The 55513-nt window shown below is 71.6% G+C and carries 53 protein-coding genes (1 of these 53 cut by a window edge); 14 read left to right on the top strand and 39 right to left on the bottom strand.

The features are described 5' to 3' along the window. On the bottom strand, positions 1–1084 hold the 5' portion of the coding sequence (locus tag HLK59_RS12025; RefSeq protein WP_171141353.1) for a serine hydrolase domain-containing protein. Its footprint begins 164 nt before the window's first position; 1084 of the gene's 1248 nt are visible here — the first part of the coding sequence; the start codon lies at positions 1082–1084; its stop codon lies beyond the left edge, outside the window. A gap of 530 nt (positions 1085–1614) precedes the next feature. Between HLK59_RS12025 and HLK59_RS12020 the strand changes: the two genes are divergently transcribed. Further along, a complete protein-coding gene (locus HLK59_RS12020; RefSeq protein WP_171141352.1) occupies positions 1615–2598 on the top strand; it encodes a winged helix-turn-helix domain-containing protein in 984 nt (327 codons plus the stop codon). A gap of 240 nt (positions 2599–2838) precedes the next feature. Beyond that, positions 2839–3996 (top strand): hypothetical protein, encoded by a 1158-nt coding sequence (locus HLK59_RS12015; protein ID WP_171141369.1) that lies wholly within the window; start codon positions 2839–2841, stop codon positions 3994–3996. 28 nt (positions 3997–4024) lie between these two features. On the opposite strand, the gene HLK59_RS12010 is transcribed toward HLK59_RS12015, so the two are convergent. The 3 genes from HLK59_RS12010 to HLK59_RS51925 form a co-directional block, all read right to left on the bottom strand. Continuing rightward, positions 4025–5575 carry a serine/threonine-protein kinase gene (locus HLK59_RS12010; RefSeq protein ID WP_171141351.1) on the bottom strand — a complete coding sequence of 517 codons (1551 nt, stop codon included), beginning with the start codon at positions 5573–5575 and terminating at the stop codon, positions 4025–4027. Further along, complete coding sequence (locus tag HLK59_RS12005; protein WP_171141350.1) at positions 5572–6363, bottom strand: serine/threonine protein kinase; 792 nt, start codon at positions 6361–6363, stop codon at positions 5572–5574. Before HLK59_RS12005 ends, HLK59_RS12010 begins: the two co-directional genes overlap by 4 nt. A 95-nt stretch (positions 6364–6458) precedes the next feature. Then, positions 6459–6593, bottom strand: coding sequence for a hypothetical protein (locus tag HLK59_RS51925; protein WP_277349472.1), 135 nt, complete (start codon positions 6591–6593; stop codon positions 6459–6461). 204 nt (positions 6594–6797) lie between these two features. Between HLK59_RS51925 and HLK59_RS12000 the strand changes: the two genes are divergently transcribed. Next, positions 6798–7061 (top strand): hypothetical protein, encoded by a 264-nt coding sequence (locus HLK59_RS12000; RefSeq protein WP_171141349.1) that lies wholly within the window; start codon positions 6798–6800, stop codon positions 7059–7061. A 158-nt stretch (positions 7062–7219) separates the two neighbouring features. On the opposite strand, the gene HLK59_RS11995 is transcribed toward HLK59_RS12000, so the two are convergent. Then, positions 7220–7549, bottom strand: a complete 330-nt coding sequence (locus tag HLK59_RS11995; protein WP_171141348.1) for an AzlD domain-containing protein — start codon at positions 7547–7549, stop codon at positions 7220–7222. Beyond that, the gene (locus HLK59_RS11990; RefSeq protein WP_171141347.1) at positions 7542–8225 is read right to left on the bottom strand and encodes an AzlC family ABC transporter permease; all 684 of its coding nucleotides are present in this window, start codon (positions 8223–8225) and stop codon (positions 7542–7544) included. The genes HLK59_RS11995 and HLK59_RS11990 overlap by 8 nt, the downstream gene beginning before the upstream one ends. Positions 8226–8287: 62 nt before the next feature. On the opposite strand from HLK59_RS11990, the gene HLK59_RS11985 reads away from it, so the two are divergent. Then, positions 8288–8746, top strand: a complete 459-nt coding sequence (locus tag HLK59_RS11985) for an Lrp/AsnC family transcriptional regulator (RefSeq protein WP_171141346.1) — start codon at positions 8288–8290, stop codon at positions 8744–8746. 60 nt (positions 8747–8806) lie between these two features. Here HLK59_RS11985 and HLK59_RS11980 read toward each other — a convergent pair whose 3' ends face one another. After that, the gene (locus HLK59_RS11980; protein ID WP_171141345.1) at positions 8807–9634 is read right to left on the bottom strand and encodes a class I SAM-dependent methyltransferase; all 828 of its coding nucleotides are present in this window, start codon (positions 9632–9634) and stop codon (positions 8807–8809) included. Positions 9635–9813: 179 nt separating this feature from the next. On the opposite strand from HLK59_RS11980, the gene HLK59_RS11975 reads away from it, so the two are divergent. The 4 genes from HLK59_RS11975 to HLK59_RS11960 all read left to right on the top strand — a co-directional run bounded on the left by HLK59_RS11975 (position 9814) and on the right by HLK59_RS11960 (position 14041). Continuing rightward, a complete protein-coding gene (locus HLK59_RS11975; RefSeq protein ID WP_171141368.1) occupies positions 9814–11319 on the top strand; it encodes a serine hydrolase in 1506 nt (501 codons plus the stop codon). A gap of 105 nt (positions 11320–11424) precedes the next feature. Continuing rightward, positions 11425–11604, top strand: a complete 180-nt coding sequence (locus HLK59_RS11970; RefSeq protein ID WP_171141344.1) for a hypothetical protein — start codon at positions 11425–11427, stop codon at positions 11602–11604. A gap of 261 nt (positions 11605–11865) precedes the next feature. After that, positions 11866–12942 (top strand): right-handed parallel beta-helix repeat-containing protein, encoded by a 1077-nt coding sequence (locus HLK59_RS11965; RefSeq protein ID WP_171141343.1) that lies wholly within the window; start codon positions 11866–11868, stop codon positions 12940–12942. A 43-nt stretch (positions 12943–12985) separates the two neighbouring features. Next, positions 12986–14041 (top strand): methyltransferase, encoded by a 1056-nt coding sequence (locus tag HLK59_RS11960; RefSeq protein WP_171141342.1) that lies wholly within the window; start codon positions 12986–12988, stop codon positions 14039–14041. Between the two features lie 93 nt (positions 14042–14134). On the opposite strand, the gene HLK59_RS11955 is transcribed toward HLK59_RS11960, so the two are convergent. The 11 genes from HLK59_RS11955 to HLK59_RS50925 form a co-directional block, all read right to left on the bottom strand. Further along, positions 14135–14467 (bottom strand): TcmI family type II polyketide cyclase, encoded by a 333-nt coding sequence (locus HLK59_RS11955; protein ID WP_171141341.1) that lies wholly within the window; start codon positions 14465–14467, stop codon positions 14135–14137. A gap of 20 nt (positions 14468–14487) precedes the next feature. Then, complete coding sequence (locus HLK59_RS11950) at positions 14488–14967, bottom strand: SRPBCC family protein (RefSeq protein WP_171141340.1); 480 nt, start codon at positions 14965–14967, stop codon at positions 14488–14490. A gap of 1 nt (position 14968) precedes the next feature. Continuing rightward, positions 14969–15226: a phosphopantetheine-binding protein gene (locus HLK59_RS11945; RefSeq protein ID WP_171141339.1), complete on the bottom strand. Its 258-nt coding sequence runs from the start codon at positions 15224–15226 to the stop codon at positions 14969–14971. A gap of 101 nt (positions 15227–15327) precedes the next feature. Next, positions 15328–16578: a ketosynthase chain-length factor gene (locus HLK59_RS11940; RefSeq protein WP_171141338.1), complete on the bottom strand. Its 1251-nt coding sequence runs from the start codon at positions 16576–16578 to the stop codon at positions 15328–15330. Further along, a complete protein-coding gene (locus tag HLK59_RS11935) occupies positions 16575–17843 on the bottom strand; it encodes a beta-ketoacyl-[acyl-carrier-protein] synthase family protein (protein WP_171141337.1) in 1269 nt (422 codons plus the stop codon). The genes HLK59_RS11940 and HLK59_RS11935 overlap by 4 nt, the downstream gene beginning before the upstream one ends. After that, entirely contained in the window at positions 17840–18301 is a 462-nt protein-coding gene (locus HLK59_RS11930) for a cupin domain-containing protein (protein WP_171141336.1), read from the bottom strand. Before HLK59_RS11930 ends, HLK59_RS11935 begins: the two co-directional genes overlap by 4 nt. A gap of 67 nt (positions 18302–18368) precedes the next feature. Continuing rightward, positions 18369–19508 carry a SchA/CurD-like domain-containing protein gene (locus HLK59_RS11925; RefSeq protein ID WP_171141335.1) on the bottom strand — a complete coding sequence of 380 codons (1140 nt, stop codon included), beginning with the start codon at positions 19506–19508 and terminating at the stop codon, positions 18369–18371. Between the two features lie 162 nt (positions 19509–19670). After that, the gene (locus HLK59_RS11920; protein WP_171141334.1) at positions 19671–20333 is read right to left on the bottom strand and encodes a class F sortase; all 663 of its coding nucleotides are present in this window, start codon (positions 20331–20333) and stop codon (positions 19671–19673) included. A gap of 122 nt (positions 20334–20455) precedes the next feature. Beyond that, the gene (locus tag HLK59_RS11915; RefSeq protein WP_171141333.1) at positions 20456–20995 is read right to left on the bottom strand and encodes a hypothetical protein; all 540 of its coding nucleotides are present in this window, start codon (positions 20993–20995) and stop codon (positions 20456–20458) included. Positions 20996–21209: 214 nt separating this feature from the next. After that, positions 21210–22901, bottom strand: a complete 1692-nt coding sequence (locus tag HLK59_RS11910) for an FAD-dependent monooxygenase (RefSeq protein WP_171141332.1) — start codon at positions 22899–22901, stop codon at positions 21210–21212. Between the two features lie 327 nt (positions 22902–23228). Continuing rightward, positions 23229–24902, bottom strand: a complete 1674-nt coding sequence (locus tag HLK59_RS50925) for a C40 family peptidase (protein WP_240982355.1) — start codon at positions 24900–24902, stop codon at positions 23229–23231. Positions 24903–25162: 260 nt separating this feature from the next. Here HLK59_RS50925 and HLK59_RS11900 point away from each other — a divergent pair, with 260 nt between their 5' ends. Then, positions 25163–25822, top strand: a complete 660-nt coding sequence (locus HLK59_RS11900; protein ID WP_171141331.1) for a class I SAM-dependent methyltransferase — start codon at positions 25163–25165, stop codon at positions 25820–25822. Between the two features lie 96 nt (positions 25823–25918). Next, the gene (locus tag HLK59_RS11895) at positions 25919–26659 is read left to right on the top strand and encodes a YwqG family protein (protein WP_171141330.1); all 741 of its coding nucleotides are present in this window, start codon (positions 25919–25921) and stop codon (positions 26657–26659) included. Between the two features lie 136 nt (positions 26660–26795). On the opposite strand, the gene HLK59_RS11890 is transcribed toward HLK59_RS11895, so the two are convergent. From HLK59_RS11890 to HLK59_RS11865, 6 genes are all read right to left on the bottom strand, one after another. Further along, positions 26796–28511, bottom strand: coding sequence for a SpoIIE family protein phosphatase (locus HLK59_RS11890; protein ID WP_171141329.1), 1716 nt, complete (start codon positions 28509–28511; stop codon positions 26796–26798). Further along, positions 28508–29593: an ATP-binding SpoIIE family protein phosphatase gene (locus HLK59_RS11885; protein WP_171141328.1), complete on the bottom strand. Its 1086-nt coding sequence runs from the start codon at positions 29591–29593 to the stop codon at positions 28508–28510. The genes HLK59_RS11890 and HLK59_RS11885 overlap by 4 nt, the downstream gene beginning before the upstream one ends. Beyond that, positions 29593–30030 carry an anti-sigma regulatory factor gene (locus HLK59_RS11880; protein ID WP_171141327.1) on the bottom strand — a complete coding sequence of 146 codons (438 nt, stop codon included), beginning with the start codon at positions 30028–30030 and terminating at the stop codon, positions 29593–29595. The genes HLK59_RS11885 and HLK59_RS11880 overlap by 1 nt, the downstream gene beginning before the upstream one ends. Further along, positions 30030–30449 carry an STAS domain-containing protein gene (locus tag HLK59_RS11875; protein WP_171141326.1) on the bottom strand — a complete coding sequence of 140 codons (420 nt, stop codon included), beginning with the start codon at positions 30447–30449 and terminating at the stop codon, positions 30030–30032. The genes HLK59_RS11880 and HLK59_RS11875 overlap by 1 nt, the downstream gene beginning before the upstream one ends. Beyond that, entirely contained in the window at positions 30446–31345 is a 900-nt protein-coding gene (locus HLK59_RS11870; RefSeq protein WP_171141325.1) for an STAS domain-containing protein, read from the bottom strand. The genes HLK59_RS11875 and HLK59_RS11870 overlap by 4 nt, the downstream gene beginning before the upstream one ends. Before the next feature lie 137 nt (positions 31346–31482). Then, positions 31483–32667, bottom strand: coding sequence for a PP2C family protein-serine/threonine phosphatase (locus HLK59_RS11865; protein ID WP_171141324.1), 1185 nt, complete (start codon positions 32665–32667; stop codon positions 31483–31485). Positions 32668–32805: 138 nt separating this feature from the next. Between HLK59_RS11865 and HLK59_RS11860 the strand changes: the two genes are divergently transcribed. Beyond that, complete coding sequence (locus HLK59_RS11860; protein ID WP_346779714.1) at positions 32806–33282, top strand: MarR family transcriptional regulator; 477 nt, start codon at positions 32806–32808, stop codon at positions 33280–33282. Positions 33283–33509: 227 nt separating this feature from the next. Here the strand turns inward: HLK59_RS11860 and HLK59_RS11855 are convergent, their stop codons facing one another. The 15 genes from HLK59_RS11855 to HLK59_RS11785 form a co-directional block, all read right to left on the bottom strand. After that, a complete protein-coding gene (locus tag HLK59_RS11855) occupies positions 33510–34211 on the bottom strand; it encodes a 4'-phosphopantetheinyl transferase superfamily protein (protein ID WP_171141323.1) in 702 nt (233 codons plus the stop codon). Positions 34212–34243: 32 nt separating this feature from the next. Next, positions 34244–35401 carry an acyl-CoA dehydrogenase family protein gene (locus tag HLK59_RS11850; RefSeq protein ID WP_171141322.1) on the bottom strand — a complete coding sequence of 386 codons (1158 nt, stop codon included), beginning with the start codon at positions 35399–35401 and terminating at the stop codon, positions 34244–34246. Beyond that, positions 35398–36051, bottom strand: a complete 654-nt coding sequence (locus tag HLK59_RS11845) for a hypothetical protein (protein WP_171141321.1) — start codon at positions 36049–36051, stop codon at positions 35398–35400. Before HLK59_RS11845 ends, HLK59_RS11850 begins: the two co-directional genes overlap by 4 nt. Next, positions 36048–36956: a hypothetical protein gene (locus tag HLK59_RS11840; RefSeq protein ID WP_171141320.1), complete on the bottom strand. Its 909-nt coding sequence runs from the start codon at positions 36954–36956 to the stop codon at positions 36048–36050. Before HLK59_RS11840 ends, HLK59_RS11845 begins: the two co-directional genes overlap by 4 nt. Positions 36957–36962: 6 nt before the next feature. Further along, positions 36963–37259 carry an acyl carrier protein gene (locus tag HLK59_RS11835; RefSeq protein ID WP_171141319.1) on the bottom strand — a complete coding sequence of 99 codons (297 nt, stop codon included), beginning with the start codon at positions 37257–37259 and terminating at the stop codon, positions 36963–36965. A 26-nt stretch (positions 37260–37285) separates the two neighbouring features. Further along, positions 37286–38572, bottom strand: a complete 1287-nt coding sequence (locus HLK59_RS11830; protein ID WP_171141318.1) for a type III PLP-dependent enzyme — start codon at positions 38570–38572, stop codon at positions 37286–37288. Beyond that, entirely contained in the window at positions 38569–39966 is a 1398-nt protein-coding gene (locus HLK59_RS11825) for an ATP-grasp domain-containing protein (RefSeq protein ID WP_171141317.1), read from the bottom strand. Before HLK59_RS11825 ends, HLK59_RS11830 begins: the two co-directional genes overlap by 4 nt. Positions 39967–39980: 14 nt before the next feature. Then, positions 39981–40913, bottom strand: a complete 933-nt coding sequence (locus HLK59_RS11820) for a 3-oxoacyl-[acyl-carrier-protein] synthase III C-terminal domain-containing protein (protein ID WP_171141316.1) — start codon at positions 40911–40913, stop codon at positions 39981–39983. Then, positions 40910–41206, bottom strand: coding sequence for an acyl carrier protein (locus HLK59_RS11815; RefSeq protein ID WP_171141315.1), 297 nt, complete (start codon positions 41204–41206; stop codon positions 40910–40912). The genes HLK59_RS11820 and HLK59_RS11815 overlap by 4 nt, the downstream gene beginning before the upstream one ends. Positions 41207–41261: 55 nt before the next feature. Then, positions 41262–43088, bottom strand: coding sequence for an acyl-CoA dehydrogenase (locus tag HLK59_RS11810; protein WP_346779713.1), 1827 nt, complete (start codon positions 43086–43088; stop codon positions 41262–41264). Next, positions 43085–44800, bottom strand: a complete 1716-nt coding sequence (locus tag HLK59_RS11805) for an acyl-CoA dehydrogenase family protein (protein WP_346779712.1) — start codon at positions 44798–44800, stop codon at positions 43085–43087. The genes HLK59_RS11810 and HLK59_RS11805 overlap by 4 nt, the downstream gene beginning before the upstream one ends. Then, a complete protein-coding gene (locus tag HLK59_RS11800) occupies positions 44797–46605 on the bottom strand; it encodes a fatty acyl-AMP ligase (RefSeq protein WP_171141314.1) in 1809 nt (602 codons plus the stop codon). The genes HLK59_RS11805 and HLK59_RS11800 overlap by 4 nt, the downstream gene beginning before the upstream one ends. Positions 46606–46877: 272 nt before the next feature. After that, on the bottom strand, positions 46878–47324 hold the full coding sequence (locus HLK59_RS11795; RefSeq protein ID WP_346779711.1) for a hypothetical protein: 447 nt from the start codon (positions 47322–47324) through the stop codon (positions 46878–46880). Between the two features lie 126 nt (positions 47325–47450). Then, positions 47451–47600 carry a hypothetical protein gene (locus HLK59_RS11790; protein ID WP_171141313.1) on the bottom strand — a complete coding sequence of 50 codons (150 nt, stop codon included), beginning with the start codon at positions 47598–47600 and terminating at the stop codon, positions 47451–47453. 94 nt (positions 47601–47694) lie between these two features. Further along, positions 47695–48309, bottom strand: coding sequence for a hypothetical protein (locus HLK59_RS11785; RefSeq protein ID WP_171141312.1), 615 nt, complete (start codon positions 48307–48309; stop codon positions 47695–47697). A 406-nt stretch (positions 48310–48715) separates the two neighbouring features. On the opposite strand from HLK59_RS11785, the gene HLK59_RS11780 reads away from it, so the two are divergent. The 3 genes from HLK59_RS11780 to HLK59_RS11770 form a co-directional block, all read left to right on the top strand. Then, on the top strand, positions 48716–50194 hold the full coding sequence (locus HLK59_RS11780; protein ID WP_206327039.1) for an acyl-CoA carboxylase subunit beta: 1479 nt from the start codon (positions 48716–48718) through the stop codon (positions 50192–50194). A 143-nt stretch (positions 50195–50337) separates the two neighbouring features. Next, positions 50338–52086: a fatty acyl-AMP ligase gene (locus HLK59_RS11775; protein ID WP_171141311.1), complete on the top strand. Its 1749-nt coding sequence runs from the start codon at positions 50338–50340 to the stop codon at positions 52084–52086. A gap of 98 nt (positions 52087–52184) precedes the next feature. Beyond that, positions 52185–55513 (top strand): type I polyketide synthase (locus HLK59_RS11770; protein WP_240982354.1); only part of this gene is annotated, 3329 nt, incomplete at its 3' end.

The raw sequence follows: 55513 nt of genomic DNA, 5'->3' as shown, positions 1-55513 counted from the left end.
AGAGGCTGCGCCGGCCGTCGGCGGTCGCGAAGGCGTAGGTGTAGAACCCCTGCACGGTGCCGGTGTGACCGTAGACCTGCGTACCGCAGGACAGGTCGTAGCGGCGCAGACCGAGGCCGTAGAAGCGGGTGTTGGTGGTGTCGGTCGGCGTGACGGTGGTCATCTCCCCCAGCATCTTCGACGACAGCAGCCTGCCCCGCATCAGCGCGGTCACGAAGGTGTTCAGGTCCGCCGGGCTGGAGATGATCGCCCCGGCCGACTGTGCCCAGGAGACCGTCTGCTCGGTGGAGTCCACCAGCGGCGCACCGGCCTCGTCGGGGTGCAGATAGCCGCGTACGTGAAGCCCCGCGATGCGGACGTCGGGGTGCACGTACGAGGTGTTGCGCAGCCCGAGCGGCGAGATGATGCGGCGCTGGTACTCCTTGGCGACCGGCTTCCCGGTGATCTTCTCGATGAGCATGCCCACGACCACGAAGTTCGTGTTGGAGTACTTGTAGGCGACTCCGGGCTCCGTGGTGCGGGGCTCGCTCAGCGAGAGGTCCACCAGTTCCTGGTAGCTGAAGACCCGGTTGCGTACGGCCTCGAAGCCGGGCACGGTGTGCTCGAACATCGCGTCGGTGTAGTCCGCGAGCCCACTGCGGTGCCTCAGGAGGTGCCGCACCGTGATCCGGTCGTCGGGCAGCAGCCCGGGCAGGTACCGGTTCACCGGGGCGTCGAGCTCCAGCTTCTTCTCCTGGACGAGTTGGAGCAGCACCACGCTGGAGAAGGTCTTGCTGACGCTTCCGATACGGAAACGTGCGCGGACGTCCATGGCGGCGCCGGACTCCCGGTCGCGCACGCCCACGGTCCGGGCCTGCACACCGTCGGGGCCGGTGAACCGGGCCATCGCTCCGGGCGCGCCCTCCGCCATGGCGGCGTTCAGCGCGGCGACCACGCCTTCCATGTCGGGTGCGGGTGCGGTCGCCTTGGTGGCGCCGGGGACGGCAGGCGCGGCGGACGCGCTGGTGGCGGGGACGACACCGGCGGCGAGTGCGGCGATCAGGGTGGCGCAGGCGGCCAGTCGGCGGCGGTTGTTCAGCGTCACATCAGTTCCTCGAGTCGAAGGGTGGGGCGAAGGGGCGGGAGCGGTCCGCCGTATCAGGAAGGACACTGTCGGATCTGCTGCTTCCAGACGTCCGGGCTGCCGGTGTCGATGTACATCCAGTAGCGGTAGTTCGGGTTGTCCGCGGCCGGTGCGCATCTGCAGCCACGAGCCCGCGTCGATTCCCGTGACGTACGCGCAGACCGCCCGGTCCCCCGACACACGGCAGTCGTGGAGCGTGGCGGCGAAGGCCGTCAGCACGGCGGACAGCCCCGTGCCGGCACGGCGTCCAAGAGACATCCAGTGCCCCGTTTCTCTTGCATGTTGTGCGCGGGGGCACAGCGATGTGCGCGGTTGGTCAGCCGCCACCGTCCCCCGTGGTCGGACACAGTCTGTTCAAAGCCGACGGCACGACCCAGCATTTCGAGCGGCTTCAAAACGTGTCCCGGTCGCGCCTTTGCCCAGGTTGTTCGAAACCTTTGCTCAAACCTGTGCGTCCCAAGGTGTGGTGGTACGTCGATGGGGGAGTGTTCATGGCCCGGTTCTCCGAGTTGTGTCTGGGGCCGCTGGAAACAGTGCCGGTGTCGGTCGTGGCGCAGCCCGGAGTCACCCTGATGTCGCTCGTCGCGGACGCGCTGGGCGGCCGTTCCCAGGGTGTGCACCCCACGTGGCGGCGCGCGCTGCGCTCGGCGGTGCCCGAGGGGGCGGAGGCGGTGCTGCGGCCGCTGTTCACCCGTGAGTACTCGATGGTCCCCGACTGCCTGACCCCCACGGCGCCGCTGTGGGAGACCGATCTCTCGGTCCAGCTCGACCGTCTGGCGGAGGTCTCGCCCCATCTGCTGCTGCGGGAGCTGGAGTCGGACTTCGGGGGGACGGTCCCGAGGCAGTGGCAGTCGGTCGTCGACCGGCCGAAGGCCTTCATCCACGCGTACGCGGCCATCCTCGGCGCGGTGTGGGAGGCCTTCGGGCCGATCTGGGCGCGGGCCGGCTCGCTGCTGGCCCGGGAGACCGAGCGGGTGGGTGTGGCGGTCGTCAGCAACGCCCTGCCACTCGTGATGAGCGGGCTCGGGCCCAAGATCCGCTTTTCCGGGCAGACGCTGTACGTGCCCGATCCGCACCCCGAGACGTTCGAGCGGGGTGCCCGCCGGGTGGTGCTGGTGCCCATCGTGTCCGGCAACGGTGCCTCGGTCTTCAGCTTCGACCGTTCCGACGCCGTGTGGTTCGGCTATCCCGTGCCCGGCCTGAACACGCTGTGGACCGCTCAGGAGGCCACGGCCGAACGGGACCCGCTCAAGCTCGTGGTGGGGTCCCTGCGGGCGGGCATCCTGCGCGAGCTGGTCCGCCCGTGCACCATGGGGTCACTGGCCTCCGCGCTCAACTGCACTCCGGCGACCGTGACCTACCACTGCGGTCAGCTGGAGGCGGCCGGACTCCTCAGCCGGGAGCGCCGAGGACAGCACGTGGTGGCCCGGCGTACGACGTCAGGTGCGACACTCGTCAGCTTGTTGTCGGGCTGAGCCCGCGCTCCGCGGAGCGCCACCCTGACATTCGTCAGGACCGCCGGCCCCACTTCCCTTTCTAAGGTTCCAGTCGTCTTCCAGGTCCCGGCTGTTCTGCGGGGCTCCCTCCACAGACAGGAAGAGACGGCCTTCATGCGCCTGTTCCGCTCCACCCTCGGCAGTGTCCGCATCACGCGGGAGAAGGGCGTCCCCGTCGGTGAGCGGGGCGGAGCCGGACTCCACGACGAAAGGCATCACATGCGCAGACCCCTTCTCGCTGCCGCCGCCGCGCTCCTGCTGATCGGCGGTGTGGCAGGCTCCGCCGCCGCCGATGCCCCGGACCGGCAGCCGGCGCGCCCCGCCGCCGCGTCCGTGGTGGTGCCCTCCGGTGTCACGGCCGGGGTCGCCGTCTTCGACCGGCAGACCGGCACCTTCACCGAGGAGCTCAACCCGAGCGCCCGCTTCCGGTCCGCCTCGATCGTCAAGCTGCTGATGGCGCTGGACTACCTGTGGAACCGCGGCCCCGACTACACCGTGCCCGCCGCCGATCGGGCATGGCTGGAGCCGATGCTGCGCAGCAGCAAGGACAGCGCCGCCGACAACTACTGGTCGGACAACGGCGGTTCGGCGATCATCACGCGCATGGTGAAGAACCTCGGCCTGAAGGACACGGCGGTACCGCCCACCGGGTACGAGGGCTTCTGGGGCTACACCGCGCTCTCCGCCCGCGACACGGTCACGATCTACCGCTACCTCCTGGACACGGCGCCGGCCCCGGTGCGCGACTTCGTGATGGGCAACCTGCGTCAGTCCACCCGCTGCGCCTCGGACAAGTTCGACCAGCACTTCGGCATCGCCGGGGCGTTCCAGAAGCCGTGGGCGGTGAAGCAGGGCTGGTCGGGAAGCTCGTTCGAGAAGGGAACCTGCGGCACGCCGAGCACCACGAGTGCGAGTGCGACGGGTACGGCGAACCAGGCGGCGGCCGCCGCCGATGACGTGGATCTGACCCGGCCCGCGCTGCACAGCACGGGCACCGTCGGCACCAACGACCGTTCCATCGTGGCCGTGTTCACGCTGCATCCCGTCGGCACGTCGTACGGGAAGGCGTACACGGACATCGGCCGGCTGACCCGCTCGCTGAACGTCCCCGGAGCCACGCGGCCCGCGGGATGGTGGTACGGCACGTGGAGCGACCATGTGAACGTCCGCCCCGACCCCAGCACGGGCAACGCACCGATCAGCCAACTCCCCGCGGGCGTCGAGGTGTTGGTGGGCTGCCAGGCCCGGGGTCAGGTGGTCAACGTACCGCCCTACACCAACGACTGGTGGGCGTACCTCCCCCAGTACAACGGCTGGATCTCCAACATCTACATCAACTCCCCCGACAACAAGATGCCGGACGTCAAGGACTGCTGAGCGGGCCTTGAGCGACAGCTCCGCTTCCTCACCGCTCGTAGGCGGCGAGGTAGCGGAGCACCTTCTCGACGTGGGGCCGTACGCGTTCGGGGACTCCGCCCTCCGTGATGACCGTGCGGTCGCTCGTGCGGTAGCCGGCCGCCATGAGCGCGGGAAGATCCTTCGCCGGCATCTTCTCCTTCTTGAACTGCTGGTCGAGCCAGCACACGTACAGCGACATCGTGGAGATGGCGTCGGGTGGCGACATGTAGTCCTTGTCGCCGTCGCCGTCGCCGTCGACCGCCCAGGCCCGGAACACCGACGGCGTCCACATGGCGATGCCGAACTCCTCGCTCGCCGGGCGGGACGCGTTCACGTCGAAGCCGCTCTCCGCCTTGAGCATGGCGGCGAGAAACGCGGGCGTGACCTCCGCGTCGGTGCAGCGGTGGGCGGCCTTCACGATGACGGGTCGCAGCGCCTTGGGTACGTCGGAGTCCTCCGGGATCTCCCCGGCGGCGGCCGGGCTGTGCGCGCCGGTGACGATGGCCGGCGCACCGCGTCCCTGGTCCTCGTCGTCGTCGGCCACGCCTCCGCCGCCCCCGAGCAGCGCGGCCCCGGCGATGGCGGCGGCCGACACCGCGGCGAGCGCCACGGCGGCGACCGGCAGCAGGCGGCGCCGGCCACGCGGGCTTGCCAGTCGCTCGATGCGCGCGGACAGGTTCTCGGCGGTGTGGCGCAGCCGGCCGGCGTGGTCGGGTGCCAGGCAGTCCTCGATGAGCCGGCGCCAGCTGTCCTCGAGTCCGGCGTCCAGCCTCAGGGGTGCGGTGCCGCGGGCGTAGGCCTGGGCGGCGAGCGAGCGGGCGCGGGCGGTGGCGCCGGGGAACGGGTGGAGGCCTCCGGTGAGCACCTGGTGTGCCAGAACACCGAAGGCCCAGATGTCGGCGGTCGGCCGGACCATCGTCCCGTCCGCACCGGTGCGCTGGGACCACCACTCGGGCGGCACATGGTCGAGCGTGCCGAGCGGTGGCACATAGGCGTGGGTGCCCTCCAGTTCGGTCGCCAGGCCGAAGTCGGCGAGCCAGACCGCGTCGCCCGCGCCCAGCAGCACGTTGGCGGGTTTGAGGTCGCCATGCACCCAACCGGCGCCGTGCATATGGGAAAGCCCGGCGGCGACGCCGCGCAGGACCCGTACGGCGTCCGGGATCGGGCGGCCTGTCGGAGCAGCGTCCAGCACCTGCCGCAGACTGGCCTCGGCGCGGTCCATGACGAGCGCGATGGCACCGTCCAGCGCGGGCAGGTCCGGCGCGTCCACCGTGCACACGGCATGGGTCCGTACCAGGTGGGGGTGGTCCGCCTCGGCGCTGAACCGCACCTCGCGCGCAACCAGTTCACCGAGCGCGGCACGCTGACCGGGTGCCAGGGCGCCGGTCGGCAGCACCTTCACCGCCGCGATCGTGCCGTCGGCGACCGCGCGGGCCTCGTACACGGTCCCCCAGCCGCCCGACCCGATGACGGCGTCCAGTTCCCAGCCCTCGATACGGAATCCCGCCGGCAGACGCGGTGCTTCGAGAGCGCCCTCTTCGGCGCCTGAGGACGTCATGCGCCGCTCTCCTGAGGGACGGGCCGTCTGCGGGACGGCAACAGGGTGAGATGTTCCTCGCGCACCAGGCCGAAGCGCAGCGCGAGCGAGGCCAGCCGGGCACGCTTGGCGCCGGTACGGGCATTGCCGTCCGCACCCGGCTCCTCGCCGACGTCGAGGCGCAGTTTGGCGAGGGCCAGATAGTCGATGTGGTAGTTCACCGCGGAGCGGGTCAGGCCACGACAGCTCTCCAGCGGGCGAAGCCGCTCCGCGATGTCGCCGGCGCCCGGCAGTGCGCCGTCCGAGGGGTCGCGCAGCCGCGGCTCGCACAGGGCCACCAGCACCAGGAAGTACTTCGCCGTCGCGTCGAGCGCGTAGGGATGCACGGTCAGCTCCCCCGCGCCGGGCGAGGACCGCTCGTCCAGATAGGCGTGCTGCGGGGCGAACACCTTGAAGTCGACGGTCCCGCTCAGCGCCGGCAGGACGACCCGGGAGAACTCGAAGGGGATCGGCGCCGCGAGCCGGCCGGGCGCGACGGTGATGTACTCGCCGGCGCCCTCCAGGTTCTCGACCGCGTACGCGGTGTCGCGGCTGAAGTTCGACAGCCGCCAGTAGTCCTCGGCCGCCTCCAGCCGCCCCGCCCGCCGGGAGATCCCGGGGTCGGGCAGGACGATGGCGACCTCCCGGCCGGGCAGCCCCCGCCCGAAGTCGGCCACGTCGCCCGGTCCCATGCGCAGCAACTCGGGTCCGCCGACGTCGACTTCACCCGGACGCGACAGTCCGGGCGGCTGCACGATGATCGTTTCCATTCAGTCTTTCCCCCGATGTGGTCGCCAGGATTGTAGAGGCGGTTCCGCTTTCCGCCGACCCGGCGTCTCCGCACGGGGCAGGGCGCGTCTCTCGGTCACAGTCGCCGCTTCGCCGCCTCGTCCACAGCCGACACGTCCCACGCGACCGGTGCCGTGAAGGCTTCCATGGAGCGTTGGTCACGGAGCGCGGACTTCTGGTCAAAAGCCGCACAGGTGACATCGTTGTCCATGCCCGGCACCGCATGCGGGCCGATTCCAGGGGTGAGAACGCGAGGCACGCCCACTAGGACGAACGGCCGAACGTCTCGGTTCCCGGCCCTTCATTCACTTCCGCAACACCGCGGGTGGACCCGGTGACCGGCCCCTCTTCGACGGCTACCTTCGTGGTACGGCAACGACAGAGGCGGACTGCGGAACAGACACGGGGGCCAACTATGAAACGGTCATGGGGACTTGGCGCGGCGGTGACCGTCGGGGCGGCGGCACTGTTACTCACGGGTTGCAGCAATCCGACGGACTACACCGAGATCGTCACGTTCACCGACGAGCACGGTCGCGTCTGCACCGCTGCGGTGGTCGTCGACCAGGACCAGAGCGAGGGCGACGACTACGAGGTCTCCAGCCTCGACTGCGACTACCCTCCGGAGGGCCGCACGCCCGGACCCACCCGCTACTCCCCCATGCCCGAGCGGGACTGACGGCCGCCGGCTCCAGGACGATCGCGCACCACCCTGGAGCCGTCCTCACGCGGCCAGGCCTGAGTTCCCAGCCGCAGGTCGCGGCGGCACCGCCCATGAGCACGAGCCTGATCTGCGACGCCGGCCCTCCGCGCTGCGGTTCCACCCGTAGCCGTGACTCAGTGGGTCAACACCGTGCTGGTCAGGGCTACATGGACGGCCGTGCCGCCGAAGATGCTGAGGAGGGCGTTGCGGCGCCACAGGTGCAGGCCGGTGGTGACGGCGAGGGCCGCGAGCGGGGCCAGGGCGCGTGGTTCGGGGAGGGGGAGGTCGCGCAGGCAGTAGGCGACCAGGATGAGCATGACGCCGGCGGGCATACGGGTGCCGAGGTACTGGACGGCTGCGCTCGCACGCAGCGGGGCGAGCGCGGCGAACGGCAGGGCGCGCAAGGCCCAGGTGACGGCAGCGGATATGAGTACGGCGGCGATGGCGTAGCGGGTGTCAGGCATGGCTCGGGCTCCTGGCGGACAGGAAGTGGCGGGCGAGGAGCCCGGCGGTGAACAGGACGAAGGCGGCCGGCAGCATCTGGCCCGGACAGAGGATCCGGGCGGCCACGGCGCTGAGGAGGGCGAGTGCCGGGGTGGGCAGGTCACCGCTCAGATCCTTGAGGGCGTCGAGGGCGAGGACGGTGAACAGGGCGGTCAGGGCGAAGTCCAGGCCGGTGACACCGTCCGGGATGAGGGAACCGAGCAGCGCTCCGGCGGTCGCGCTGGCGGCCCAGTACAGGTGCATGAGGAGCTGAAGCCACAGGACGCGCCGGCCGGACCAGGACCGAGCCCTGTCTCCGGCGGTCAGGGCGTACGCCTCGTCGCTCAGCGCAAAGGTGCTGTACGCCTTGCCCAGGGGCCCCCTCACGCGGTGCAGGGGGAAGGACAACGCGTAGAAGACGTGCCGGATGTTCACCATGAACGCGGTCCCCGCGATGGCGACCGGTGGTGCGGCGGCAGTGACCATGCCGATCAGCAGGAACTCGAAGGATCCGCCGTAGATCAGCGCGGCGGACAGGGCGGCCCACCACCAGTCCAGACCTGACTGGACGGCCAGCGCACCGAAGGCGAGGCCGAGCGGGACGAATCCCAGTCCCACCGATGCCGAGTCACGGAAAGCGGAAGAGCTTGTGGACATGCAGATATTTTAGAAAACATCCGTGCTCATATGGTTGCCGATTATGGCTCTATGATCTTCCCATGAGCAATGAAGTGCGCCTCGATGCCGTGGATCGAGACATTCTGTTTCATCTGCGCGAGGACGGTCGGCTGACCAACGTCGAGCTGGCCAAGCGGGTCGGTCTGACCCCGCCACCCTGTCTGCGCCGGGTCAAGCGCCTGGAGGAGGCCGGTGTCATCGCCGGCTACCGGGCCGTCATCGATCCCGAAGCCCTGGGCCAAGGACTGGAGGTGCTCGTCGACGTCGAGGTCAGCGCCACCGACCGCAGGACCTTCGAGGATTTCGAGAACACCGTGGCCTCCTACGAAGAGGTCATCGAGTTCCGTCGCATGTACGGCCGCCCCGACTACTTCCTCCGCGTCGCCGTGGCCGACCACGCCGCCTACGAAGCCTTCCTCACCGGCAGACTCAGCGGCCTGCCCGCCGTCCTGCGCCTGGAATCCCACCTCACGATGAAGAAGATCAAGACGACCGGGTGATCTCGAGGTCGCGCATCGGACGGTCTCGTCGAGGTGTCCCGAAGGGGCCGGTACCCGATCTCACCCGGCGCGTTGCCCGACCCGGAGGACGCTCAGGTAGCGGCGTGAGGCTCGGTCGTCCATGCGCGTGCGGATGCGCTCGGCGATGGCGTCGAGCAGGGGCTCACGAACGTCGGGATCGAGTTTGCGGTACAGCGACAACGAGCGGAGGTGATCGGCGAAGCCGTCGCCGTCGAACCACTGGACGGTGGGGTACCGGCGCACGATCACCGGACCGAACAACTCTCCGGGACCGTCGACCAGGCCCCAGCCTTCGTCGGTGGCACGTACGTCGTCCTCCAGCGGCGGGTGACCCCAGTCGGGGTTCCCGGGGCAGAACCGCTCGTGGAGGTCGGCGGTCTCGGCGTAGACCTCCGGTTCTCCCGGCCTGCGGACGACGACGTTGCCGAGCAGTGCCGTCCAGCCTCCGGGGTGGAGCACGTCGTGCGCTCTCTGCCAGCCGATCGACGGGTCGACCCAGTGCCACGACGACGCGGCCACGAGGACATCGAAGCGTCGGCCGCGATCGTCCCACTCCTCGAACGTCGACGTCTCGACCTCGACGTCACGGAAGGCGGCGATCCGTCGGCGGGCGAGCGCTGCCATGTCCGCGCCGGGCTCGACAGCGGTCACCTGGCATCCGAGTGCCGCCAGTGAGCGCGTCGCCTGACCGGTACCGCACCCCACCTCCAGCACCGGCGACCTTTCGTCCATGCCGGTGATGGCGGCGAGATCCGCGAACAGCTCGTCGGGGTAGCCCGGCCGGACCCGGTCGTAGAGCTCCGGCACGTCGTTGAACACTCGGCCGAGTTCGCGTTGGTTCCGGCGCGTCTGCGGATCATCGGTCACGAACGCACAAGCTATGAGACCAGGCCGCGAAGACGCCACTGGTTAAGCCTCGCAGGTGAGCACACCATGCGGGTCGTACGGCGCCTGCGCGCGACAGATCTCGCCGCGCGTCCTTCAATGGAAAAGTGAGCACTCTGCGATGGATTGCCGCAACTGGCCTGACGGCACTGCTGGGCACCATGGCACCGGGCCCTTCACCGCCCCCGGCCCAGCCTCCGCCCCAGCTCGACGACGCAGAGGTCCAGCGGGCCGTCGATCAGCTCGACGGTGTGGTCCGGGCGGCCATGAAACGCACCGGGACACCCGGCGTGGCCGTGGCCGTCGTCCACAACGGCAAGGTCGTCCACCTCAAGGGCTATGGCGTGCGCAAGGCCGGCGAGAAGGCGGCTGTCGACGCCGACACCGTCTTCCAGCTCGCCTCGCTGTCGAAACCGATCGCCTCCACCGTCGCCGCCGGAGCGGTGGGCGTCGAGGGCTGGAGCGAGCCCGTCGCCCCGAATGTGCCGGACTTCCGTCTCAAGGATCCGTGGGTCACCTCGCACGTGACGGTCGCCGACCTCTTCTCGCACCGCAGCGGCCTTCCCGACCACGCCGGAGACCTCCTCGAAGATCTCGGCTACGACCGCGCGTACATCCTGTCCCACCTGCGCTACGAGCCACTGACACCGTTCCGCGCCGGCTACGCCTACACCAACTTCGGTCTGACGGCCGCCGCACAGGCCGTCGCGGACGAGAAAGGCGTGACCTGGGAGAAACTCGCCGCCGACACCCTCTACAAGCCGGCCGGCATGGACTCCACCAGCTCCCGCTTCGAGGACTACGCGAAGGCCGCCGACCGCGCCTGGGGCCACGTCAAGACGGACGACGGCACCTGGAAGGCGGAGTTCGTACGGGATCCGGACGCGCAGTCCCCCGCGGGCGGCGTCAGCTCCTCCGCACGGGACATGGCGACTTGGCTACGGCTTCAGCTCGCTGACGGCAAGCTCGACGGCAAGCAGATCATCGACGCCGATGCCCTGGAGCGCACCCACTGGCCCGAGGCTGTCGCCTCCCCGCCCCGCGCCCCGGCCGGCCGGACCGGCTTCTACGGCCTTGGCTGGAACGTGAGTTACGACGACGAGGGCCGACTCAGGCTGTCGCACACGGGCGCGTTCGCTCTGGGCGCGCACACCAACGTCACCATGCTGCCCGGCGAGCAGTTGGGCATCGTCGTGCTGACCAACACCTCACCGGTGGGGGTCGCCGACGCCGTCGCCCTCGACTTCTTCGACATCGCGCAGAAGGGCGAGGTCAGTCGCGACTGGATACCCCTCGTGGACGCGGTGTACCAGCAGCAGGAGGACGCGGGCCGGTCCGAGACCGACTACGCCCACCCGCCCTCCGATGCCGCGCCCGCCAAGGCCGCCGACAGCTACACCGGCACGTACGACAGCGACTACTACGGTCGGGCCCGGGTCGTCGCCGACGACAACGGCGTCCTGACCCTCCGGCTGGGTCCCGAGCCCCAGTCGTACCGGCTCACGCACTACGACGGCGACACGTTCAGCTTCGAGACCGCGGGGGAGAACGCGGTCGGCCGGACCGGGGTGTCCTTCGCCCCCAACGGGAAGTCCTTCACGGTCGAATACCTCGACAACGAGGGACTGGGCACGTTCACTCGCCGAGGCCAGGGGCCGGGCGCGTAGCACGTAGCGGACGAAGGCTGTCGGCGAACGGCCGTGTTTTCCCGCGACTTGGGGGCATCCGGACGGCAAGCAGACGACGGACCCCGGACCGAAGGGACGGCTACCTTGCTCGCCATCGTTTCCGCAATCCTGTTCTTCCTCGCCTTCCTGATCAACGCGGCGGAGATCTCCACGAACGACGTCTTCAGCTCGACCAACGTGATGTTGCTCGGGCTGACCGCTCTGGCCCTGCATCTCGCGGGCATCGGCACCGGGTGGTCCGCACGCGGCGGCCGCAGGCGCTGAAGCCGTCCCCGGTGTCCGTACTCACGGCGGTGGCGGTCCTGTTCGGCGCGGTGGCGCGCCGGCGGCGGCCTCCACACCGACACCAGCCCGGGTTTCATCGAGGACGCGCCGACGCGTGGTGACGGCTCACCATCTGACCTGACCCGTCCCGGCGGCGCCTCACATCACGGGGTCGGCCGGTTTGCCGGCGAGGCGCCATGACACGCCGCCGGATGGTCTATCGGGACCGTTCACGGTCATTCGGGTCATAGCGTACAGAATATGATGAAACTTCATATCGCCTCCCTGGCGTGTGCGACAGCGATCACCGGGGCGGGGCTCTGTGCCGCCCCGCCGGTCGCTGCGGACCACATGATCCACGTGGTCTTTCCAGGGGATTCGATCCAGACGGCGGTGGACACCGCCAAGCCGGGAGACACCGTTCTCCTGACCCCCGGCACGTACCGCCAGAGCGTCAAGGTCACCACACCCGACCTCACCCTGCGCGGCATGGGCCGCACCACGGTCCTCAAGCCGGCCGCGACGAAGCCGGCCACGACCAGGGCGGCCGAGAGCTGCGGCGAAGGCGGCAACGGCATCTGCGTGGTCGGGAAGAAGGACAAGGACATCGAGGGCGTCACCATCGCCTCGCTGACCGTGACCGGCTTCAGCAAGGCCGGAGTGTTCGCGGTCGGGACCGACGGGCTGACCGTGCGGAACGTGACCGCGGTGGAGAACGGGGTGTGGGGGATCGCCCAGGAGCGTTCCGTCCGCAGTGTGCTCCGCAAGAACACCGCCCGGGACAACGGCGACGCCGGTCTGTTCCTCGCGAACACCGTCAGGTCCGAGGAGGGCGCCACGGACACCGAGGGAACGGTGGTCGAAGGCAACCTCCTGGAAGGCAACCGGATCGGTGTCACCGTCCGGCGTCTGCGGAACCTCACCGTCGCGCACAACCGCATCAGCGGCAACTGCGCCGGCGTCTTCGTCGTGGGCGACGAGAACAAGCCGAGGGCCGGCGCGCTGACCGTACGCGACAACCGCATCGCGCGGAACAACAAGTCCTGCCCGAAGACCGCGCGGCTCGACGCGCTCCAGGGCTCCGGCATCGTGCTGACCGGCGCCGAGGACACCCTGGTGACGAGGAACCGGGTCACGGACAACGCCGGCGCCTCCTCGCTGTCGGGCGGCATCGTCCTGTTCAAGAGCTTCGTGGGCACCACCAGCGTGCGGAACCGGATCACCGACAACGTGCTGGAGGGCAACGCCCCGGCAGACCTCGTCAACACGGACACCGGCGAGGGCAACACCTTCCAGGGCAACTCCTGCCGGGCCTCCCAGCCCTCGGGGCTCTGCTGAAGGCCATGGGGTCGCTCATGAACTCGACGAAGGAAGACGGCACATGACGACTGCGCAGACCACCAAGACATCATCGACCACCCAGACCGCACCGCCGCCGTCCATGCGGCTCAGGGAGCTCGTGTTCGGGGCGGCATGTGCGGCCGCCCTCCGCGCGGCGGCGCGGCTGAGGGTCGCCGACGCCCTCGGTGACACCCCGCTGGCCGTGGAGGAGCTCGCGGCCGCGGTGAAGACCGAACCGAAGCCGCTACGACGCCTGTTGCGAGCCCTGTCCTGCTACGGCATCTTCACCGAGCGGCCGGACGGGACGTTCACCCACACCGAGATGTCCCGGCTGCTGCGCGAGGACGATCCGCACAGCCTGCGCGACATCGCGCTGTGGTGCACCGAGCCGTGGACCTGGGACGCGTGGCCGAAGCTGGACGAGGCGGTCCGCTCCGGCCGTAACGTCGTAGAGGAGCTGTACGGCAAGGAGTTCTTCCCCTACCTCAACGAGGACGCCCCCGAATCGGCCGACGTCTTCAACCGGGCCATGACGACGTCCAGTGTGCAGTCCGCGCGGGACGTCGCCCAGTTCCTGGATCTGTCGGGGGCCACGTCCGTCGCCGACATCGGCGGTGGGCAGGGGCATGTGGTGGCGAGCCTGCTGGAGAAGTACCCGTCGCTCCACGGCACTCTGCTCGACCTGCCGCGTGTGGTGGACAACGCCGACCCGCGGCTGCGGGCGGGAGGCGCGCTCGCGGACCGCATGCGCCTCGTGCCCGGTGACTGCCGTACGGCGGTCCCGGTCCGGGCCGATGTCTACGTCATCAAGAACATCCTGGAGTGGGACGACGACAGCACGACCCGCACCCTGCGCAACGTCATCGAGGCGGGCGGTCCCGGATCGCGCGTCGTGGTCATCGAGAACCTCGTCGACGACACGCCCTCGATGCGGTTCAGCACCGCCATGGACCTGCTGCTGCTCCTCAATGTGGGCGGTGCCAAGCACACCACCGCCAGCATGGTCGGCCGGCTGACGGAGGCGGGCCTGGTCATCGACGACGTCAGCCCGGTCAACCCCTATCTGCACGCGTTCGACTGCACCGTCCCCGGGTGACCGACTCCCCCGGACGGAACACGCAGACCGCCGGTCGCCGGGCACGCAGTCCTCGCGTGCCCGGCGACCGACGGTTCGTGTTCGTGCGGTGGTTCAGGAGGGGGCGTCCCGCTCCCAGCGGTAGAAGCAGCGCGCCATCGCGTCCTTCGGGGAACGCCAGGTCGCCGGGTCGTACGCGGTGACGTACGCCGACAGCCGTTCGCTGATGTCCCGGAACTCGGGGTGCCCGGCCGCCTTCGCGATGGCCGGTCCGGGGTCCCGCTCCGACTCGATGAGGTGCAGATACACGTCGTCGAACTGGAAGAGACTGCGCCGGGCGACTCCCACGAGGTGCGGAAGCTCTCCACGGTCCGACTCGTCGAACACCTTGGCGATGTCGAGGGCCGACTCCGGTGCCATACGGGCGACGATCAGGGATTGGTGCATGGTCCTGTCCTCCGTCCGGATCAGTCGGACAGCATCGGCGCGGGCCGGCGCTCCATGGCGGCCTGCTCGATGCGGTCCCGGATCAGTGCCATCTGGACCTTGGAGTTCCGGTTGATGTTGTTCGTCATCCAGTCGTCGTCGACCGGCGCGTCCGGTTTCATCGCGAAGTCCTGGGTCCACACCATCCGGGTGCCGTCGAGCACCTTCTCGTACTGCCACACGATGTTCATGTAGGCGAAGGGCCCGGTCTCCACTCGGCGGGCCCGCACGCTGAGGGTGTCGCGGTCCGGCTCCCGCTCCGAGACCCAGCTCCACACCTTGCCGTTGTCGTCGGGGTGCATGGTGAGCCGGAAGGTGGTCCGGTTCCCCTCCTGGGAGAGGATCTCGGCGGAGGCGTACTCGCTGAACAGCTGCGGCCAGTTCGCGACGTCGTTGGTCATGTCCCAGACCAGGTCGAGCGGCGCGGCGACGGTGATCTCGTTCTGTGTGTGTCCGGCCATGTCAGGCTCCCGCCAGAAGCGCGCTGTTGACGAGTTCGAGGAACTGCTCGGGACTCTTGCTCTTCTCCGCGTCGGGGGGCATGGGTGTGCCGTACCGGTTCTCCAGCTCGCCCACGATGCCGAGCAGCGCGAGGGAGTCGATGCCGAAGGCGTCGAAGCCGGAGTCGTTGCGCCGCTGGAGTTCCTCCGGGGCAACGGTGACTCCGGCGGACTTCTTCATGAGCCCGGCGAGCTCTTCCACGGTGATTCGGTCACTCATGCGGTTTCTCTCCCTGCTTGGTGTCGGGTGCTGTGTGTCGGGTGCTGCGTGATGGGTGCTGCGTGATGGGTGCTGCGTGATGGGTGCTGCGTGATGCCTCGTCACGAGGCTTCGCCGGCGCCGAGCCGTAGCACGAGCGCCGAGTTCGACCCCATGAGTCCCCGGCTGAGGACCAGCGCCGTGCGCAGTTCGGCGGCACGGGCGCGGGAGGTCACGAGGTCGAGGTCGTGGCAGGGGTCGAAGACGTTGGGGGTGGGCGGGATCAGACCGTGCTCCAGCGCGAGCACCGCCGCGGCGACGTCCAGCACGGGCGCCGCCGAGTAGCTCCGGCCGATGGCGGTCTTCGGCGCGGTGACAGGGACGCGTCTGCCGTGCGCGCCCAGCGCGTCCGCGATCGCCAGCGCCTCCGCTCGGTCCGCCTCCGGTACCCCGAGGGCGTCGGCGAAGACCACGTCGATGTCCTCGGGGGCGCAGTCGGCCTCGTCCAGGGCGCCCCGGATGGCCTGGGCCAGCCCTTCCCGGGACTGCTCCCAGCGGGAGGCTCCGGTGAAGGTCGACGCGTGGCCCGCCAGGGTGGCCCGTACGGACGCGCCCCGTCCACGGGCCGAGGTCTCCTCTTCCACGACGAGCATCGCGCCGCCCTCGGCAGGCACGAAACCGCAGGCCGTGGCGGTGAAGGGACGGTAGGCGCGGTCCGGGTCCTCGACGGCGCTCAACTCCTCGTAGCCGAGCTGGCAGACCATCGAGTAGGGGGCCAGTGGCGCCTCGGTCGCACCGGCCACGATCACGTCGGTGCCGCGCCGCACGGCGCGCGCCGCATGCGCCAGAGCGTCGAGGCCACCGGCCTCGTCGGCGGCGACCACCCCGCACGGGCCCTTGAAGCCGCGGCGAATGGAGATCTGGCCGGTGCTCGCGGCGTAGAACCAGGCGATGGACTGGTACGGCCCGACGTAGCGACTGCCCTTGTCCCACAGCTGCTGCAGCTCCCGCTGCCCGAACTCGCCGCCACCGGAACCGGCCGCGGTGACCACGCCCACGGAGAACGGCGCGGCGTCCGTGCCGGCCCGGTCGAGGCCGGCGTCGTCGAGCGCCTGGTCGGCCGCGGCCATCGCGAAGTGCGTGAACCGGTCGGTCTGGACGAGGTAGCGCTCCTCGACCACGGACGGCGGGTCGAAGTCCCGGACCTCACCGGCCACCCGCAGCGGCAGGTGCCCACATCCTTCCCGGGTGATCCGGTCCAGGACGCTGATGCCCTCCCTGGTCGACTTCCAGAAGGTCTCGGCGCTGGTTCCGTTGGGCGCGACCAGTCCGATGCCGGTGATGGCCGCGCGCCGAGGATGCGGTTCCCTCATCGTGTCTTCTCCCTCGGCAGGTTCATGATCACCGCGGACTGGAAGCCCCCGAACCCGCTGCCCACGGAGAGCACGCTGTTCAGCTTTCGCTCGCGGGCGATGCGCGGGACGTAGTCCAGGTCGCACTCGGGGTCCGGGGTCTCGTAGTTCGCGGTGGGCGGGACGACCTGGTGGGTCAGGGCCAGCGCGCAGGCGACGAGCTCGATCGCACCGATCGCGCCGAGCGAGTGGCCCACCATGGACTTGATGGAACTCATCGGCGTGTCATAGGCGTGCGCGCCCAGGACCTGTTTGACCGCGGCCGTCTCGTGCCGGTCGTTCTGCTGCGTGCCCGATCCGTGCGCGTTGACGTAGTCGATCGCCGTGGCGTCGAGCCTGGCCTGGTCGAGGGCGTCCTCGATGGCCCGGGCCATCTCCAGGCCCTCGCTGGTCAGACCGGTCATGTGGTACGCGTTGCCGAAGGTGGAGTAGCCGCTGATCTCGCAGTACACATGCGCGCCGCGGGCCAGCGCGTGTTCCAGCTCCTCCAGGACGAGGACCGCGCCGCCCTCCCCCATGACGAACCCGTTGCGGTCGGCGTCGAAGGGCCGTGAGGCGTGGGCGGGGTCGTCGTTGTTCGGGGAGGTGGCCTTGATCGCGTCGAAGCAGGCCATCGTGATCGGTGAGATCGGGGAGTCGGAGGCGCCGGCTATGCACACGTCGGCCCTGCCCTCCGCGATCGTGTGGAACGCGTACCCGACCGCGTCGAGCCCCGAGGTACAGCCGGTGGAGACCGTCTGCACCGGCCCGCGTGCCTCGAACCGCTCCGCCACCGCCGAGGCGAGGGTGCTGGGCGAGAACGCCCGGTGCAGATGGGGGGCGGCCTCCCGGTGGTCCACGTCCCAGCGCTTGCCGCGCTCGCTGACCAGCACGTAGTCCTGCTCCAGCCGGGTGGTTCCGCCGACCGCGGTGCCCAGGGACACCCCGACCCGCCACGGGTTCTCCACGGCGAGGTCGAGGCCGGAGTCCCGTATCGCCTCCTCCCCCGCGACCAGGGCGAACTGGATGTACCGGTCGCACCGGGCGACCTGCTCCGCGTCCAGACCATGGGCCGCCGGGTCGAAGTCGCACTCGGCGGCGATCCGCGAACGCAGCCCGGACGGGTCGAAGAACGTGATGCCCCGCGTCGCCGTACGTCCGTTGGACAGGAGATCCCAGAACGCCGGTATGCCGATGCCGTCCGGGGCGACGACACCCAGGCCGGTGACCGCCACGCGCCTCGTCATGAAGGAACCTGGGATCGCTCGGCTGTCCGTCCCGCACCTCCGTGGGCCGCCTCCACCACGATCGGTACGCCGTCGGCGTCCTCGGTGTCGACATGGCCGAGCGGCGGGCTCGGGGCGAGCGGGCCGAGGTGGAAGACCATGCGGGCCTCCACCTTGCCGACGTTGCGGAAGCGGTGGCGCATGTGGGCGGGGATCAGGAGGCCCTGCTCGGGCTGGAGCGGGTGGGGCTCACCGTCCAGGTCCACCTCCAGTTGCCCGCAGAGGACGTAGATGAACTCCTCGGAGTACGGGTGGTAGTGCTCGGCGATGCGGTCGCCGGGCTGGATGATGGCCACGCCCATGAAGCCGCTGGTCGAGCCGACGGTGGTGGGGGTGAGCAGGGCACGCAGGTCGCCACCGCGCCGAGTGTTGGGCTCGACCTCGCTGACATCCACGATTCCGGGATGGCGGTTGTTCACGACGTTCCTCCGAACATGTGCAGCATCGACAGGGGGGCGCGGCCGTCACGGCCCGGGTACCGGCGGATCAGGCGTCGGGAGCTCGACGGTCGGTGACGAGGTCCATGCGGGAGCCCGTCAGGAGGCGAGCGTCGATCGCCGCACCGTCCGCCCCGAGGGCTCCGCCGTCGAGGAGTTCCGCCAGCTCGGCCGCCTCGGAGCGATCCGTGAGAACGGCACTCGGGTCGGCGTCGAGGCCGCCGCGCAGGTCGACCAGCCGTACGACGACGTCGTCACGCTGGAAGATCGTGCTGCGCAGCACCGAGCCGCGCGGATCGTCCGCCGCCGCCTCGTCCTGGCGGGCCAGCAACTCGGCCAGCCGCATCCCGCACCCCTCACGGGCCGGGTAGTACAGCGCGTGCCGCACCGCGTCCGGGCTCTCCTGACCTGCCGTCACATGGTGTACGGCGGGCAGTGCCGCTCGGGTGAAGAAGACCCGGGCGGACTCGGGGTCGTCGAGGTCCCTGTCCTGTTCCAGATAGGGGTTGATGGCCTCCTCGACGGCCCGCACCTCGGGCTGCTTGGCGACGTGGCGCAGCGCGGCGAGCAGGTCGCCCCGCACCTCGATGGCCCGGACCACCCGGTTGCCGTGCATGAACAGGGAGGTGCGGCACAGCTGGGTGGTGTCGTCGACCCTCGGCTCCGGTGATGTGTACCCGGCCAGGATCTCGGCCACGGTCGCCTCGCTGCCCGGCTTCACCGTGAAGGTGAGCGCGTGCCGGATCAGCCCGTCGCCGATTCTCGGTGCCCCCTGGAGCCGACGCGCGCCGGGCTCGGTCTCCGCCGCCGGACCGCCGGTCTCGCGGACGATGTGGAAGCGCAGTGACCTGGTGTCCCGGACACAGCTGTGCAGTGGCTCCACCATCCGCACGTGTTCCTCGCTGTTGACCCAGGTGAGGAAGGGCGGGGCGCTCTCCCACTCGCTCGTGATGAGCCATTGGGAGGGATTCTCGATGGACTGGCACAGCTGGTCGCTGACATGCCCGGGGACGGACGCGACCTGGTTGCACAGCTGCTCGTAGGCCTCCAGGAACTGCTGCTGGGCACCGTCGTAGACGTCCACCAGCAGGACGACGCGAAGCGGCGAGCCGTCGAACACGGACTGGGAGACGCGTTGCGACGCCTGTCGCATCAGAGATTCCGAAACACGTTCGGACGTGGTGGTCATACTGCGCACATCTCCTTCGTGGGGGCGGAAGCGGACGGATCTCAGTCACGTCGATATGCCACCGACATGCCTCGATGCGTTCGATCCTGAGCCCGCTCCCACAAGCGCGCGACTCGTATGCCACTGCCCGGGTGACCTGCGGCCCGGGAGGCCGGGGCCGCCTCAGGTGAGGTGGGCGAAGACCACCAGGTTGTCCGTGTAGTCCCGGACCGTGCGGTCGTAGTCACCCGCACAGGTGATGAGCCGGACCTGCGCCTGGGCCGTGTCGGCGTACACACGCCGGCTGGGGAAGTCGTCCTTGTCGAACGTCTCCACGCTGTCGACCACGAAGGACGCCGTGCGTCCGTCGGCTCGTCTGACCTGGAAGGCATCCCCCTTCTCCAGCTCTCCGAGGTCCGCGAAGACGGCCGCCGACGTCGCCGTGTCGACGTGTCCCGCGATGATCGACGTGCCCGCCTCGCCGGGGGACGCTCCCTTGGCGTGCCAGCCGACGAGGTTGGTGTCGGCGGCCGGGGGCGGTTCGAGCTGCCCTGTGCGGCCGATGGCGAGTTCCGTGAAGGGGGCGTCGACGGAGATCTTCGGAATGAGCAGGCGTACCGGCCTCGATCGCGGCAGGTGCTTCCCCGCGGGCTGTGCGGCCGGCGGAGCGGGCGCGGCGGTGTGGGCGGCCCGCGACGGGCGGGGGGCGGCGGACGATTCGGTGTCGGACGCGGTGTCGTTGCCGCCGAACAGGCTGATGGCGAGCACCAGGGCAGCCGCGGCGCCGATCACCATCGCCTTGGTACGGGACGGGTTGTCTGCGGGGGAAGAGGGACGAACTGCCATCGGACACGACCTCACCAGGGCACGGCAGCGATTGGGACGAGGGGCGGAGCACGGGGAAAGCCGGCGGGGCCGCCACGCGGCAAGAGCGTGGCGGCCACAGCGGCTATCGCATCCGGCATGGGTCAGGCCACGCTTCCGGCGGTCTTCTTGCGGCGCACCGAGTACAGACCGGTGCCGATGACGGCCAGGACGGCCAGCCCACCCGCGGTCACGGCCGGCGAGGCCAACGCGCCACCTCCGGTGTGCATTCCGCCACTGGGCTTCTCCTCCTTGCTCCAGGAGTCGCCGCCGTCCTCCTTGCTCCAGGAGTCGCTGTCGTCCTTGCTCCAGGAGCCCTCGTCCTGCTTCCCGCTACCGGAGTCCTTGCCCTGCTCCTTGTCCTTGTAGGTCTCCGGGTCGAACTTGGGGTCCTTCGCGGTGTCCGAGCCGTCGGCGTTCACCGCGGTCAGTGCCCCGCCACCGGTGTGCATGCCACCGCGCGGCGAGTCGTGGCTGCCGTCCTTGCCGTGCTCCTTGTCCTGCTCCTTGTCGTGGTCCTTGCTGTACGAGGAGTCCGTGTGGTCCTCCCAGTCGTTCCCGGCCGCGAAGGCACCAGGGGCGGCGCCGAGAACGAGGACGGTCGAAGCCGCCGCGGTGGCCAGGAGCATGCGCGCAGAGTGCATCTGACGTTCCCTCCGTCGGGGGGCGGACAGCTGGCACTTCGTCAGCTGATGTGACCCGCCCTCGACGTGATCCACCGTCAGTCAGCTGACCTGCCGTCACAACTCGGGACGATCACACGGGTGAATCCGCCCGGGTCCCGGCGGGGCGAAGTCGCGACCGCATGACACGGCCGGCCGACCCTGTCGAGGGGTCGGCCGGCCGTGTCGCCCGAGGTCAGACCGCTGCCAGCAGCGTGGTCAGGACCTGGCGCAGTACCGACTCGGCGTCCGGGTCCGGCCCTGCGGACCGCCAGGCCACGAACCCGTCGGGCCGGACAAGTACGGCACCACCGGGCTCCGTTCCATGGACGGCCGACCAGTCCGTGTCGCCCTCGGGCGTCAGCTCGGCGTCGGAGGCGCCGCCCACCCGGTACGACATCAGCGGGACGGACATCGCTTCGGCGAGCCGAACGGCGGCCTCGTGCCAGCCACTCGGGTCATCGGCGTCGCTGAGCAGGACGAACGACCGTTCGTAGAGATCGAGGGTGGAGATCCGTTCGCCTCGGTGACGTACCGCCAAGTGGGGTGCCCTGCTGCCGGGTTCGCCGGACAGGTCGAAGCGTTCCGGTACGACCGGCGCCGCGGGGTCGGTGCCGACGACGGCGCCCTGCGGATAGCGGTAGCCGAGGACCACGTTGAGGATGCCGCGCTGGGGGCCACCACCGCCGGCACCACCGCCACCGCCACCGCCGCCTCCGCCCATGCCGGGCGGTGGTGCGAAGCCGGGGTGGCTGTGCTCGACCGACCGTGCGGCGGCGCGCGCACTGGTCGCCTCGGCCACCGGGCGCCGCTCGGCGTCGTAGGTGTCCAGCAGCCCCTCCCCCGCCCAGCCGCCGAGCACCGCGGCCAGTTTCCACGCCAGGTTGTGCGCGTCCTGGATACCGGTGTTGGAGCCGAAGGCCCCGGTGGGGGACATCTCGTGGGCCGAGTCGCCGGCCAGGAAGACCCGTCCGGCCCGGTAGCTGCGGGCGACGCGTTGGGCGGCGTTCCAGGGAGCCTTGCCGGTGACCTGCACATCGAGGTCGGCCACTCCGACCGCACGCCTGATGTGCTCGACACACCGCTCGTCGGTGAAGTCCTCCAGGGTCTCGCCCTGTTCGGGGTGCCAGGGGGCGTGGAAGACCCAGTTCTCGTGGTTGTCCACGGGCAGGAGCGCGCCGTCGGCTTCCGGGTCTGTCAGGTAGCAGACGATGAAACGCCGGTCGCCGACGACATCGGCGAGGCGGCGGGACCGGAAGGTGATGCTGACGTTGCTGAAAAGGTCGCCACGACCGCTCTGCGCGATGCCGAGCTGCTCGCGGACGGGGCTGCGGGGACCGTCCGCCGCGACGAGGTAGTCCGCTCGGATGGTGGTGTGCTCGCCCGTCTCCCGGCTCTTGACCACCGCGGTGACGCCGGAGGGACCACTGTCGAACGACAGCAGTTCGGTCCCGTACCGCAGATCGCCGCCGAGCCGCTCGGCGTGCTCGAACAGCACCGGCTCCAGGTCGTTCTGACTGCACAGGCACCATGAGCTGGGGCTGAAGCGGGCCAGCGCGCCGCCCGCGTCGATCTCCTTGAAGAGCCACTCGCCCGCGTCGCCGACCAGGGTGGGTGTCTGGAGGATCCCGTGGTTGTCGTCGAGCGTGGCGGCGGCCTCCCGGATCCCCGGCTCGACACCGGCCGCCCGGAACAGCTCCATCGTGCGGACGTTGTTGCCGCGTCCACGCGGGTGGATGGAGGTGCCGGCATGACGCTCCACCAGTGTGTGGCGTACGCCCAACCGGCCCAGGAACAGCGAGGTCGACAAGCCGACGAGGGAACCGCCGACGATGAGGACCGGGACTTGATGGGTCGTGTGGTCGGATTGGCCGTCTCTTTGGTTCAAGGCTCGCCTCCAGCGCGTCGTGTCCGTCGCCTCGGCCGGGTACGGCCGCGAGCCACATGCATGCCCCGCGACACGAACGCGGGCCCAAGCTTCACCCACTCAACTCGCCCGGTTCGCCGAGTCGGCGGACACGTCCACGGTCCGTCCCCCTCCCCCGTCACAGGCGGGGGAGCTGCGTCTGCTGCCCGCCTTGCCAACGGCACAGCCGCTCGCACATGTGGCCGAACTGCTGGCACGCGGCGGCTTCGCAGCGGACCTGACGCGGTGTGAGGCCGCCGTACTCACCGGCCATTCGCCGGAGACTGGAGCGGGAGCGGGAGCTGGGCGTCAGGCCGGACGGACCGCGCCCTTGATCGCGGCCTGGCCGGCGAAGAACACCGACTCCTCACGGATGGTCGCTCCCGGGCCCGGGGCGTGGATCATCATGCCGTCCCCGCTCCAGATGCCCACGTGCCCGAGGTCGTCGTGGAAGAAGACCAGGTCTCCGACCCGGACGTCGGCGAGGGAGACCTGCATCCCCCCTCCGCACTGGGCCGGGGCGGTCCGGGGAAGCGTGACTCCCGCGGCCTTCCACGCGGCCTGGGTGAGACCGGGGGCGTCGTACGATCCCGGCCCGACCGCACCCCATACACAGGGCCGGCCGATCTGCGCCCGGGCGAAGGCGATCACCCGCTCGGCCTGGGTGCTGTGGCCCGGGTCCGCCGACCGCCACGATCCGCCGGGGGCGGCGGGTGCGAGGGGGGTGGAGAGGGCTTCGGGTGCCGCGTAGGTGACCGGTTCCGCGTAGGTGAGCGGTGTCGCGTAGGTGACCGGTTCCGCGTAGGTGACGGGTGCCGTCGGGGCGGCGGCCACGGCCGGTGCGGCGTAGGCGGGAGCGGCACCGGCCATGGCCGGTGCGGCGTAGGCGTAGACGGGTGCGGCGGCCGTCTCGACGGGTGCCGCCTGCGCAGGGACCGCCCAGGCGGACGCGGGGACGTCCGGCAGGCCGGCGCCGTAGGTCGCGGTGGTCATGTCGGCCGGTGGGGCGGTGAGGTAGGAGGCGGTGGCCATCTCGGTCGGCGAGGCGGTGAGGTAGGACGCGGTGGTCACCTCGGCCGGTGCAGCCGTGAGGTAAGAAGCAGCGGCCATCTCGGCCGGCGAGGCGGTGAGGTAGGACGCGGCGGCCATCTCGGCCGGTGAAGCCGTGAGGTAGGACGCGGTGGGACCGGCCGACGGAGCCATGCCGTACGTCGCGGTCGCGCCGGTCGCCGGACCGGCACCGTAGGTCTCCCCTCCGCTCGCGGGAAGCTCCGCCCAGTAGGCAGTCCCGGCGGGGTCCGGGGCGGTTGCCGGTGTCGCGGTGGGCTCCGGGGCGGGCGCCGGGGCCGGCTGGTACACCGGCCACGCCGCCCCGTCGCCGCCGAGGACCGGCTGCGCTCCGGTTTGCCAGGCGCTCTCGTCCCACTGGGGCTCGGCTGTCGCGGCCGGCGCGACGGATGGGGCGGGAAGCTCCGGAAGGGATCCCGTGGTCGGTGCCTGGGTCGCTCCGCTGGTCAACTCCCGGACAGCGCCCGTGGGCGCCTTGGGCGCTTCGAGGGCGAGGGGTTGCGCGGGACGTTCCGTCGGGCGTGCGGGTCGTGCCCGCTCGGGCGCGCGGTCGGGACGGGCGGGCGTCCTCCTGTCCGGCTGTGCGACCGGCACGGTCGGGCCCAGCTTGGAACGGGCGGCGTCGAACCACTGACGGGCGAGTGCTCCGACCGCGGGCTGCATGTCCTCCTGGGACCGGTCGCGGCCGGCCTCGCCACGCTGGCGCGGGATCGCGGCGGCGCGGGTCGCATTGAAGGTGCCGGTGTCGCTCTCGGCCCGGTCGTAGAGGCTGTCGATCTTGCGCCGGACCTCGTCGCGACTGGGCCCCTCGGCTTGCGCGAGCCGGGCCTCGGCGGTGAGAGCACCCGATGCAGGGGAGTCGTCCCTGCCCGGGACGGCGATCACTCCGGTGGGCGAGGTTCGTTCCGGCGCCATGGAAACGGCACTCCTTCCGTACGAGAGTGCACGAGTCCACCTGTCTATCGGAGGAATTCGTGCAGACAGTTTCAACTTAGCCAACTTGTGAGCCTTCCGTGAAGATCGAAGCACTAAATGCCCGATATGCTTCTGTGACCTTCGCCCCTCCAATTGCTTCCGGCCCACGATCCGCTGAGCGACTGTCAGCTGACACCGGCTGGTTTGCCGGACCGGCAACAAGGCTGGCAATCCGATACGTGGTGGGCGACGGTGGGCTCGTGACCGACAACATCGCAGCAGTACCGCCCGCCGACGGATACCTCGGAGACCCCGCGGTGCGGGCGGAGTGGGACAACCGCTATGCCGACCGCCACCAGTTGTGGAGCGGCCGGCCCAATGGCGCACTCGTGGCCGAGCTCGCCGGGCTCACACCCGGGCGTGTACTCGACGTCGGCTGCGGTGAAGGCGCCGACGCCGTCTGGCTCGCGCGCGGCGGCTGGGACGTGACCGCGGTCGAGGTCTCCGGCGTGGCACTGGAGCGGGCGGCCGGGCACGCCCGGGACGCCGGCCTCACCGTCCGGTGGGTCCACGCCACTCTCACCGAGGCGGCACTCCCGCCGGCCTCCTTCGACCTCGTCTCCGCGCAGTACCCGGCCCTGCTGCGCACCCCCGACGCCGCCGCCGAGCGGGCGCTGCTCGCGGCCGTCGCGCCCGGCGGCACACTGCTGCTCGTCCACCACGCGGGAATGGACACCCAGCACTCGCACGACAGCGACTTCGACCCGGCCGACTACGTCTGGCCCTCGATGGTCGCCGACCTCCTCGACGAGGACTGGGAGATCCAGGTCGACGAGCAACGGCCACGCGTCGCACCCGACGGAGGCGCCGGCGCGCATCACACCGACGACCTGGTCCTCCGCGCGCGCCGACTGCGCTGAGCCCCTCGGGGCGGCTGGGGAGCGGGTTCCGCCCGGGAGGCGAGGCCTTCTGGGGCCGCGCGGTCCGTCATGATCGCCGCTGGCATACTCGCCGCCATGACATCGATGGATCCGTTCCGTGACGAAGCCCGCAGCCGTGACTTACCGCAGGACGAGGTCGAGCGGTGGCTCACCACCGTCCGGCACTGCGCGATACTGAGCCCCGCCGGTCAGGAGCCGCCCGCCGGTCCGGTGGCCGGACGGCTCGGCGGGCTGCCGCCGATGCCCGAGGGCGAGCCCGTGCCGGAGCTGCCGTTCCTCGCCTCGGTCGACCTGGCAGCCATCCCGCCGGGTGCGACGGACATCCCGCTGCCGACGGACGGCGCGCTGCTCTTCTTCGCGGACACCGAGGACCCGTGGAGCGACGACGACTGGGCCCGCCTGGTCTACGTCCCGCCCGGCACGCCGGTCTCCGAACGCGCGCCCGACGGCGAATGGCCGCCGACCGTCCACCCGGCCCAGGATCTCCGTCTGACGACCGAGCCCTCGCTGCCCAACCGGGGCTCGGACACGGAGGAGTTCCCGCACGGCGACGAGCTGGGCTCGGTGTGGTGGAAGAGGTGCGGCGAGATGCAGCCAGGCGGGCCGGTGCAGATAGGCGGCTATCCCTGGGTGTGGAACGCGGATCCCCTCACCGAGCACGACCACGGACCGGGCGACTGGGTGCTGCTCGCGGAGATCGGCGGTGAGGATCTGACCGAGGGTGACCTGGGCGTCGCCTACTGGGTGATCCGCCGGGACGACCTGGCCGCCCGCCGCTTCGACCGGGTCCGCGCCTGCTACGACATGGTCGGCTGAGGCGGTCTCCGACGAGTCGCGTGCCCTCACGTGGACGCTGGGCTCCAGGGCGATGCGGGCGCCGGCGCCGAGCAGGCGCACCGCGGATGCGGGCCGAAGAAGGCTGCCGAGCCCACGGGCGCGACCTCGGGCATCGTCACCGTTCGGCGGTGGCGTGCCGCGCGACATGGCACAGCAGCAGGCATACGTCGTCGTCGCGCTCGGAGTCGCTCAGCAGTGGGCCCAGCACGCGGTCCGCCGTGCCGTCGAGGTCCTCCAGTTCCGCGGGCCCGAACGCCCCGAGTGCGGCGGCGAGGCGGGCGATGCCCGGATCGATTCCCTGGGCGCGGCGTTCGACCAGGCCGTCGGTGTAGAGGGCCAGGGTCGAGCCGGGTGGGAGGTGGACGGTGTGGTCCTCGATCCGCTGGTCCAGTGGGATGCCCAGCATCGCGCCGGGCTTGGCGTCCAGCGTGTGTACCCGGCCGTCGGGGGTCCGCAGCAGCGGCGGTGGGTGACCTGCGGCCGCCCAGGTCAGCGTGGGCTCGTCGGGGTGGAAGCGGGCGATGACGGCGGTGGCGTACAAGTCGGGCTGGAGGTGGTGGAGGAACGTGTGCAGTCGGGTCAGCAGGGTGCCGGGGCTGCTGCCGTCCACGGCGTAGGCGCGCAGGGCGGTGCGGAGTTGGCTCATCATGACGGCGGCGCGCAGTCCGTGTCCGGTGACGTCTCCGATGACGGTGACCAGCGAGCCGTCGGGCCGGCGGAACGCGTCGTACCAGTCACCGCCGATGTTCAGCCCGTGGGTGGCCGGCAGATAGCGGGCGGCCAGTCGGAGCGCCGGTGTGGTGGGCAGGTCCGTCAGCAGGGCCCGTTGGAGCGTCTCGGCGATGTCCCGATTGCGTTCGAAGCGCCGGGCGTTATCGATCGCGATGCTGGCGCGGCGGACGAACTCGATGAGCATGACCGCGTCGTCGGGGTCCCAGCGCTCGCCGGGCGGCGCCAGGGTCAGCACTCCCAGCGGTGCCCGGCGGGTGGGCAACGGGACGCACAGCAGCGGACGTCCGGGATCGAGTGCCGAGGGCGGCTGGTCGTCGACGCCGGGCAGTTCGCCGGGTTCTAGTGCGGCGTACTGGGGCCGTCCGGTGCGGGCCGCGGTCACGGCCGCGGCGGGGTGGGATGTCGGGGGGCGGCGGTCGTCGTCGCCGTCGAACAGCCAGATGTCGACGCTGCGGGCGTACTCCGGCACGAGCAGTTCCGGAAGCCGGCGTACGACCTCGTCGTGGTTGAGGGAGGTCAGGGCCGCGCTGGCGTCGGCCAGGAAGGTGAGGCGTCGGCGGGCGTCCTCGGCCTGTCTGCGGGCCCGGTGCTCGGCGGCGAACGCTTCCCTCTGTGCCTGTCCGGCCGCGTCCAGTTCGGCGTGCAGGGCGAGTACGCCCTGATTGGTCTGATGCAGTTCCTCCCGGTGGAAGGCCACCAGTCGTTCCTGCTCGGCGAGTCTGTCCAGCAGGACGGCCGTGTCCTCGTCGGCGTCCAGCAGCGACTCGGCCAGCACCGCCGGGGAGTCCGCCACCGACGGGTCGTCCGCGATCGGCGTCAGGGCGCAGGCGGCGCTCGTCCGCCACGGGGGATGTGCGGCGGGGTCCGTGGCGGTGACCGTGACATGCAGATGCGCCTGCTCGGCGGCCGTTTTGGTGACGTGGAGCGTGAGCAGCCAGGAGCCGTCCTTGGCCAGGCACTCGCGCAGTTGTGCGCTGAGCGCCGTGGTGAGGCGGGTGCGTTGCAGCGGTGACAGTCCGTGCGCCGCGGCCAGGCGGGTGGTGGCGATGCGCGCCAGGGCCGCGTCGGTGGCGGTGTCGATCGGCCAGGTGTGCTTCAACGGCCCTCCTCCGGTACCCGGGTCAGGACCGCCACGGCGGTGTCGTCACGTGCCGGCCGGGCGGCGCTGCCGCTGTCGCGCAGGGTGACCGCCGCCATCAGGGCGGGATCGGCGAACAGCAGGTCCGGTGCGGACGGCGGCTTCTGACGGCTGGGGAGGCCGTCGCTGTGCAGGAGCAGCACCTGGCCGGTGCCCCAGTGTCTGAGGTCCTCGGGCAGTGTCCGCGGCCGGTGGACGCCGGCGATGCCGGGGCGGGACAGCAGGGGGTGCCAGGCATCCGCCTCCCAGAGCCAGGCCCCCACGTTCCCGAGGCCGGCGAAACGGAGCGTCCCGGTGCCGGTGTCGACCTGGGCCACGGCCACGGCGGCACCCCGGGTGCCGCGCAGAGCGGTGTCGAGTTGACGCAGGAGCTCTGCCGGGGCGAGGTGGGCTGATCCGCGCAGCGCCTGTACGGCCGCCGTCGAGGCGTGGGCCGCCTGGGATCCGTGGCCCAGGCCGTCGGCCAGCAGCAGCGTCACGCGGTCGCCGGATCGGGCCCAGGCCCAGGCGTCCCCGGAGTGTTCGGCCCCGCCGAAAGGGAGGTTGACGCCGCCAGCCCGTAGTCCGTCCGCCCGTAGTCCGTCCGCCCGTGGTCCGCCCGTCTCTGGTGCGGTGTCCCGTCCGGCGGGGCCGATGCGGGCCAGCGCGACCGTGCCCCGGCCCGGGGCGCTGTGCACCGCGAAAGCGTCGGCGACGCGTCGGCAGGTGCCCAGGCCCGCGCCCAGCGACCGGGTCGTCGTGAAGCCGTCGCGCAGGGCGGCGGTGACGTCGGGTATGCCGGGGCCGTGGTCGATCGCCGCGATCTGCACGAGCCGGCTCGGGTCGCCGCCGTCCGCCGGCACCTGCCCGGGCACGACGTCTAGGAGCAGGCGGCCTCCCTTCGCGTGTTTGAGCAGGTTCGTGGCCAGTTCCGTCGTCACCAGGGCGGCGGCCGCGGTCCGTGCCTCGTCGAGTCCGGCCAGGGTCGCGGCGTGCTCGGCGGCGACCCTGGCGTCCCGTATCCGGGTGGAATCGTGGACCGGTACGTCCCACACGCGCGGCATCAGACGCCTCCGTAGGAGCGCGGCGGCGAGGCCCAGCAGACCACCGTGACCGTGGTGCCCGCTCCCGGTGTGCTGTCGATGGTGAACTCGTGGACCAGGCGCCGGGCACCGCCCAGCCCCATGCCCAGGCCGCCGCCCGAGGTGTAGCCGTCGACGAGCGCCCGCTCCAGGTCGGTGATGCCGGGTCCTTCGTCGGCGAAGGCCAGCCGGAGGCCGCGCGCGCGACCCTGTGTCACCTCTGCCGACTCCATCCGGCCGCCCCCGCCGTGCACCAGCGTGTTGCGGGCCAGTTCACTGGCGGCGGTGACCAGCTTGGTCTGCGCGACCAGTCCGAAGCCCAGCAGGCCGGCGGCCTGCCGCACGTGCTGGCGCACCCAGGCGAGATCCATCTCGGAACGGATCGGCAGGATCGCCTCGGCGGCTGTGGACGATGGCATCAAGGATGCTCCTGAGGCGATCCACCGGGGTCGGCCGCCGCGGTGCGGGGTGCCAGCAGCTCCAAGGCCGTCTCCGTGGTGAGGGCGGTACGCAGTCCGGGCAGTGTCAGCCCCAGCTCGACCAGGGTGATCGCCACTGCGGGCCGCATGCCGGCCAGTACGGTCCGGGCCGCCAGCAGCGAGGCGTTGGCCGCGATCTCGGCGAGCACGCGGCCGAGGAAGGAGTCGACGACCTCCACTCCCGAGATGTCGATGACCACGCCGGTCACCTGGCTGTCCGCGATCGTGACGGCGATGTCCTGCTGGAGCTGCTGCGCCATGCTGTCGTGCAGGTCGCCCTGGAGGGTGACCAGGAGAACCTCGCCCAGACGCAGCACCGGTACGTGGACCGCGACGCCGTGGTGGAGCCCGTCGCTCATCGTGTCCCCGCACCGCCGGAGGCCGGCGCGACGATACCGACGCCCAGCTCGTGCAACGCGTGGGCCAGCGCGTCCGCCAGGCTGGCGCGGGTGACCACCGTGCCGAGGTCCAGGCCGAGATGGACGATGGTCTGGGCGATCGCCGGGCGGATGCCCGACACGACGCACTCCGCGCCCATCAGCCGCGCCGCCGCCACCGTCTTCATCAGGTGCTGGGCGACGAGCGAGTCCACGGTGGGGACACCGGTGATGTCGAGGATCGCGAAGCGGGCGTGCTGGTCGACGATGGCCTCCAGCAGCGTCTCCATGACGACCTGGCTGCGCGCGCTGTCGAGGGTGCCGATCAGCGGTACCGCCACGACGCCGTCCCACAGCTTGATCACGGGGGTGGCGACCTCCAGCAGCTGGAGCTGTTGGCGTTCGATGAGCGCCTGCCCTTCGGACAGTGCCGTGTCCAGCACGACCAGTCGCAGTGTCCCCATCAGCACGGTGAGCGCGGTCGTGCACTCACGTACCCGCTCGGCGGCTTCCTCCGGGAACTCCTCGACCAGGAAGCCCGCGACGGGCGGGCGCAGGGCCTCCACCTCCCCCGACACCTGGGCCATGGTGATCCCGGCGCGGGAACGCGCGGCGGCCATCCGGGCCAACTGCTCGCGCACGACCGCGAATCCGGAGGCGTCCGTGTCGTACACGCGGTCCGACTCGGCCACCTGCGCCAATGCCTCGACCACGGTCCGGGCCGCCTCCACGGCCTCGTCCCGCGAGAGGGTGAACACACTGCGGAACAGCGGCTCGTCGGCCCAGCGCTGGGCGATCCGTTCGCGATGGCGGTACAGGAAGTCCCCGACCAGCCGCGCCGGCGTTCCCTGCCGTACTGCCGCTTCGTGCTCCGGCACCTGCTCTCACCTCATCCGAGTAGTGCGCTCGCGTGGCCCGCGATGGCCGAAGTCCGGCCGCGGGCGACACGAACTGTTGCCGAACGACAACTGTAACGAGTCCGCGCCGTGCCAGGTGTCCGGGGTCGGCCGGTCCGCTAGGGCATCGGCTGGTCGCCGAACCAGTCGAGGCAGACCACCAGCGCGTCGTCGTCCGGCTCCGGGCGGCCGCGGTGACCGCTCAGTTCCCGCAGTACCGCGGCCGGTACGTCGGCGGCGGGCAGCAGCCGCGTGGCCGTGATGGCCCGGGCGAGCGCGTGGTCCCCGTACGGTTCACCGCCGGGCGCGGCGACCGTGTGGACCCCGTCGCTGACGAACAGGACACGGTCGCCCGGGTGCAACTGGTGGTCCTGCGCCACGTAGTCGGTCTCCTCGAACATGCCGAGGGGAAGCTGCGCCTCAAGATCGACGGGTGTCACGGTCCCGTCGCGCAGACGCAGCATCCGCGGTGAGCCGGCGTCGATGATCCGCACGCGCCCGGTGCTCAGTTCGAGATCCACGAGCAGGACGGACAGGTATTCCTCGCCCCGGTACCGGGCGTAGACGGCCTGGTCGGCGAGGGCCGCCTGATCGGTGATGGGGACGCCGGCCCGCCGTGCGTTGCGCAGGGCGTTGATCCCGAGGTTGGTCAGCAGGGACGCCTCGATCCCCTCGCCCATCCCGTTGGTGACGTAGAGCAGGAGACGGTCGGCGGACACCGACCAGTCGAAGTTGTCACCGAAGATCGCGTAGGCGGGCTCCAGTTGGGCGCCCAGGGCGTACTGCGGCCCCGCGCAGGAGCGGGCCGGGAGCAGCTGCCACTGCATCTCCGCGGCGAGCGTGAGCCGCTCCTCGCGCCGGGCCCGCTGGTAGATGTCGGTGTCGCGTTCGGCCACCACCACCTCGTGTCCCAGGACCTCGGCCACCGCGGCCAGTTCGGCCAGGTCGTCGCCGGGCCGCACGCCGGGCGGCAGCGTGACCGACAGCACTCCCAGCCGGTCGCCGCGCACGGTGACGGGGAGGTACACCTGTGTGCGCCCGTCCTCTCCCTCGGTCACGTACGGCTCCTGCGACCCGAAGCAGCGACCGGCCGGGCCTGCGTGCACGGGCAGCGCCCGCGACGGACCGGCCGTCGCGGACACGGGCCGCAGCACCGTCGCCCCGTAGTCGACCAGGAGCAGGTCCACGCTCTCGGCGCCGTACTGTCCGCACAGCACTTCGCGGACGGTCGTCGGCAGTTGATGCGGAGCCGCGGAGCGCAGGGCGCGCTCGGCGGCCATGAATCTGTTCACGTCGTCGGTCATGCCATTCCGTGCGAGGGTGCGCCGCCGTGTCCGTGGTGCGACGGCGGCTGCACCCGTTTCTGCTGAACCATGCCCGCTCCCGCGCCTCGTGCGCCGGGGCGGGCTGACAGCGCCGGGTAAGACTGAGAAGGTGTCGGGGTGACGATCTCGCACCCCCGCCCGCAGCCCCAGGAGGTCGCGCGCGTGACCTCCGAGGCGGCCGAACTGCTAGAGGTCCTGTGGGGCCGGGCCTCGACGGCGCCGGTCTCGGCCTCGCAGCTGCGGGTCCTGTTCATCCTGGAACACAACGAAGGCATCAATCTGCGCACGCTCGCGGACGCGCTGGGCTCCACGCCTCCGTCGACGAGCCGGCTGTGCGACCGGCTGCAGGCCGTGGGATTCGTGGAACGCCGGGCCGCCACCGCGAGCCGACGCGAACTGGAGCTGTACCTGAGCCGACGCGGGCGGGTCTTCCTCACCGACCTGCGCGCCCGCCGGGAGAGCGCCCTGCAAGCCGTACTCGAACAGATGTCGACTCCGCAGCGGTCCGCGCTGTTGAAGGGACTGGAGGCGTTCTGTGCCGCGGCGGCGGCGCAGATCCACGAGGACGGCGATTCCGCAGCCCGCAGCGCCTGACGCCACTCCATCCCCGACCCCTCCCGCGCGTGCGAGCTCACTCTCTTGCCTTGACTTGACAGTTGTCAAACGGCAACTATTGTCAGGGGTCTGGGCAACGGACACGTTTACCTCCAACAGCAGCGTGTTCAGCGGCCAGGCGTGATGGCCTTCTCGTCTGCGGATCGCGATACGCGCCGCGGATGCGCGATTACCCCTGAACACGCACGTCATGCACGCGGTCGCGTCTACGCGCCCTCCGGATCGGCATGCCTGACCGAGATGCGGGGGGCCGCAGTCCCCGCGACGGCCAGCGCCGCCAGGTAGCCGTCCGGCACCGGCAGATCGCGCACCGACCAGGCGCCCCGGATCCGCCCGGACGGATCGCGGACGACGGCGGCGTCAGGGCCGGGGCCCGCGGACACCGCAAGGCCCAGACCCTGTGTGAGCCGCGCGCCCGCGGCCTTCACCACGGCCTCCTTTCGGGTCCACAACCGCAGGAACCGCTCGGCGCGTTCCGTGGGCCCCGCGCCCGCGGCCACGAAACGGACGTCGGTCGCGGGGAAGAAGCGCTCGGCGAACGGCTCGACCGCCAGACCCGGCCGCAGCCGGTCGACGTCCACCCCGACCTCGGCGTGCCGGGTCACCGCCACCAGAGCGAGCTCTCCGGAATGGGAGAGGTTGAACCGCAGACCGGGGCTGTCCACGAGCCGTGGTTTGCCATGACGTCCGCGCTCCAGGCGCAGTTCTCGGGGAGGAACGTCGAGGTGGTCGGCCAGAATCCGCCGCAGTGTGCCGCGCGCGATGACGAAACGTCTGCGGTCGGCCTCGAAACGGCAGCGGTCGGCGCGCTCGGTCTCCCGCCCCGACAGGATCCGGGACAGCCTCGCCACCGTGGCCGACGGCCCGTCGAGCGGCACCGTCCAGACGTCCACCGTGGGCTCGTCCATGTCAGAACGGTCCGGCCGGTACGAGGCCCGCGTCAGTCACGGCGAAGCCCTCCCTGGACCAGGCCGGTGAACAGGTTGAGTTTCTGGATGTTGCCGGTTCCCTCCATGAACTCCACACCACGGGCGTCCCGGGCGAGCTTGTCGAGCAGGGGGTGGTCCAGTCGGGCGCCGGGGCCGAAGTGGCCGAGCGCTTCGAGCGTCGCCTCCTCGGCGAGACGCGAGGCGCGTGCCTTCGCCGCGGACGCGAGGTAGCCGGCCGCCGGTTCGTTGTCGTCCACGGCGATCGCCGCTCGCCAGATGAGCTGCCGAAGCTCCGTCAGGCGGAGGCCGAGGCGGTCCAGTCGGTGCCGTTCGGACGTGTTCGGAGTGCGCCGGTTGTCCAGGACGTACTCGTAGGCGGCCCGCGCGATGCCCAGGCCGAACGCGGCGACGCCGGGGCGCAGGCGGTTCAGCCCCTGCACCGCGCTCCACATGCCGCGCTGGGTGGCCCGCAGATGTCTGCCGAGCACCTGCTCGGCGGGGACGCGGACGTCGTCGAGGGTGACGGCGGTGAGGCGCAGGCCGCGCAGCCCGATGGTCTCCAGGGGCTCGGCGGTGAACCCGGCCGCCGAGGTGTCGATGAGGACCGCGGTGACGCCGAGCGGTCCTGGACGGGTGCGGGCGAAGACGATGCCCAGGTCGGCGCGGGCCGCGTTGCCGATGTAGCGCTTGGCTCCCCGGAGCACGAAATGGTCGCCGTCCGGGGTGAGTGTGGTGTCCATCGCCGCCGCGTCCGAGCCGCGGTCGGGCTCGGTCAGCGCGAAGAAGGTCCACGTGGGTTTCTCCATGACCCGGCTGTAGAACCACTTCTTCTGCCGCTCGTCGCCCATGGCGTCGACGAGCACGCCCGACATCACCGGCCCCGGCGACGCCAGCAGCATGCCGGCATCGCCGACCGCCGCCTCCTCCGCGAAGACGACCCGCTCCAGGGTCCCGGTGCCGTAGAAGCGATGGCCGTCGATGACCACCGGATCGGGATTGAACTCGGGCGGCACCGTCATCCTCGTCAGGTACGACACGATCGCCACGTCCAGATGGCGGTGGATCGCGTCCGGATCCTGGTCGAGCTCCAGGGCCAGTGGCTTGAGCTCCTGCGCCCACGCGCGGGCCTGGCGCTGGAACGCCCGTGTCCTGTCGTCCAGTTCGATCATGCCGCTCCCCCGTGCTCAGCGCGGGCCGGGCCGAAGTAGACGTCGGTGATCAGCTCGGACACCCGGGCGACCTGTCCGGGCCCGTCCGCCAGGAAGCTCATGGCGCCGAGCAGTCGCAGCAGCATCCGGTCGGTCTCGGTGATCTGGGTGTTCAGACCGGCCAGGACGCCGTCGTCGAGGTCGCCCGGCGTGGCGTCGGCCAGCATGGTCCCGATCTCCAGCTGTTCGATCACCACCTCCGCGACACCGCCCTTGACCATCTGCTGGTGGAGCAGCTTCGCGTCGCCGACGGTACGGCCGCCGAGATGGGCGAGCACGGCGTCCAGCAGCCGCTCCGAGAGGCCGAAGCGCAGACAGGTCACGCCCAACGCCCATGCCGCCCAAGGGGTCCTGGACCCGCTCGGTGGTTCGGCCCGGCATCGCGACGCGACGACGACGCCGCCCTCCACCGTCATGGTCGCCAGGACGTCCCCCGCGTCGGCACCGGCGACGCCGGCGGGCGCCACCACGTGCCCACCCGGGCCGCGTGGCGGCGCCCCGTCGCAGACGGTCTCGCACAGCAGGGCCAGCGCCGGGACGAGGCCGTCGTGGCGGGCGGTGCGCCGGTACCGGATCCATTCGTCGGTGGCGACCGTGCGACGGCCGGTCATGTCCCCTCCTCAAGATCCAACGTGGTCGTGCTCAGGTACCGCAGAGTGCTGTCGTATTCGGCTACGACCATGCGGCGGGGCCCGCTTGCCGCGCATTCGGGGAGCACCTCGGCCAGGGCCGACCAGGGGCCGGTGCACGGAAGGCCAGGCGGCGCGGGACGCACGTCGATTCCCGGACCGAACCGTTCGGCGTCGATGTCGAGGCCCTGGCCGGTGATGAGGGTGACGGGCAGGCCGGCACCGCCGCCGTCCGGCCCGTTCAGCACCGCGTCGAGGGTCGCCCGGACCTCGTCCGGTGCCACGTCGGCGAGTTGCCGCGTGACCGGTTCGCCCGCCCGGCCCTCCGGACCGAAGAGCAGCGCCACCGCGCGGTCCTGCCGGGGCACGTCACGTGCCCCCGCGGTGTCGAAGAGGAAGGTCCGCTGATCGAGCAGGACGACCAGGGCGCGTCGGAAGGCGTCCGCGGCGGCGTACTCCGAGACGAGACGCAGGGCCGTGAACCCGATGGCGGTCCCCTGGTCGGAGAGGTTGAAGGCCAGCGGGTCGCCGGGCAGTACATCGGCCAGATAGCAGGACGGGGAGCGGCGGGGATCGGCGTCCGGGGCGGTGTTGGCCACGAGCACCAGGTCCACGGGCTCCTCCAGCGGGGGCAGGTCCGTGAGCAGTCGCTGGGTCATCTCGATGAAGGTGTTGCGCTCGCCCCGCTCGAGAAGCTCCGGGCGGTACTCCACCGGGTACGGGCGCACGAGGTCGGCCTGGAGCCGGCTCAGGCTCGGCTCCAGCGGATCGGGCAGGAAGGGTCTGCCCCCGGAGAAGGTCCGGCTGACCAGGTGCGACAGGCGCAGCGGCGGCCGCCGGGCGGGCGCCGCTGCGTCGGCCGAGCCGGGAGACGTGGTGAGGTACATCGGCGCTCAGGCCCCTGCCTGCTCGGCGTCCTGCTCCCGGACGAGTGCGGCGAGCGTCCCCACGCTCTCGAAGTGGCGCTGTTCGAGGTCGTCGGTGTCGAACTCGATCCCGAGTTCTTCCTCGATCGTCATCAGCAGTCCGAGCACGGTCGTGGAGTCCAGGCCGAGTTCGTCGAACAACCGGCTGTTCTCCGTGATGGTGGCGGCGTCGACCTGCATCGCCTTGGCGAGCGAGTCGGCGATCGTGGCGACGGCCCGGCCGTACAGGTCGGCGGTGTCGGCTTCCGGTGCGGTGTGCTCCATCGTTCACCTCTCGTGTACCTGGGGGTTCAGTGGGATATGTCGTGCGCGGCCGGGTCGTAGAGCCGCTGTCGCCGCAGCAGGTCGTCGGGGCTGTCCCGTTCGCGGACCAGATGGCACCGGCCCTCGTGCACCAGCACCTCGGCCGGGTAGCCGTGGCTGAGGAACAGCCCCGGCGAGGCGGTCGGACCGTAGGCCCCGGAGCGGTGCACGCCGATGAGGTCGCCGGGCCGCACCGGCGGCAGCGGGACCTTCTTGCCGATCGTGTCGCCCGGGGTGCAGAGCGGCCCGGTGACGTTCCACTCCTCGGTCGGCGGCTCGTCGAGCCGGTTGAGCACCGCCATGGGGAAATTGCGTTTGACGAACGAGCCGATGCCCACGGCCGCCATGTGGTGGTGGGTGCCGCCGTCGGCGACCGCGAAGCGCTCGCCCATCGAGGTCTTGGTGTAGCGGACGGCCATCACATAGGTGCCGGAGTCGGCGGTGAGGTAGCGGCCCAGCTCCATGATCATCCTGGTGCCGGGGTGCCGGGTCGTGAAGTCCTCGATGACGGGGTTGAGCCTGTCGGTGAGCACCTTGGCGTCCAGGTCGCTCTCGCCGTCGAAGTAGGCGACGCCCAGACCGCCGCCCACGTCGACCATGCGCAGGTCGAGGTGGAACGCCGTCGTCAGCCGTTCGGCGAGATCGAGGATGCGGGTGGTGTTCTCGACGATGACGTCCTCGCTGAGGATCCGGGTGCCCATGTACACCTGCACGCCCATCAGGTCGACGTCCGGGAACCGCCGCGCCAGGTCGGTCTGGGCGAACAACTCCTCCTCGTCGATGCCGAACTGGCGCGGCTTGCCGCCCATCGCGAGGCCGGACCGCTTGACCGCGAAGCGCGGGTTGACACGCAGCGCGACCGGCGCCCGCACCCCCCGCTCCCGGGCCAGTTCGTCCACCAGCGCCACCTCGGGAAGGGATTCGCACACGACGGCGTGGATCCCGGTGTCCAGGCAGGCGGCCAGCTCCTGCCGGCTCTTGCCCGGGCCGAGGAAGATGATCTGTTCCGGGGGTACGCCGGCTCGGAGCGCGGTCGTCAGTTCCACCAGTGACGAGACCTCGGCCCGCGCGCCGAGCGAGTGCAGCAGGGCGCAGACCGAGATGTTCGGGTTGGCCTTGAGCGAGTAGAAGATCTCCATGGCCGGGTGCAGCCGGTCGCGCAGCCCCTGGAACCGATCCCGCAGCACATCCCCGTCGTAGACGAACAACGGGGTGCCGTACCGCCGGTTCAGTTCGGACACCGGCACGCCCTGCACCTGGAACTCGCGTGTCATCCTCGTCCCTCTCCCCTGGTGCTCTCCGCGACGGCGGCCAGCCTGCGGCCGATCTCGTCGTCCAGTGCCGCCGTCCGGCCCGCGGAGTCGGCGACGACCACCCCGTGCAGACGCCCGTCGAAGCCCGTCCCCGGGGCCCGTTCTCCGGGCGGCGCGGCCGCGTTGACGGTGGCGTAGTTGTTGATCAGCAGCCCGGTACCCCGGGCGGGGTCGAACAGCAGGTCCGCCATGGCTCGGTGGAGCGTCCCGAACGGCAGCGGTGCGCCGAGCCGCACGGGGTATCTGCGCACCAGCGCCGTGCTGCCCGACCCGATGAAGGCTTCCTGGAGCGATGCCTGGTACGTGGACATGTTGTGGCGGGCGTTGATCTCGACGATCGGGTAGAGGCCGCCGTCGGGATCGATCATCGCGTCGACGCCGACGACTCCGAAGTAGCCTTCGCCGGCCAGCCGCCCGCCCAGCCGTGCGGAGGTGTCCGTCAGTTCGGCGGTCTGCCGCTCGGTGAGCCGCGCCGGGATCCGGTGGCCCAGGTGGACGCCGCCCTCGGTGAGGGCCTCCTTGACGAAGTCGAAGTGCACACGAGCGTCCCGGCCGACGGTGAACTGGTAGTTGAGGTCGGCGCGTTTGGCCACCCACTCCTCCACCACCAGGCCGACCCGGTCGGTCCCGGCCTTCCGCGCCCGGCTGTGGATCATGCGGTGCAGCCGGTCCAGGCGGCGTTCGTCCTCGACCACCTCGATGCCCTTGCCCGAGACGCCGAAGGCGTCCTTGAGGACGACCCGGCGGCCGTCGGCGAGCAGCGCGCGGGCGGCCTCGACCGCCGCGTCGAGTTCGGCCAGGCTCGCGCAGGTCCAGCCCCGGGACTGCCGGATACCCAGTTCGTCGGCCAGCCGCCTGCTGTAGATCTTGCTGTTGACCGCCTTGCAGATCGCGGCCGGCGGGGCAGCCAGCGGGATCCCGGCCCGTTCGGCCAGCCGCTCCTCCAGCTCGCTGATCCCGTGCGCGCAGACCACACCTCCGCGAGCCCCGAGCCTGCCCAGCTCGCACAGCACCGACCGGTCCTCCAGCGCGTCCTGGGTGACGGTGGCGCGCGGGTCCTGACGCTCCACCACGAGGATGCGCGGCAGGTCGAGACCGAGCTCTTCGAGATGGCTCAGGTAGTCGGTGTCGGGTTCGCCCTTCAGTACGACGTGGTCGCCCTTGCCCGCGAGCAGCAGCGCGAACTCGTCCATCCGGTTGACAATGACATTGCCCGAGCCGAACCCGAGCCTCGGCAGCCCCGTCTCGCCGCGGGCCCACTGGTCCTCGACCTCGAAGTTGCCGAGGAACACCAACTCCGCGTCGGAGGTCCCGGTCAGGGCCGTTTTCAGGCGGCCGGTGAAAGTCCCGATCATCTCGCCCCCTTGTTTCAGTGCTCGAAGAGCATCGCCGAGAAGGTCGAGCCGAGACCGACCGTGGCCAGCAGATAGCGGTCCCCCGGGCGCAGCAGGCCGAGGTCGAGGCCCGCCCGGTAGTTGAGGAAGGGATCCGCGGCGAAGCAGTGCCCGGTGAGCGGCACGTTGTCCAGGAAGAAACGCTCCAGCGGAAGCCCGAGATGCTTGGCGAGCCGCGTCCACGACAGGCGGCTGACGTTGTGCGGGAAGATCATGGCGAGGTCGCCCAGCTCCAGCCCCGCCTTTCCGACCGCCGCCAGCATGACCTCGGCCAGCGCGTCGGTGTAGATCCGCTGGTACTCGACGGACAGTTCGTGGGTGAGCGACAGGCAGTCGTAGAAACGGCCGTGGGTACGGGCGGCATAGCTCAGCATCCGGTCACGGTCGTCACGGGTCCCGACGAGCACCGCGGCCGCGCCCTCGCCGTTGATGGACGAGCCCGGCACCACCTGTGCGGCCGGCGTGAAGGTCTTCTCGCCGGTGAGGACCAGCGCCAGCGCGTCCCGGTCGCCGTCGCTCGCCAGCAGCTTGCCGGCCAGGTCCACCGCCAACAGCCCCGAGGCACAGGCGTGGTGGGTCACCGCGAACGCCGTGGCGTGCCCGAGTCCGAGCGTGTCACACACCTCGTGCACGGGGTTGATCGGATGGGGGACGGCGATCGGCATGGTCCGCGCCTGGATCACGTACCGCACCTGCTCCTCCCTGCCGCGCAGTCCTTCGAGCTTGCCCGCGGCGGCCAGCAGCAGATCGATGAGCGTGCCATCGGGCTCGCGGCGGATCTCCACCAGGCCGTGGTAGCGCCGGTACACCCTCATCTGCGCCTCGCTGATGGCCAGTTCCTCGCCCAGCTCGTCGATGGGTACACGCTGCGAGGGCAGGTGGGCCGCCACCTCCTCCAGCGACGTCATCGGTTCTCCCCCGCCGGGGACACCTGGGCGAGCGTTTCCTCCAGGTGGCGCGTCAGGGCGTCGATCGTCGGGTGGTCCCAGGCCACGGTCGGCTCCAGGACCAGCCCGAGGTGGTCCTCCAGGTCGCCGCAGAGGGTCAGCGCGTAGACCGAGTCGAGGCCGTAGGTCGTCAGCGTGACGGTGGTGTCGATGTCGGCGACGTCGAGTTGCACGTAGTGGGCGACCCGCGTGCGCAGCCAACTCCGCAGATCGGTGTCCGACGCGGTCGACGGGGCCGATTCGGGGCTGTTCATCGCAATCTCCTTGTGGTCAACGGCGGTGGCTCTCCATGTCGTCGAGGGCGCGGCGCTATCCGGGCGGACGCCGGTTCGACAGGCCGAGTCCGCGGCGGTCCCGGTGCCGGGAGAGGACCTCCGCCGACAGCCGTTCGGTGATGTGCCGGGGCCGCTGACCGGGGTCGCGGCCCAGCCGTTCGGCGATCCGGCCCAGCGCCGCGACAACCCAGCGGGGATCGCTGAGGAACGCGTCCTGCCGCCCCTGGTTGTGGAGCCAGACATTCACGCAGGCGGTCGCGGCGAGCACCGCGGCGTACCGCGCCGCCGGCCGCAGCGCCTCGGGCCGGGCGGCGACGGTGAGGTCCCCGGGGGGCAGTGCGGCGCATTCGCGTCGTACGTCGTCCTGTCCGGCCGCGATGACGAGGACCAACCGGCGTAGCTCGCCGTCCAGTTCGGGGGAGGCGAGGGCCGCCGAGAGCGAGGCGCTGAGGCTGTCCCGGCCGCCCGAGCTGATCGACAGCCGCTCGAAGGGCAGTGGCGGCAGGTCCGCGCCGAGGTGGAACACCCCGGCGGGCGGCTGGGTGTCGTCCAGCCATCCCTTGCGGGCCAGCCGAGGGAGTTGCGGCAGCACCGTGCTGAGACAGGCCACGCGCGCGGTGTGGCCGAAGCCCGCGGGCGCCAGGTCGCGCAGGTGCTTCTGGAAGATCCCGTAGCGGCCGTCGCGGATGTAGAACTGGGCGCCCAGCACCCGGGACAGCGCGTCCATGGCGTCCATGAGGAGGGTGGTCACGAAGTACTTGGCGGCCGAGGCGTACAGGCTGGTCTCGCCGGGGATCAGATGCACCGAGCGCGCGGTCACGGTGGCCAGGCAGTCGCAGATCAGCAGGTCGGTGAAGGCGTCGGCGAGGATCGAGCCGATGTGCGGCATCCCGGCCAGCGGCCGCCCGTACAGGACGCGCTCGTCGGCGAACCGGGCGGCGACGTCTAGGCCGGTCTCCAGGATGCCCACGGTCATCGCCGGAAGCGCGGTGCGGGTGATCTGGAAGGAGCGCAGGGCCGTCTCCATGCCGAGCCCGGGCGCGCCCAGCACCGCGTCCGCCGGGATCGGGCAGTCCCGGAACTCCAGCCCGCCGAGCTGGACCCCGCGCATCCCCGCGCTGTGGAAGCGCGGCAGGTGGAGCGGCGTGCCGTCGGGCAGGTCCGCCATCTCCACGAAGAGCTGCGAGTGGCTCCGGCTGCCCGGAGCGGCCGACGTGCGCGCGAAGAGCACCATGGCCTCGGCGCGTTCGGCGTTGGCGATCACTTCCTTGCGCCCGTCGAGCCGTAGCCGCCCGTCGTCGCCCGGCAGTGCCGAGAACTCGGCCCGGGCGACATCGTTGCCGTGCGCCAGTTCGTGGTAGCCGGAGGCGGCTCGGCCACCCGTCAGCAGGACCTCGGCCATCCTGTGGCGCTGCCGTGCGTCGCCCGCGGCCCAGACGTTGACCGCGGGGATGAGGCTGCTCGCTCCGTATCCCAGGCCCAGGCAGGGGTCGTGCCGGAAGACCACCCGCAGCACCTCGATGAGCCGGTCGAGCCGGGTCAGCCGCCCGCCCAGCTCGGGCGGGACGAATTCGGCGTTCAACCGGTAGTCGTCCAGCAGCCGTTCGCCCGCGGCGAGCATCTCGCCCGCCTCGTCGGCCGCCAGCACCGCGGCATGGCCCGTCGGGTTGTCCGGGTCCCAGGGATCGCCGAAGCGGCGTTCGAGGTCGTCGACGGAGGGGAACGCCGAGGCGTCGACGGAGTCGGGCACAGGGGTGTCGACGGAGGCGGGCACGGGGACGTCGACGGAGGCGGACGTGGGCTCCTCGTCCGGCCGTGCTGTGCTCGCACGGGCGTCGCGCGACCCTGTCCCGTCGATCACGAGGCGACCACCGAGGTCGGCGGAGCGGCGGGGCGACCGGCCGCACGAGCGTCGAGGAGCCGGTCGAACACCTCGCCGTCGGTCGGCCGTCCCGGTGGGCGTACCGACCGCAGCACGTAGGTGAGGACCGCCTCCAGCCACAGCGGGTCCTGGCCGGGCGCGCGGTTGTGCAGCCACATCCGCAGGGCGGCCGCACCCGCGAAGCACTGCTCGTAGCGGCGCGCCGCCTCGAAGGCCTCCGGCGGTACGTCCTGGGACGCGGGCGGGATCAGCGCCAGCTCGCCGTGGAGCCGGTCGCAGCTGTCGGTGAGCTCCTCGGCGAGCTCTGCCACGCGCGCGGGCACCTCTCCTACGGCCGCCGACGCACGCAGTTCACGGTTCGCGGTGCGCAGGCTCTGCGTGAGGCTGCATCCGCCGCGCGCCAGCAGGCTCAGTCGGTCGAGCCGGGCCGGGGGCAGCGGGGCCGAGAGGTCGGCGGCACGGGCGACGGCCTCCTCGTCGGAGGTGCCCTGCCGATGCCCGCGGGCCAGCACCGGGAAGTGGTTGATGAGGACGTGCTGGTTGACGAAGGTGCTCCCGTCGAAGATGCCGACCACGCGATGGTCGCGCTCCAGCTTCTGGAACGCGCCGTGCTCGTGGACCTCGGTGAGGAACGCGCGGGCCCCCAGCAACTCGCCGCAGGCGGCGATCAGTTCGTCGACCCGGGTCGGGACGTACGACTTGGCCACCGCGGAGATGACGGTCATCTCCTGCGGCAGGGTGTGCACGCTGCGGGCCGCCAGCACGCTCACGATCTCGGCGGCGTGGAGCGCCGCGTACGCCTCTCCCAGCACACGGCGTACGTGCGGCAGCTCGATGAGCCGACGGCCGTAGAGCTCGCGACGCGCGGCGAACTCCTCGGCCAGCCGCACCGCCTGGTCGGCGGCGCCGAGCGACAGGGCCGTACAGGCGGTCCGGGTGAGCTGCAACGCCTTGAGCACGATCTCCAGGCCCGCGCCCTGCTCGCCGATCAGCGCGTCGGCCGGGAACGGGCAGTCGTCCAGTGCGATCCCGCTGATGTCGGCGCCCCGGATGCCGTGCGTGGGCACCTTGGGCAGCGGTCGCCAACGGTCCGCCGGGAGGCGCCGTTTGTCCGCGAGCAGCAGGCTGAAGCCGCGCGGCCCGCCCTGGGGCCGGGTGCGCACGAGAAGGCAGAGCAGCGTGCCACGGGTGGCGTTGTTGATCAGCCATTTCTCACCGTGCACGCGGAAGCCGCCGGGCTCCGGCGTGGCGGTCGTCTCACCGGCGAGCAGGTCGCTGCCGTGGCCGCGTTCGGTCAGGCCCCAGGACACCGGCTCCCCGGCGATGATGTCGGCGCCGAGTTCGCGCGCCTGCTCCGGGCTGCCCGCCAGCCACACGCAGACGCCGCCGAGGAACGTCTTGCCGTGTCCGATCGCGACCGTCAGGTCGCGGCGCGCCACCGCCCGCAGCGCCGCGACCAGTTCGTCGTAGCGGGTCAGCGCGCCACCGAACTCGGCAGGCACGTACAGGCGCGGCAGCCCCCACCGGTCGAGTTCCCGGCAGATGTCGGCGGGGAACCGCTCGTCGCGGTCCAGCTCGGCGTTGCGGGCGTAGGAGAGGGGGGTCGCGGGGTCGGTCGGATCGCCGAGGGCCCGGTCGAAGGCGTGGAGGTCGACCTGGCCCGAGTCGATGAGTGGGTCGGTGACTTTCACGAGGCGTCACCGCCCGCCGTGTCGACCAGCCTGGCGCGGACGGCCGGCGACAGCTCCGCGTGCAGGATCTCCAGCTCACCGCCGAGAAACCGCCGGCGCAGCAGCCGACGCTGGATCTTGCCGCTGGTGGTCCGCGCCACCGTGCCCGGAGGCACGAGCACGATGTTGTGGGCGGGCACCCCGACATCCCGCACGAGGCGGTCGCGGACACTCGCGGCGGCGCGGGCCAGCTCGTCCGGCGTCACCTGACGGGCCCGGTACTCGCGCACGACCACGACCTCCTCCTCGGGCACCGGCACCGAGAAGGCCGCCCCGACGCCGCCTTCCAGAGCCGGGTGGGCCTCGCGCGACGCCGCCTCCAGGTCCTGCGGGTAGAGGTTGCGGCCGCGGACGATGATCAGCTCCTTGCTGCGGCCCGTCACGTACAGCTCGCCCTCGTGCAGGATTCCCAGGTCCCCGGTGCGCAGGAAGCCGCTCTCCCCGTCGGCGGTGACGGCGCCGAAGACGCGCCGGGTCTCCTCGGGCTGCCCCCAGTAGCCCCGGGCCACGTTCGGGCCGCGCAGCCAGATCTCACCGACCCGGCCGTCCGGCAGCACCCGTCCCGCGTCGGCGTCGATGATCCGGACGTCGAGGTACTCGGCGGGGCCGCTGCTGACGATGCGGTGCGCCGGCGTGCCGGGGGCCGGGGGCAGCAGTTCGCCGCGCTCGAACGCGGCGGCGTCCGCTTCGGTGATCACGGCGCGGCGGGCGGGCCGGTCGCCGGAGACGACGAGGGTCGTCTCGGCCATGCCGTAGCCGGGGAGCATCGCCTCGGGTCGCAGCCCCGCGGCGGCGAACCGTCGGGTGAACGCCTCGACGGTGGCGGCCTGGACGGGCTCGGCGCCGTTCACCGCGCACCGCCAGCGCGAGAGGTCGAGGCGGGCCAGCTCCTCGTCGGTGATCCGCTGGACGCACAGGTCGTAGGCGAAGTTCGGAGCGGGAGAGAAGTCGATGCCGTGCCGGTCGATCAGCGTCAGCCAGGTGTGCGGGCGTTTGAGGAAGGCGGTCGGCGGCATCAGCACGCTGCGACCGCCCAGGATCAGCGGCGTGAGCAGCAGCCCGATCAGCCCGAAGTCGTGGTAGAGCGGCAGCCAGCCGCCCACCGGCCGGTCGGCGCTCATACCGGCGATCGCCGCGAGGATCTCGGCGTTGGCCAGCAGGTTGGCATGGTCGACCATCACGCCCTTGGGGTCGGCGGTGGACCCCGAGGTGTACTGGAGGAAGGCCAGAGCGTGCGGGTCCGCCGGAGGCTGCCGCCAACGGCTCGCCGCGGGCAGCTCGTCTTCGGCGAAGTCTCCGGCGCGGTCTTCGGCGCGGTCTCCGGCGGAGTCGGGCGCGAGCACGGTCACGCCCGGGAGGTCGTGCTCCTTGGCCCAGGACGCGAGTGCTTCCAGGTCCGCGCCGTCGGCCAGGGCACCGGCCGCTCCCGCGTCCCGGGCGATCGCGGCGAGCCGGTCGGCCTGCCGCCGCTGCGGGCCGTCCGGCGGTGGTGCGGGCACCGGGACCATGCCCGCGTACATGCACCCCAGGAGCGACCGCGCGAATCCCGGCCCGGAGGGATGCAGGACCAGCAGGCGGTCGCCGACGGCGAATCGATCCTGCAACAGCGCGGCGACCCGGCGGGCGGCGCGGTCGAGTTCCCCGTACGTCAAGGTCTCGTCGGCCTCGGCGCGGAGCGGGTCCACGCTGAAGATCAGGGCGGTCCTGTCACCGTGCTCGTCCGCCCTCGCACGCATGAGTTCGACGAAGGTCTTGTGCTCGTGCATGCAGTGTCAGCCTCCATCGGCGGGACGGTTGGCAACCGAGCGTCACCCGGGGGCGGCGCCGTCCGTCCACACCGACCTGCGAGAGCGGCCCATGTGACAGGAGGGACGGATGGGGCTGGCCACTGCTCACACTAAAGGTCATTCCGGCGCCGCCGGATGAGTAATTGGCAAGACTTCTCGGTGAGTTGAGGCTCAGACGGCTTCGAGTCGCCCGACAAGAAGGCCGTTTGGTACTCCTCGGCAGAAGGGCGGGCAGAACGCGACAAGGCGAGTCACGCGGCGCTCCCTTCCTCGCGTCCCGCCCTCGTCGGCGTACGGGCCGGCCTGACCCGACGGGTGGTCTTCGACGGGTCGGTGAGGGGTTCGCCCCAGGCGATACGCCCGCCGGAGCGCAGTTCCTCGCAGACGCCGGTCGGCAGAGCGACGTAGCAACCTCCCTTGCCCGTCGTGGAGTCGACCGGGCGCCAGTAGCCGTAGCGGATCCGTCCGCCCGCGTGGACGGTGACGAAGACGGGCGTGCGGGAGTCGGACACGATGCGCAGCACGTCGGCCGCGAGGGCGGCGGGCGCAGTGGTGGATCTGGACGGGTACAGGACGGAGGGCGTCCTCGGGCGGGTGACGTCCGAACGTGACGTCCGTCCGGCGGGGCCACTTTCACCGCGGGTCGGGACATCGGCGGTCGAGACGAGGCGCGGGGCGTGTGCGGAGGTCAGGGGCATCGGCGCAGCCTTTCCAGGGCGGAGGAACGGACACCGTTCGCCTCGTTCAGGTCCAGTGTTGATCTTGCTGATCGCATTCTGGCGCCTGCCACTGACAGTGCGCTCCCGCGGCCTCGCGCCGTCTGTTCAGTGGCGCCGTCCCCGCAGCCTGGCGAGCAGCCGCTGAGCCTGGGCTCGGCGGCGTGGATCGGCGGAGGCACGCCGCACCTGCTCCGCGGCACGTCGCCCCTGCGGACTCCTGCTGAACTGCTTGATCTTGGCCAAGATGCCTGGCACGGCTGTCCTCCTCAGACGGTCGGCGACAACTCCTCGGCGACGAGGGCGTCATACGGGCACGGCTACCCCGACGCCGCCCCCTCACGCCCTCCCCTCAGCGAGAAGGAACCCGTCCGGCCGTCGCCGCCCGCCTGCTCCGCCGAGCCCGGTCGAGACACCACACGGCCAGCCGCGTCACCACGGCCGCCCCTCCCCCGTACACCGGCAGCCACCGGGTCGTCGTGGCTGCCAGGCAGTCGGCGACGGCGGCATGGCTCTGCGCGTCCCTCAGGTAGGCGAAGGCGGCACGGTCGAGGCCGCCCAGGCTCGCCATCTCGGCCTGTGCCCGGATGCTCTGGTACCTGCCCAGTTCGGGACACCCGGCGCGGGTACCGGGCATCGGGAACAGCCACGGCCAGCGTTGCAGCGCGGGAGCCAGCGCGATCGCCGCGCACAGGCCCACGACCATCGAGTACGCCGTCAGACTCCCGACGTACGCGGAGCGCGGGCCGGGCATCAGGGTCGGCGGCCGGCAGAAGGCGAAGATCACCGCGAGCAGCGTCGCCCCGATGTACGCGGCGAACCACTCCCACGAGCCCTGGGCGAGGGCGAACGTCAGCACCGCGGCGAGTCCGATGCCGACCACCCCAGCCTGACCGGGACCGTCACGGCCCGGGGCGGTGGACTCGGAGGGCGGCGCAGGGACTCCTCGAAGACGGGGATCGACCACGGACTCTCCTGGTTGACGGGCCATCAGCATCCGGGCCCCGCACGCCGTTCACCCGACGCCATGCCGGACCGGCCGGCCCCGAGGACCCATCCGGTCGGCAGCGCACCCCGAGCCGGGCACGGCCCTACGTCCCGAACGCCCCGTCCCGCCCGAGCCCTTGTCACCCACGGACGAACCACGGCCCCGCGGGACTCATCTCCCCCAAACAGAACGCCGATCGCCCCGGTCGGCCCCTCCGACGCTGCCATATTCGGAAGCCACTTCGGAGGTGGCCATGACACTTGAGGTGGAGATATCCAGGGCGAGGCCGGTGGCGGGGAGAGAAGCCGACCCGTTACCCGACCCGATCGCTGGACGAGGCGTCGACCGAACCGCCGATCGCATCACCGAGCTGGAGCGCCGCCGCATGCGGGCGGTCGCCGCGAACGGGCCCAGGAGACGTGGTGAGTACAGCGCCCGGGAGCGGATCGATCTGCTGCTGGACGCGGGCTCGTTCACCGAGACGGGCCTGTTCGTCCGCGCCCGGCCGGCCGGTGACGGTGCCGGGCGGCCGTACGGCGACGGGGTGGTCACCGGATACGGCACGATCGACGGCCGAGCCGTCTGTGTCTTCGCCCAGGACGCCACGGTCTTCGGCGGCAGCATGGGCGAGGCCTTCGGGGAGAAGACCCTCGCGCTGATGGACCTCGCCCTCAAGACCGGCTGTCCGGTCATCGGCCTCAACGACGGCGGCGGCGCCCGTATCCAGGAGGGTGTCACCTCGCTCGCCCTCTACGCCGAGCTGGTGCGCCGCAATGTGCAGGCGTCCGGAGTGATCCCGCAGATCTCGGTCGTCCTGGGCCCGTGCGCCGGCGGGGCCGCGTACTCGCCGGCCATCACCGACTTCACCGTGATGGTGGACGGCGCCTCGCACATGTTCGTCACCGGGCCCGACGTCATCGAGACGGTCACCGGCGAGCGCACCAGCGCCGAGGAACTGGGCGGCGCCCGCACCAGCAACACCGTCAACGGCAACGCCCACTTCCTCGCCGACGACGAAGTGAACGCCCTCGACACCGTGCGCGACCTGCTGTCGTACCTGCCCGCCAACAACCTGGACCGGCCCCCGCAGTACGCGCCGGGCGCCGCGCCCACCGGGCTCTGTCTGGACAGCGTGGTGCCGGACCGGCTCGGGCAGGCCTACGACATGCGCGACATCCTGCGCGCGGTCGTCGACGACGGCGAACTCCTGGAGGTGCAGGAGCTGTTCGCGCCGAACATCATCTGCGCCCTGGCCCTCGTGGAGGGCGGCGCCGTCGGCGTGGTCGCCAACCAGCCGCTGTACGCGGCCGGGGTCCTCGACATCGACGCCTCCGAGAAGGCCGCACGGTTCGTACGGTTCTGCGACGCGTTCGGCATCCCCCTGCTGACCTTCGCCGACGTCCCGGGCTATCTCTCCGGCGTCCGCCAGGAGCAGGCCGGCATCATCCGGCGCGGCGCCAAACTCCTGTACGCGTACGCCGAGGCGACCGTCCCCAAGGTCACCGTGGTCGTGCGCAAGGCGTACGGCGGCGGGTACGCGGTGATGGGCTCCAAACATCTGGGCGCCGACATCAACCTCGCCTGGCCCACCGCCCGCATCGCCGTCATGGGCGCCGAGGGCGCGGTCGGCGTCCTGCACCGCCGCGAACTCGCCGCCGCGGCCGATCCCGAGGCGTTGCGCGCCCGTCTCGTCACCGCGTACGAGTCCACGTACGGCACCCCCTACCTCGCTGCCGAGCGCGGCTATGTCGACGCCGTCATCGCCCCGCGCGACACCCGCGCCCACATCTGCCGCGCCCTGCGCGCGCTGCGCGGCAAGCGGGCGCCGATGCCGGAGCGTCGGCACGGCAACATCCCGCTCTGACCCTGCCCCGGCGGCTCCTGGCAGCCGACCCCAACGGCTCACGCCTGTCCGCCCGTTCATCGACCGAACATCCAAAGCCCCCTCCACCCGAACCACCCGCTCTGACCGCTAGCCGTCCCCGCGACGTGAGGAGCCCATGCCCGATGGACAGCCGCCGCCCCCCGCTCGCGCCCGTGTTCCGGAGTCTGCCGGAGTATGTGCGGCACTGGGCCGAGACCACCCCCGACCGCCGGGCGTTCACCTTCGTCGACCATCCCGCGCCGCACTCACGCGGCGTCCACCGCACACTGACCTGGCGTCGGCTGGATCTGCGGATGCGGGCCGTGGCCGCCCGGCTCGCCGCCGAGGCGGAGCCCGGGGCGCGCGTCGCGGTGCTGTGTCCGCAGGGGACGGACCATGTCACGGCCTTTCTGGGGGCGTTGGCGGCCGGTCTGGTCGCCGTACCGCTGTATCCGCCCGGTCTGCCCGGGCAGGGCGACCGGTTGTCGGCGGTCCTGGCCGACGCCCGCCCGGCGGTCGTCGTGACGACGGGTCACGCTCTCGCCGAGGTGGGCGAGTTGTGCCGGGGCCGGGACGTGAAGGTCGTCGCCGCGGACCGGGTTCCCGACGCCGATGCCGGCGATCGGCAGCCCCGCACCCCGGATGCCGAGGCGGTCGCGTATCTCCAGTACACCTCCGGCTCGACCCGCACGCCGGCGGGTGTGGAGATCACCCATGCCAATGTCGTCGCCAACGCCCGCCAGGCGCTGGCCGCCTACGGTGCCGACGTGCATCCGGTGACCTGTGTGGGCTGGCTGCCGCTGTACCACGACATGGGGCTCGTGCTGAGTGTCGCGGCGCCGGTGGTGCGCGGGCTGTTGTCGGTGCTCATGGATCCGGTGGCGTTCCTGCACGAACCGGCCCGCTGGCTGCGGCTGTTGGCCGCGCACCCGGGCGCGCTGAGCGCGGCGCCCAACTTCGCCTACGACTACTGCGCTTCGGCGGTCACCGAGGCGCAGAAGGCCGACCTGCGGCTGGACGGTGTCTTCGCCCTGATCAACGGAAGCGAGCCGGTCCGTGCCGGGACGGCCGACCGTTTCCACTCCGCGTTCGCCGCCCAGGGGCTCGTCGCGGAGACGCACTGTCCGTCGTACGGGCTGGCCGAGGCGACCGTGTTCGTCAGTGCCGCCCGGCCCCGGCGGCCGTTGCGCAGATTCGCGCTCGACCGTGACGCCCTGGCCACCGGGAAGGCCCTGCCCGCGCGGCCCGACGATCCGAGGGCCGTGCTGCTGACCGGCTGTGGGGCTCCGGCGGGCCAGCGGGTGCGTATCGCCGATCCGGTGTCGCGGGAGTCGCTGGCGGAGGGGGAGGTCGGCGAGATCTGGGTGCAGGGTCCCAACGTGGGGCGGGGTTACCGGAACCAGGAGCGACAGACCCTGCGTGTCTTCGGCGCCGTACTCGCCGATGTCGCGGCCGGGCCGGGCAAGTGGCTGCGCACCGGCGATCTGGGGACGGTCCTGGACGGGCAGTTGGTCGTCACCGGACGGTTGAAGGACCTCATCGTCGTCGACGGGCGCAACCACTACCCGCAGGACGTCGAGGTCACGGCCCAGGACGCCCATCCGGCGGTACGTCGCGACCGGCTCGCCGCGTTCGGGGTGCCCGGCGGTTCCGGGGAGCGGGTGGTCGTCGTCGCGGAGCATCCGCGGACCGTGCGGCTCGCCGACATCGACGTACCTGCTCTCGTGCGGACGGTGCGCGCGGCCGTCTCCGCACGGCACGGGCTGCGGCTCTCCGATCTGGTGGTCGTCCCGCCGGGCACCGTGCCCCGTACCTCCAGCGGAAAGGTGTCCAGGGCGCTGACCCGCGAGCGCTATCTGGCGGGTGTCTACGCGGCGGAGGTCGCGGGATGAGGATCGCGGGCGAGGGGGAGGGCGGCCCGCGCCACCCGGTGGCCCCAGGCGAGGGGGCGAGGCCGCGCGGGCCTGTCGACCCGGGTGAAGAGCGCGCGTTGCGTCGGCTGATCGCCGAGAAGGTGGCCGCCTGGAGCGGAATCGCGGTCCGGGACGTGCCGATGGACCTACCGCTCGCGGATCTCGGGATGTCCTCGCGGGACGCGGTCGTGCTGGCCGGGGAGCTGTCCCGGGCCACGGGCCTCGACCTGCCGGCGACATTGCTGTGGGAGGCGTCCACGGGGGACGCGCTGGTGGCGCGGGTGTGCGGTGCCGCGGCGGACATCGCGCCGGTGGCGGGTGCGGCCCCGCCGCCCACGGCTGCTTCGTCCCAGCACGGTGAGCCGATCGCGGTCGTCGGGGTCGGCTGTCGGCTGCCCGGCGGTGTGCACGGCCCGGACGAGTACTGGCGGTCGCTGTGCGAGGGCGTCGACGCGATCGGGCGGGTCCCGGCGGACCGGTGGCGGGACTTCACGCCGTACCCGCCCGCGGACGCGCTCCCGTACGGCGGCTATCTGGACGACATCGCCGGGTTCGACGCCGACTTCTTCCACATCACGCCGCGCGAGGCCGCGGTGATGGACCCGCAGCAGCGGATCCTCCTGGAGGTCGTCCAGGAGACCCTCGACCACGCGGCCGTTCCTGCCGCGTCCCTCGCCGGTACCTCCACCGGTGTCTTCGTCGGGGTGTCCGCCCCCGAGTACGGCCAGCTCACCGGGGCCGCCCCGGAGGCCGTCGATCCCTGGGCTCCGGCGGGCGGGGCGCTGAGCGTGGCGGCGGGCCGGCTCGCGTACGTCCTGGACACGCGCGGGCCGAGCATGGCCGTCGACACCGCGTGCTCGTCGTCGTTGGTCGCCGTGCACCACGCGTGCGTCAGCCTGCGCACGGGCGAGAGCGACCGGGCGATCGTCGCCGGCGTCAATCTGTTGCTCTCCCCCACGGTCACCGTCGCGTTCCGGCGGGCGGGCGCGCTCGCGCCGGACGGGCGGTGCAAGCCGTTCTCGGCGACGGCCGACGGCATCGGGCGTGGCGAGGGCTGCGCGGCGGTGCTGCTGAAGCGGCTGTCCGACGCCGAGCGGGACGGCGACCGCGTGCTCGCCGTCATCCGCGCGACCGCCGTCAACTCCGACGGCCGCTCCAACGGTCTCCTGGCCCCCAACCCGGCCGCCCAGCAAGCCCTCTTGGACTCCGCCTACCAGCGAGCCGGGCTCTCCCCCGCGCACATCGACCACGTCGAGGCGCATGGCACCGGCACCCCGCTCGGCGACCCCATCGAGGCGGGCGCGCTCGGCGCCGTGCTCGGCGCGGGCCGCGACCCCGACCAGCCGCTGCTCCTGGGCTCGGTCAAGGGCAACCTCGGCCATCTGGAGTCCGCCGCGGGCATCGCCGGTCTGGTGAAGACGGTGCTCGCGCTCCACCACGACCTGATCCCGCCCTCGTTGCACTGCGCCGAAGGCAGCCTCCTGGACGGCGACGTACGACTGCGAGTGGTGACGGAGGCCGAGCCATGGCCCCGGTACGGCGGTACGGCCACGGCCGGGGTGTCCGGATTCGGGTTCGGCGGCACCAACGCCCACGCCGTACTGGAGGAATGGCGACCCGGCGCCCTGCTCCCGCCCCCGGCCGGCGGTGTCACGGACACGTGCGATGTCGGCGTCGGACAGGAGGTGGAGGCGGGCGGGGGGTTCGCCGGCCGGCTGGCGGACTGGCTCGGCACGCCCGCGGCAGGTGCCACGCACCCCGCCGACGTGGCCCGTACACTCGCCGGGCGGACGGGGCGCGGGCCCGTGCGAGCCGCGATCGTCGCCGGTGACCGGGCGGAACTGGCAGACGGCTTGCGTGCGTTGGCGGCCGGACGACCCCACGCGCGCGTCCTGACGGGCGACCGGGATCTCGTCGGGCGCGGCCCGGTGTGGGTGTTCTCCGGCTACGGCAGCCAGTGGGCAGGCATGGGGCGGCGGCTGCTGGAGGAGGAACCCGCCTTCGCCTCGGCCGTGGAGAAACTGGACGCGCAACTGGCCCCCGAGTGCGGGTTCTCCCTCTGCGACCAGCTGGCCTCCGGCGACGGCCTGGACCGTCTGGAGATCTCCCAACCCGTTCTCTTCGGCGTCCAGTTGGCCCTTGCCGAGCTGTGGCGGGCGCACGGCGTCGAACCGGTCGCCGTCATCGGCCACTCCCTGGGCGAGGTGGCGGCCGCGGTGTGCGCGGGCGCGCTGGAGGTGTCGGACGCGGCCCGCGTGGTCGCCGTACGGGCCCGGCTGCTCAGCGGACTGCGCGGAGGGGCGATGGCGGTGGTCGACGTCGACGACGGCGAACTCGGCGCTCTGGAAAGGGACTTCCCCGGTGTGCAGGTCGCCGTGCACTCCTCCCCCCGCCAGAAGGTGGTCACCGGGGAGGAGGCCGCGGTGGCCGGGCTCGTGCGTCGGCTTGAGGCGGAAGGGCGGGCCGCGCGGGCGATGCGGGTGGCCGGGGCGGGACACTCCCCTCAAGTGGAGCCGCTGCTGGCGGAGTTGGCCGACTCCCTGGCGGACATCCGCGGCGGCCGTCCCCGAATCCCCGTCTACTCCACCGTGTTGGACGATCCGCGGGGCGACTGTGTCTTCGACGCCGCGCACTGGGTCGCGAACCTGCGGCGGCCCGTGCGCCTCGACCGGGCCGTGGCCGCGGCCGCCGACGACGGCCACACCGCGTTCGTCGAGCTCTCCCCCCACCCCGTACTGACCCGAGCCATCGCCGACACCGCGCCCGGCGCCCTTGCCGTCGGCACCCTCCACCGCGGCGCCGACACCTCGGCCGACTTCCTCACCCGGCTCGGCACGCTCCACGCCGCCGGGTCGCGCCTGCCGCTGCCGCCCGGCCGGGTCACCGACCTGCCCGTCCCGCGCTGGCGGCACGTGCGGCACTGGTGGACGGACAAGCGGGCGGAGGCTTCGGCCGCGGGCTTGCCGAGGGCGTGGTCGGCTGGGGCCCGCGCGGGGGCCGACGGGCACACTTCGGAGCAGGGCCGCGCGGCGGAGGACACCTCGGTCTCCGCCCGCCTCTGCCACCACATCGCCGCCGTCACCGGGCATCCGCCGACGCGCGTCACGTCCACCACCGCATTCGCCGAACTGGGCCTGGACTCCCTGATGGCCGTGCGTATCCGCACCGCCCTGGAGCGTGAGTTCGCCATCGAACTGCCCCTGCGCGACCTGCTGGGCGCCACCACGGTCGGGGACACCGCGACCCGCATCCAGCAGGCCTTGCCGGGGAGCACCACGGAGCCCGAGGCCATCCGGAGGCCCTCGAAGAAGTCGACCAGCGAGAACCCCCCACTCCCCCCCCCCCCCCCCCCCCCCCCCCTCTCTTATCCACACCTCCCAGCCCACGACACTCCTGATCACCTCGT

Source organism: Streptomyces sp. S3(2020) (assembly GCF_013044505.1).
Lineage (GTDB): Bacteria > Actinomycetota > Actinomycetes > Streptomycetales > Streptomycetaceae > Streptomyces.
Note: the sequence above shows the minus strand (reverse complement) of the source record. Positions and strands in the feature narration are given on the sequence as shown.

What these genes read in the sequence shown, in the direction of transcription:
- HLK59_RS12020 (WP_171141352.1), top strand. Translation starts at nt 1,615, where the DNA reads ATGGCCCGGTTCTCCGAGTTGTGTCTGGGGCCGCTGGAAACAGTGCCG.
- HLK59_RS12015 (WP_171141369.1), top strand. Translation starts at nt 2,839, where the DNA reads ATGCGCAGACCCCTTCTCGCTGCCGCCGCCGCGCTCCTGCTGATCGGC.
- HLK59_RS12010 (WP_171141351.1), bottom strand. Translation starts at nt 5,575, where the DNA reads ATGACGTCCTCAGGCGCCGAAGAGGGCGCTCTCGAAGCACCGCGTCTG.
- HLK59_RS12005 (WP_171141350.1), bottom strand. Translation starts at nt 6,363, where the DNA reads ATGGAAACGATCATCGTGCAGCCGCCCGGACTGTCGCGTCCGGGTGAA.
- HLK59_RS51925 (WP_277349472.1), bottom strand. Translation starts at nt 6,593, where the DNA reads ATGGACAACGATGTCACCTGTGCGGCTTTTGACCAGAAGTCCGCGCTC.
- HLK59_RS12000 (WP_171141349.1), top strand. Translation starts at nt 6,798, where the DNA reads ATGAAACGGTCATGGGGACTTGGCGCGGCGGTGACCGTCGGGGCGGCG.
- HLK59_RS11995 (WP_171141348.1), bottom strand. Translation starts at nt 7,549, where the DNA reads ATGCCTGACACCCGCTACGCCATCGCCGCCGTACTCATATCCGCTGCC.
- HLK59_RS11990 (WP_171141347.1), bottom strand. Translation starts at nt 8,225, where the DNA reads ATGTCCACAAGCTCTTCCGCTTTCCGTGACTCGGCATCGGTGGGACTG.
- HLK59_RS11985 (WP_171141346.1), top strand. Translation starts at nt 8,288, where the DNA reads ATGAGCAATGAAGTGCGCCTCGATGCCGTGGATCGAGACATTCTGTTT.
- HLK59_RS11975 (WP_171141368.1), top strand. Translation starts at nt 9,814, where the DNA reads ATGGCACCGGGCCCTTCACCGCCCCCGGCCCAGCCTCCGCCCCAGCTC.
- HLK59_RS11965 (WP_171141343.1), top strand. Translation starts at nt 11,866, where the DNA reads ATGATGAAACTTCATATCGCCTCCCTGGCGTGTGCGACAGCGATCACC.
- HLK59_RS11960 (WP_171141342.1), top strand. Translation starts at nt 12,986, where the DNA reads ATGACGACTGCGCAGACCACCAAGACATCATCGACCACCCAGACCGCA.
- HLK59_RS11955 (WP_171141341.1), bottom strand. Translation starts at nt 14,467, where the DNA reads ATGCACCAATCCCTGATCGTCGCCCGTATGGCACCGGAGTCGGCCCTC.
- HLK59_RS11950 (WP_171141340.1), bottom strand. Translation starts at nt 14,967, where the DNA reads ATGGCCGGACACACACAGAACGAGATCACCGTCGCCGCGCCGCTCGAC.
- HLK59_RS11945 (WP_171141339.1), bottom strand. Translation starts at nt 15,226, where the DNA reads ATGAGTGACCGAATCACCGTGGAAGAGCTCGCCGGGCTCATGAAGAAG.
- HLK59_RS11940 (WP_171141338.1), bottom strand. Translation starts at nt 16,578, where the DNA reads ATGAGGGAACCGCATCCTCGGCGCGCGGCCATCACCGGCATCGGACTG.
- HLK59_RS11935 (WP_171141337.1), bottom strand. Translation starts at nt 17,843, where the DNA reads ATGACGAGGCGCGTGGCGGTCACCGGCCTGGGTGTCGTCGCCCCGGAC.
- HLK59_RS11925 (WP_171141335.1), bottom strand. Translation starts at nt 19,508, where the DNA reads ATGACCACCACGTCCGAACGTGTTTCGGAATCTCTGATGCGACAGGCG.
- HLK59_RS11920 (WP_171141334.1), bottom strand. Translation starts at nt 20,333, where the DNA reads ATGGCAGTTCGTCCCTCTTCCCCCGCAGACAACCCGTCCCGTACCAAG.
- HLK59_RS11915 (WP_171141333.1), bottom strand. Translation starts at nt 20,995, where the DNA reads ATGCACTCTGCGCGCATGCTCCTGGCCACCGCGGCGGCTTCGACCGTC.
- HLK59_RS50925 (WP_240982355.1), bottom strand. Translation starts at nt 24,902, where the DNA reads ATGGCGCCGGAACGAACCTCGCCCACCGGAGTGATCGCCGTCCCGGGC.
- HLK59_RS11895 (WP_171141330.1), top strand. Translation starts at nt 25,919, where the DNA reads ATGACATCGATGGATCCGTTCCGTGACGAAGCCCGCAGCCGTGACTTA.
- HLK59_RS11885 (WP_171141328.1), bottom strand. Translation starts at nt 29,593, where the DNA reads ATGCCGCGCGTGTGGGACGTACCGGTCCACGATTCCACCCGGATACGG.
- HLK59_RS11880 (WP_171141327.1), bottom strand. Translation starts at nt 30,030, where the DNA reads ATGCCATCGTCCACAGCCGCCGAGGCGATCCTGCCGATCCGTTCCGAG.
- HLK59_RS11875 (WP_171141326.1), bottom strand. Translation starts at nt 30,449, where the DNA reads ATGAGCGACGGGCTCCACCACGGCGTCGCGGTCCACGTACCGGTGCTG.
- HLK59_RS11865 (WP_171141324.1), bottom strand. Translation starts at nt 32,667, where the DNA reads ATGACCGACGACGTGAACAGATTCATGGCCGCCGAGCGCGCCCTGCGC.
- HLK59_RS11855 (WP_171141323.1), bottom strand. Translation starts at nt 34,211, where the DNA reads ATGGACGAGCCCACGGTGGACGTCTGGACGGTGCCGCTCGACGGGCCG.
- HLK59_RS11850 (WP_171141322.1), bottom strand. Translation starts at nt 35,401, where the DNA reads ATGATCGAACTGGACGACAGGACACGGGCGTTCCAGCGCCAGGCCCGC.
- HLK59_RS11845 (WP_171141321.1), bottom strand. Translation starts at nt 36,051, where the DNA reads ATGACCGGCCGTCGCACGGTCGCCACCGACGAATGGATCCGGTACCGG.
- HLK59_RS11840 (WP_171141320.1), bottom strand. Translation starts at nt 36,956, where the DNA reads ATGTACCTCACCACGTCTCCCGGCTCGGCCGACGCAGCGGCGCCCGCC.
- HLK59_RS11835 (WP_171141319.1), bottom strand. Translation starts at nt 37,259, where the DNA reads ATGGAGCACACCGCACCGGAAGCCGACACCGCCGACCTGTACGGCCGG.
- HLK59_RS11830 (WP_171141318.1), bottom strand. Translation starts at nt 38,572, where the DNA reads ATGACACGCGAGTTCCAGGTGCAGGGCGTGCCGGTGTCCGAACTGAAC.
- HLK59_RS11825 (WP_171141317.1), bottom strand. Translation starts at nt 39,966, where the DNA reads ATGATCGGGACTTTCACCGGCCGCCTGAAAACGGCCCTGACCGGGACC.
- HLK59_RS11820 (WP_171141316.1), bottom strand. Translation starts at nt 40,913, where the DNA reads ATGACGTCGCTGGAGGAGGTGGCGGCCCACCTGCCCTCGCAGCGTGTA.
- HLK59_RS11815 (WP_171141315.1), bottom strand. Translation starts at nt 41,206, where the DNA reads ATGAACAGCCCCGAATCGGCCCCGTCGACCGCGTCGGACACCGATCTG.
- HLK59_RS11800 (WP_171141314.1), bottom strand. Translation starts at nt 46,605, where the DNA reads ATGCACGAGCACAAGACCTTCGTCGAACTCATGCGTGCGAGGGCGGAC.
- HLK59_RS11795 (WP_346779711.1), bottom strand. Translation starts at nt 47,324, where the DNA reads ATGCCCCTGACCTCCGCACACGCCCCGCGCCTCGTCTCGACCGCCGAT.
- HLK59_RS11780 (WP_206327039.1), top strand. Translation starts at nt 48,716, where the DNA reads ATGCGGGCGGTCGCCGCGAACGGGCCCAGGAGACGTGGTGAGTACAGC.
- HLK59_RS11775 (WP_171141311.1), top strand. Translation starts at nt 50,338, where the DNA reads ATGGACAGCCGCCGCCCCCCGCTCGCGCCCGTGTTCCGGAGTCTGCCG.